This is a genomic window from Bradyrhizobium sp., assembly GCF_035570375.1.
Taxonomy (GTDB): Bacteria; Pseudomonadota; Alphaproteobacteria; order Rhizobiales; family Xanthobacteraceae; genus Bradyrhizobium.
Genome location: NZ_DATMLW010000153.1, coordinates 1 through 56,741, shown reverse-complemented (window position 1 = coordinate 56,741; position 56,741 = coordinate 1). Strand labels below are relative to the sequence as shown.

The 56,741-nt window shown below is 60.3% G+C and carries 56 protein-coding genes and 1 pseudogene (1 of these 57 running past the window's edge); 34 read left to right on the top strand and 23 right to left on the bottom strand.

Annotated elements, in window-relative coordinates:
* The 4 genes from VNX23_RS16190 to VNX23_RS16175 form a co-directional block, all read right to left on the bottom strand.
* Positions 1-155, bottom strand: the start of a protein-coding gene (locus VNX23_RS16190; RefSeq protein ID WP_325631614.1) for an NUDIX domain-containing protein. It extends 331 nt beyond the left edge of the window; the window shows 155 of its 486 coding nt (coding positions 1-155); it begins with the start codon at positions 153-155; the stop codon falls past the left edge of the window.
* Positions 156-190: 35 nt separating this feature from the next.
* Positions 191-2,590: an endopeptidase La gene (lon, locus tag VNX23_RS16185; protein ID WP_325631612.1), complete on the bottom strand. Its 2,400-nt coding sequence runs from the start codon at positions 2,588-2,590 to the stop codon at positions 191-193.
* Positions 2,591-2,601: 11 nt separating this feature from the next.
* A complete protein-coding gene (locus VNX23_RS16180) occupies positions 2,602-3,000 on the bottom strand; it encodes an Hsp20/alpha crystallin family protein (RefSeq protein ID WP_325631610.1) in 399 nt (132 codons plus the stop codon).
* Positions 3,001-3,223: 223 nt separating this feature from the next.
* Complete coding sequence (locus VNX23_RS16175) at positions 3,224-3,457, bottom strand: DUF6894 family protein (protein ID WP_325631608.1); 234 nt, start codon at positions 3,455-3,457, stop codon at positions 3,224-3,226.
* Between the two features lie 218 nt (positions 3,458-3,675).
* Here VNX23_RS16175 and VNX23_RS16170 point away from each other — a divergent pair, with 218 nt between their 5' ends.
* From VNX23_RS16170 to VNX23_RS16160, 3 genes are all read left to right on the top strand, one after another.
* Positions 3,676-4,464, top strand: a complete 789-nt coding sequence (locus VNX23_RS16170) for an SDR family oxidoreductase (protein ID WP_325631606.1) — start codon at positions 3,676-3,678, stop codon at positions 4,462-4,464.
* Positions 4,465-4,721: 257 nt separating this feature from the next.
* Entirely contained in the window at positions 4,722-5,189 is a 468-nt protein-coding gene (locus VNX23_RS16165) for a septal ring lytic transglycosylase RlpA family protein (RefSeq protein ID WP_325631604.1), read from the top strand.
* 100 nt (positions 5,190-5,289) lie between these two features.
* On the top strand, positions 5,290-5,670 hold the full coding sequence (locus tag VNX23_RS16160) for a hypothetical protein (protein WP_325631715.1): 381 nt from the start codon (positions 5,290-5,292) through the stop codon (positions 5,668-5,670).
* A 185-nt stretch (positions 5,671-5,855) separates the two neighbouring features.
* On the opposite strand, the gene VNX23_RS16155 is transcribed toward VNX23_RS16160, so the two are convergent.
* Positions 5,856-6,128 (bottom strand): alpha/beta hydrolase, encoded by a 273-nt coding sequence (locus tag VNX23_RS16155; RefSeq protein WP_325631603.1) that lies wholly within the window; start codon positions 6,126-6,128, stop codon positions 5,856-5,858.
* Positions 6,125-6,775, bottom strand: a complete 651-nt coding sequence (locus tag VNX23_RS16150) for an alpha/beta fold hydrolase (protein WP_325631601.1) — start codon at positions 6,773-6,775, stop codon at positions 6,125-6,127. The genes VNX23_RS16155 and VNX23_RS16150 overlap by 4 nt, the downstream gene beginning before the upstream one ends.
* Before the next feature lie 286 nt (positions 6,776-7,061).
* On the opposite strand from VNX23_RS16150, the gene VNX23_RS16145 reads away from it, so the two are divergent.
* Positions 7,062-7,247: a hypothetical protein gene (locus tag VNX23_RS16145; protein WP_325631599.1), complete on the top strand. Its 186-nt coding sequence runs from the start codon at positions 7,062-7,064 to the stop codon at positions 7,245-7,247.
* Between the two features lie 603 nt (positions 7,248-7,850).
* Positions 7,851-8,369, top strand: a complete 519-nt coding sequence (locus VNX23_RS16140; RefSeq protein ID WP_325631597.1) for a hypothetical protein — start codon at positions 7,851-7,853, stop codon at positions 8,367-8,369.
* Between the two features lie 196 nt (positions 8,370-8,565).
* Here VNX23_RS16140 and VNX23_RS16135 read toward each other — a convergent pair whose 3' ends face one another.
* A complete protein-coding gene (locus VNX23_RS16135; protein WP_325631596.1) occupies positions 8,566-9,897 on the bottom strand; it encodes an alkaline phosphatase family protein in 1,332 nt (443 codons plus the stop codon).
* Between the two features lie 564 nt (positions 9,898-10,461).
* Between VNX23_RS16135 and VNX23_RS16130 the strand changes: the two genes are divergently transcribed.
* Together VNX23_RS16130 and VNX23_RS16125 are read left to right on the top strand one after the other, a co-directional pair.
* On the top strand, positions 10,462-10,683 hold the full coding sequence (locus tag VNX23_RS16130) for a hypothetical protein (RefSeq protein ID WP_325631594.1): 222 nt from the start codon (positions 10,462-10,464) through the stop codon (positions 10,681-10,683).
* A gap of 78 nt (positions 10,684-10,761) precedes the next feature.
* A complete protein-coding gene (locus tag VNX23_RS16125) occupies positions 10,762-11,052 on the top strand; it encodes a hypothetical protein (protein ID WP_325631592.1) in 291 nt (96 codons plus the stop codon).
* A gap of 137 nt (positions 11,053-11,189) precedes the next feature.
* On the opposite strand, the gene VNX23_RS16120 is transcribed toward VNX23_RS16125, so the two are convergent.
* Complete coding sequence (locus tag VNX23_RS16120; protein ID WP_414643018.1) at positions 11,190-11,981, bottom strand: Crp/Fnr family transcriptional regulator; 792 nt, start codon at positions 11,979-11,981, stop codon at positions 11,190-11,192.
* Between the two features lie 564 nt (positions 11,982-12,545).
* On the opposite strand from VNX23_RS16120, the gene VNX23_RS16115 reads away from it, so the two are divergent.
* Positions 12,546-13,445, top strand: coding sequence for a YihY/virulence factor BrkB family protein (locus VNX23_RS16115; RefSeq protein WP_325631588.1), 900 nt, complete (start codon positions 12,546-12,548; stop codon positions 13,443-13,445).
* Positions 13,446-13,520: 75 nt separating this feature from the next.
* On the opposite strand, the gene VNX23_RS16110 is transcribed toward VNX23_RS16115, so the two are convergent.
* Complete coding sequence (locus VNX23_RS16110; protein WP_325631728.1) at positions 13,521-13,643, bottom strand: hypothetical protein; 123 nt, start codon at positions 13,641-13,643, stop codon at positions 13,521-13,523.
* A 130-nt stretch (positions 13,644-13,773) separates the two neighbouring features.
* Entirely contained in the window at positions 13,774-14,163 is a 390-nt protein-coding gene (locus VNX23_RS16105; protein ID WP_325631587.1) for a response regulator, read from the bottom strand.
* A 76-nt stretch (positions 14,164-14,239) separates the two neighbouring features.
* Here VNX23_RS16105 and VNX23_RS16100 point away from each other — a divergent pair, with 76 nt between their 5' ends.
* Genes VNX23_RS16100 through VNX23_RS16090 form a run of 3 tightly spaced genes read left to right on the top strand, consistent with a single transcriptional unit; the run spans position 14,240 to position 18,531 of the window.
* Positions 14,240-14,584, top strand: a complete 345-nt coding sequence (locus VNX23_RS16100) for a hypothetical protein (protein WP_325631585.1) — start codon at positions 14,240-14,242, stop codon at positions 14,582-14,584.
* A 45-nt stretch (positions 14,585-14,629) separates the two neighbouring features.
* Positions 14,630-17,788: a CheR family methyltransferase gene (locus tag VNX23_RS16095; protein ID WP_325631584.1), complete on the top strand. Its 3,159-nt coding sequence runs from the start codon at positions 14,630-14,632 to the stop codon at positions 17,786-17,788.
* The gene (locus tag VNX23_RS16090) at positions 17,788-18,531 is read left to right on the top strand and encodes a Crp/Fnr family transcriptional regulator (protein ID WP_325631582.1); all 744 of its coding nucleotides are present in this window, start codon (positions 17,788-17,790) and stop codon (positions 18,529-18,531) included. Before VNX23_RS16095 ends, VNX23_RS16090 begins: the two co-directional genes overlap by 1 nt.
* Before the next feature lie 141 nt (positions 18,532-18,672).
* Here VNX23_RS16090 and VNX23_RS16085 read toward each other — a convergent pair whose 3' ends face one another.
* Entirely contained in the window at positions 18,673-18,942 is a 270-nt protein-coding gene (locus VNX23_RS16085; RefSeq protein WP_325631581.1) for a hypothetical protein, read from the bottom strand.
* Positions 18,943-20,038: 1,096 nt separating this feature from the next.
* On the opposite strand from VNX23_RS16085, the gene VNX23_RS16080 reads away from it, so the two are divergent.
* Positions 20,039-21,946, top strand: a complete 1,908-nt coding sequence (locus VNX23_RS16080; protein ID WP_325631579.1) for a KUP/HAK/KT family potassium transporter — start codon at positions 20,039-20,041, stop codon at positions 21,944-21,946.
* Positions 21,947-21,989: 43 nt separating this feature from the next.
* On the opposite strand, the gene VNX23_RS16075 is transcribed toward VNX23_RS16080, so the two are convergent.
* A complete protein-coding gene (locus tag VNX23_RS16075) occupies positions 21,990-22,535 on the bottom strand; it encodes a hypothetical protein (RefSeq protein ID WP_325631577.1) in 546 nt (181 codons plus the stop codon).
* A 271-nt stretch (positions 22,536-22,806) separates the two neighbouring features.
* Between VNX23_RS16075 and VNX23_RS16070 the strand changes: the two genes are divergently transcribed.
* A complete protein-coding gene (locus tag VNX23_RS16070) occupies positions 22,807-23,346 on the top strand; it encodes a CAP domain-containing protein (RefSeq protein ID WP_325631575.1) in 540 nt (179 codons plus the stop codon).
* Positions 23,347-23,354: 8 nt separating this feature from the next.
* Here VNX23_RS16070 and VNX23_RS16065 read toward each other — a convergent pair whose 3' ends face one another.
* Positions 23,355-24,269 carry a hypothetical protein gene (locus VNX23_RS16065; RefSeq protein WP_325631574.1) on the bottom strand — a complete coding sequence of 305 codons (915 nt, stop codon included), beginning with the start codon at positions 24,267-24,269 and terminating at the stop codon, positions 23,355-23,357.
* A 214-nt stretch (positions 24,270-24,483) separates the two neighbouring features.
* On the bottom strand, positions 24,484-25,932 hold the full coding sequence (locus tag VNX23_RS16060; protein WP_325631572.1) for a vanadium-dependent haloperoxidase: 1,449 nt from the start codon (positions 25,930-25,932) through the stop codon (positions 24,484-24,486).
* Positions 25,933-26,186: 254 nt separating this feature from the next.
* Between VNX23_RS16060 and VNX23_RS16055 the strand changes: the two genes are divergently transcribed.
* The 9 genes from VNX23_RS16055 to VNX23_RS16015 all read left to right on the top strand — a co-directional run bounded on the left by VNX23_RS16055 (position 26,187) and on the right by VNX23_RS16015 (position 34,956).
* Entirely contained in the window at positions 26,187-26,480 is a 294-nt protein-coding gene (locus VNX23_RS16055) for a GYD domain-containing protein (protein ID WP_325631571.1), read from the top strand.
* A 933-nt stretch (positions 26,481-27,413) separates the two neighbouring features.
* Positions 27,414-28,121 (top strand): ABC transporter substrate-binding protein, encoded by a 708-nt coding sequence (locus VNX23_RS16050; protein ID WP_325631570.1) that lies wholly within the window; start codon positions 27,414-27,416, stop codon positions 28,119-28,121.
* The gene (locus VNX23_RS16045) at positions 28,031-28,351 is read left to right on the top strand and encodes an ABC transporter substrate binding protein (protein WP_325631569.1); all 321 of its coding nucleotides are present in this window, start codon (positions 28,031-28,033) and stop codon (positions 28,349-28,351) included. Before VNX23_RS16050 ends, VNX23_RS16045 begins: the two co-directional genes overlap by 91 nt.
* Before the next feature lie 375 nt (positions 28,352-28,726).
* On the top strand, positions 28,727-30,433 hold the full coding sequence (locus tag VNX23_RS16040; RefSeq protein WP_325631567.1) for a PQQ-dependent dehydrogenase, methanol/ethanol family: 1,707 nt from the start codon (positions 28,727-28,729) through the stop codon (positions 30,431-30,433).
* Between the two features lie 32 nt (positions 30,434-30,465).
* The gene (locus VNX23_RS16035) at positions 30,466-30,801 is read left to right on the top strand and encodes a cytochrome c (RefSeq protein ID WP_325631565.1); all 336 of its coding nucleotides are present in this window, start codon (positions 30,466-30,468) and stop codon (positions 30,799-30,801) included.
* A 113-nt stretch (positions 30,802-30,914) separates the two neighbouring features.
* A complete protein-coding gene (locus VNX23_RS16030) occupies positions 30,915-32,822 on the top strand; it encodes an adenylate/guanylate cyclase domain-containing protein (protein ID WP_325631564.1) in 1,908 nt (635 codons plus the stop codon).
* Positions 32,823-33,036: 214 nt separating this feature from the next.
* Complete coding sequence (locus VNX23_RS16025; protein WP_325631562.1) at positions 33,037-33,549, top strand: thiamine pyrophosphate-binding protein; 513 nt, start codon at positions 33,037-33,039, stop codon at positions 33,547-33,549.
* Positions 33,550-33,551: 2 nt separating this feature from the next.
* Positions 33,552-34,127: a thiamine pyrophosphate-dependent enzyme gene (locus VNX23_RS16020; RefSeq protein ID WP_325631560.1), complete on the top strand. Its 576-nt coding sequence runs from the start codon at positions 33,552-33,554 to the stop codon at positions 34,125-34,127.
* A gap of 106 nt (positions 34,128-34,233) precedes the next feature.
* On the top strand, positions 34,234-34,956 hold the full coding sequence (locus tag VNX23_RS16015; protein ID WP_325631559.1) for a cyclase family protein: 723 nt from the start codon (positions 34,234-34,236) through the stop codon (positions 34,954-34,956).
* Between the two features lie 361 nt (positions 34,957-35,317).
* On the opposite strand, the gene VNX23_RS16010 is transcribed toward VNX23_RS16015, so the two are convergent.
* Positions 35,318-35,749: a hypothetical protein gene (locus VNX23_RS16010; protein ID WP_325631557.1), complete on the bottom strand. Its 432-nt coding sequence runs from the start codon at positions 35,747-35,749 to the stop codon at positions 35,318-35,320.
* 355 nt (positions 35,750-36,104) lie between these two features.
* Here VNX23_RS16010 and VNX23_RS16005 point away from each other — a divergent pair, with 355 nt between their 5' ends.
* From VNX23_RS16005 to VNX23_RS15970, 8 genes are all read left to right on the top strand, one after another.
* The gene (locus VNX23_RS16005; protein WP_325631555.1) at positions 36,105-37,466 is read left to right on the top strand and encodes a serine hydrolase domain-containing protein; all 1,362 of its coding nucleotides are present in this window, start codon (positions 36,105-36,107) and stop codon (positions 37,464-37,466) included.
* Positions 37,467-37,749: 283 nt separating this feature from the next.
* The gene (locus VNX23_RS16000) at positions 37,750-37,998 is read left to right on the top strand and encodes a hypothetical protein (protein WP_325631553.1); all 249 of its coding nucleotides are present in this window, start codon (positions 37,750-37,752) and stop codon (positions 37,996-37,998) included.
* 528 nt (positions 37,999-38,526) lie between these two features.
* Entirely contained in the window at positions 38,527-39,552 is a 1,026-nt protein-coding gene (gene lpxD / locus VNX23_RS15995; protein WP_325631551.1) for a UDP-3-O-(3-hydroxymyristoyl)glucosamine N-acyltransferase, read from the top strand.
* Positions 39,553-39,632: 80 nt separating this feature from the next.
* Positions 39,633-40,865, top strand: a complete 1,233-nt coding sequence (locus VNX23_RS15990; protein ID WP_325631549.1) for a cyclopropane-fatty-acyl-phospholipid synthase family protein — start codon at positions 39,633-39,635, stop codon at positions 40,863-40,865.
* A gap of 164 nt (positions 40,866-41,029) precedes the next feature.
* Positions 41,030-42,007 carry an ABC transporter substrate-binding protein gene (locus VNX23_RS15985; protein WP_325631548.1) on the top strand — a complete coding sequence of 326 codons (978 nt, stop codon included), beginning with the start codon at positions 41,030-41,032 and terminating at the stop codon, positions 42,005-42,007.
* A gap of 66 nt (positions 42,008-42,073) precedes the next feature.
* The gene (locus VNX23_RS15980; protein WP_325631713.1) at positions 42,074-43,267 is read left to right on the top strand and encodes an aspartate kinase; all 1,194 of its coding nucleotides are present in this window, start codon (positions 42,074-42,076) and stop codon (positions 43,265-43,267) included.
* 210 nt (positions 43,268-43,477) lie between these two features.
* A complete protein-coding gene (locus VNX23_RS15975) occupies positions 43,478-44,209 on the top strand; it encodes a protein-L-isoaspartate(D-aspartate) O-methyltransferase (RefSeq protein WP_325631547.1) in 732 nt (243 codons plus the stop codon).
* Between the two features lie 191 nt (positions 44,210-44,400).
* Complete coding sequence (locus VNX23_RS15970; RefSeq protein ID WP_325631545.1) at positions 44,401-44,799, top strand: hypothetical protein; 399 nt, start codon at positions 44,401-44,403, stop codon at positions 44,797-44,799.
* A gap of 183 nt (positions 44,800-44,982) precedes the next feature.
* Here the strand turns inward: VNX23_RS15970 and VNX23_RS15965 are convergent, their stop codons facing one another.
* The 5 genes from VNX23_RS15965 to VNX23_RS15945 form a co-directional block, all read right to left on the bottom strand.
* The gene (locus VNX23_RS15965; protein WP_325631543.1) at positions 44,983-46,509 is read right to left on the bottom strand and encodes a L,D-transpeptidase; all 1,527 of its coding nucleotides are present in this window, start codon (positions 46,507-46,509) and stop codon (positions 44,983-44,985) included.
* A 720-nt stretch (positions 46,510-47,229) separates the two neighbouring features.
* Positions 47,230-49,005 (bottom strand): carboxylesterase/lipase family protein, encoded by a 1,776-nt coding sequence (locus VNX23_RS15960; RefSeq protein ID WP_325631542.1) that lies wholly within the window; start codon positions 49,003-49,005, stop codon positions 47,230-47,232.
* A 196-nt stretch (positions 49,006-49,201) separates the two neighbouring features.
* Positions 49,202-49,879: an invasion associated locus B family protein gene (locus VNX23_RS15955; RefSeq protein ID WP_325631541.1), complete on the bottom strand. Its 678-nt coding sequence runs from the start codon at positions 49,877-49,879 to the stop codon at positions 49,202-49,204.
* Positions 49,876-50,862 carry a dienelactone hydrolase gene (locus tag VNX23_RS15950; protein ID WP_325631539.1) on the bottom strand — a complete coding sequence of 329 codons (987 nt, stop codon included), beginning with the start codon at positions 50,860-50,862 and terminating at the stop codon, positions 49,876-49,878. The genes VNX23_RS15955 and VNX23_RS15950 overlap by 4 nt, the downstream gene beginning before the upstream one ends.
* Positions 50,863-51,165: 303 nt before the next feature.
* On the bottom strand, positions 51,166-51,402 hold the full coding sequence (locus VNX23_RS15945) for a hypothetical protein (RefSeq protein ID WP_325631538.1): 237 nt from the start codon (positions 51,400-51,402) through the stop codon (positions 51,166-51,168).
* A 150-nt stretch (positions 51,403-51,552) separates the two neighbouring features.
* Here VNX23_RS15945 and VNX23_RS15940 point away from each other — a divergent pair, with 150 nt between their 5' ends.
* From VNX23_RS15940 to VNX23_RS15925, 4 genes and pseudogenes are all read left to right on the top strand, one after another.
* On the top strand, positions 51,553-52,911 hold the full coding sequence (locus VNX23_RS15940; protein WP_414643013.1) for a metal-dependent hydrolase family protein: 1,359 nt from the start codon (positions 51,553-51,555) through the stop codon (positions 52,909-52,911).
* A 139-nt stretch (positions 52,912-53,050) separates the two neighbouring features.
* Positions 53,051-53,641, top strand: a complete 591-nt coding sequence (locus VNX23_RS15935) for an HdeD family acid-resistance protein (protein WP_325631537.1) — start codon at positions 53,051-53,053, stop codon at positions 53,639-53,641.
* A 110-nt stretch (positions 53,642-53,751) separates the two neighbouring features.
* Complete coding sequence (locus VNX23_RS15930; RefSeq protein ID WP_325631535.1) at positions 53,752-54,795, top strand: patatin-like phospholipase family protein; 1,044 nt, start codon at positions 53,752-53,754, stop codon at positions 54,793-54,795.
* A gap of 4 nt (positions 54,796-54,799) precedes the next feature.
* A pseudogene (locus VNX23_RS15925) lies at positions 54,800-54,982 on the top strand (GntP family permease); the annotation flags it as partial.
* 132 nt (positions 54,983-55,114) lie between these two features.
* On the opposite strand, the gene VNX23_RS15920 reads toward VNX23_RS15925, so the two are convergent.
* The 3 genes from VNX23_RS15920 to VNX23_RS31075 all read right to left on the bottom strand — a co-directional run bounded on the left by VNX23_RS15920 (position 55,115) and on the right by VNX23_RS31075 (position 56,737).
* Positions 55,115-55,984 (bottom strand): NmrA/HSCARG family protein, encoded by an 870-nt coding sequence (locus tag VNX23_RS15920; RefSeq protein WP_325631709.1) that lies wholly within the window; start codon positions 55,982-55,984, stop codon positions 55,115-55,117.
* Between the two features lie 194 nt (positions 55,985-56,178).
* Positions 56,179-56,571, bottom strand: coding sequence for a peptidoglycan-binding domain-containing protein (locus tag VNX23_RS31080; RefSeq protein WP_414643017.1), 393 nt, complete (start codon positions 56,569-56,571; stop codon positions 56,179-56,181).
* Between the two features lie 4 nt (positions 56,572-56,575).
* Positions 56,576-56,737: a peptidoglycan-binding domain-containing protein gene (locus VNX23_RS31075; protein WP_414643016.1), complete on the bottom strand. Its 162-nt coding sequence runs from the start codon at positions 56,735-56,737 to the stop codon at positions 56,576-56,578.
* Positions 56,738-56,741 lie beyond the last annotated feature (4 nt).

Here is a 56,741-nt window from a genome sequence, read left to right as displayed (position 1 = left end):
TGCGCATCCTCGCTCGCGTCGAATTCTCCCTTGGGGATGGACCAGGCACCGAGATCTCGATTGCGCCAGAAAAATCCGCCGGGATGAACGAGAAGGACATCCAAGCGATCGCCGCTGTTGTGGTACATCACGATGCCAGCGCTCATGACCGCCATGGCCGTCAATCCAGGATGCCGCGGAGCTGCAGCTTCTATTGCGCAGCAATATCGCGCGGCGAGCGACTGCCCACCAGGGCTTGCGCGATCGCCTCGTCGACGCGCTCCAGCCAGATGAACTCGAGTCTCTCGCGAGCGCCCGACGGAATATCGTCGAAGTCGCGCTTGTTCCGCGCCGGCAACATGACACGGGTGATGCCGGCGGCAGCGGCGGCGACCACTTTTTCCTTGATGCCGCCCACCGGAAGCACCAGGCCCCGCAGCGAGATTTCGCCGGTCATGGCGGTATCACTTCTGACTGTGCGTTCGGTCAGCAGCGAGGTTAGCGCGATAAACATCGCGACCCCCGCACTTGGTCCGTCCTTGGGCGTCGCGCCTGCAGGCACGTGGACGTGGATGTCACTCTTTTCGAAGAGTGAGGGGTCGACGCCGAGCTGAGAGGCGCGGCTCTTCACCAGCGTCAGCGCGGCCTGAGCGCTTTCGCGCATCACCTCGCCGAGCTGGCCGGTCAGGATCAGCGTTCCTCTTCCTGGCGTGCGTGTCGCTTCGATGAAGAGAATGTCGCCACCGACCGGCGTCCAGGCGAGCCCGGTCGCAACGCCCGGAACGCAGGTGCGCATGGCGATCTCGCTTTCGAAGCGAGGCGGACCGAGGATCGCGGTCAGGTCTTTTGCGGTTAGAACAATCCGGCTCTTGCTGCCTTCGGCGACCTGGACAGCCACGTGGCGAAAGGCCTTGCCGATTTCCCGTTCCAGATTGCGGACGCCTGCCTCGCGGGTATAGCCCCTGATGATCAGCCGCAGTGCGTCAGAATCGATTTCGGCCTGGTCTGCTTTCAGCCCGTTTGCCTCGAGTTGACGGCGGACCAGATAGCGCCGTGCGATCTCGAGCTTTTCGTCCTCGGTATATCCGGCGAGGCTGATGATCTCCATTCGGTCCAGTAGCGGACCCGGGACTGTGTCGAGCATGTTGGCGGTGGCCAAAAATACGACCCGCGACAGATCGAAGGGCACGCCGAGATAATTGTCGCGGAACGTCGAGTTCTGCTCGGGATCCAGAACCTCAAGCATTGCGGCCGAAGGGTCGCCTTGAATACCGCGCCCCGTCTTGTCGATCTCGTCGAGCATCATGATGCAGTTGCGTGCCCCGGCCTTTTTGATCGCCTGAATGATGTTGCCCGGTAGTGCGCCGATATAGGTACGGCGGTGGCCGCGTATTTCCGCCTCGTCGTGAACGCCGCCAAGACTGACACGCACGAAGGGCCGTCCCATCGCGCGCGCGATCGATTGCCCGAGCGACGTCTTGCCGACGCCGGGCGGCCCGACGAAACAGAGGATGGGAGCCTTGCCTTCCGGTGCCAGCTTGCGGACGGCGAGATATTCGATGATCCGGCTCTTGATCTTCTCCAGACCGTAATGGTCCTCGTCAAGGATGCGCCGCGCTTCGGCGATATCGATCGGCTTTTCTTCCGGCAGGCTCCAGGGAAGCTCGATCAGCCAGTCGAGATAGCTGCGGACCATGCCGGCTTCGGCGGCGCCTTCCGGCATGCGCTCGTAGCGGCGAACCTCCTTGCGCGCCTGAGTTTCTGCCTCCGGCGGCATCTTGGCCTTTGCGATGGCCTCATTCAGCTCGGTAACCTCCTGCGCCTTTCCGTCACCCTCGCCAAGCTGACGCTGAATGGTTGCCATCTGCTCGCGGAGAATCGCCTCGCGTTGACGCTCGTCGAAGCTCGCCTTGGTCTGCTGGCCGATTTCACGGCTGAGGCGAAGGACCTCGATACGCTCGGCAAGATGGCGCGAAACCTTTTCCATGCGCAGCGCAAGGTCGACGGTCTCCAGGATCTCCTGCTTCTCCTGCGGTTTGATGTCCATGTAGGACGTTGCGAGGTCCGCCAGTGTCGTGGGCGAAGTCGTGGCCTGAAGCACGGAGATCAATTCCTGCGGAGCTTGCGGGAGCAATTCGGCCGCTTCAATCGCCTGGCGTTGCAAATTCAGGAAGCGCGCCTCGATTTCCGGCGAGTTCGTCGTCGGCTCGGGTATGTGAAGCACGCGTGCCACCGGAAACGGCGTGCCCGGCAGATAATCGAGGATGCGAATGCGCTGCACGCCCTGGCAGACCAGGTGGTGGCTGTCATCAGGCGCGGTGATGTAGCGCACGATGTTTGCCATGGTTCCGACGCGATAGAGATCGTCGGGTCCCGGCTCATTCAGCTCGGGATCGCGCTGCAGCAGGATTCCGATCGGCCGCTGCTCGCGCACGGCCTGTTGCGCGGCCGCAATCGATTTCGGCCGTCCTATGGTGATGGGAATGACGACGCCCGGAAGCAGCACCGTATTGCGCACCGGAACGATGATGAGGGCGTCTTGCGGGATGGCGGCCGCGTGACCGGGGGAGGCGGTGGTGCCCTGGGCAAATTCGCTCGCTTGGTCGACCATGCTGCGCCTCCTCAACCGGATTTGGTGAGGCGCAAACCGACGCAGCCGTTGGCGGCAAAGCGGCTAATGATGTAACGGCCCAACGGCAGGGGTATGCGCCGCTCGAACCGACCCTGAGGCAGCTCGAGACGCAGAATTCGCGCGTTGCGCAATTCGGACGGCAATACCCGGTGTCCGCTGACGACAAGCATTCCCTTGTCGATCACGGCGATGACCTCATCGGGATCGACGCCCGGCAACGCGATGAGAATTAGCACTTCGCGGTCGGTCTCGAGCACGTCGATCGGCGGTTCCCAGCTTGGCTCGCTGGTTGGCCGCAAATTGAGAAATTGCTGGTGCAATCGTTCGGCGCGGGCGAGCGTCTCGATGGCGTTGGACAGCATCCAGTTGATGGGATCCTTGGTCGACATGCGTCTCAGCCTGGAACCGGTATAAGAAAGCGATAGCGTGCCCAATCAAATGACAGGAATCAAGCAACGCAGTTTCCTTGGGAGATATGGGCGAAATGCCTCTCCTGCCATTGCCCAATGGCGTTTCCGGGACAACCTGAGCTCGATCGATCGTCGTTCGCGCCTGCTAGTCCTGCATTGAGACGCCAGCAGAACGGCATGGTTTGCTTGATCGACGCGGCTCTCAGTGCGATTTACCGAGCAATGAGTCGAAGGGAAGGTTGAAGATCTCTTCGCCGTTCTCGTCGCTGACATGCAAGACCCAGCCTCGCCAGTCTTCCATGATGGGTGCCGCGATCAGGGCCTGTACAGCTAAGGTTGCTTGCTCGCAGACTTCGGCCGGATCACCTACAGCGGTGCTGCGGCGCCTGACCGGCGCGTTTTCGGGATTGGAGCAGTGCAAATAAAGCCGGGCCACGTTCCGCCTCCGGCAAAAAAAGCAAAGCGTACGGATAGCAACGCCAATTCGGGCGCGACATTCGGTTGAATCGCTTAAGGAGAAATACGGAGGTTACCAAGATTCGGTCCGTCCCGCTCCAGTTGTGCCGGCCAAGGATGGTTATCGCTGTTGAAGGTCAACGATAATCTCATGTTATGCTGCCAACTCCCTGAGTTGTGCAAAGGATTTGCTCCCTTATGAGCCTGTTCGATCAGAGATTCGATCCCGCGCGCGAGGCAGCGCTGGTAACGGGTGCGGGGAACGGCATTGGACGGGCCATCGCGCAAGCCCTGGTCGGCGAAGGCGTGCGTACCATCTTCGCCGATATCAATCCGCAGACGGTCAAGGCCGCAGTCGAGTCCTCGCCACGGCCGGAATTAGCGGTGCCGTGGGTCGGTGATCTGGCCGATCCCAAGGCATGCGAGGCGCTCCTTGCGGATGCAATCTCCGCCGTCGGGCAGGTCACGCATTTCGTCCACAGCGCCTCGCCGCCGCGCCGCGAGGCGGACCATGCATTGGCCGTCGGTCAAGAGACCTGGGAACGGATGCGGGCGGTCAATGTCGAGGCCGGGTTTCACCTCGCGCGCGAACTTGCGCGAAAACTAATCGCGACAAAACAGCCCGGCTCGTTCCTGTTCCTGACGTCGCTGCACGCCGAAACGCCGCGCAACCTGCCGCACTATTCGGCCGCGAAAGCGGCCATGGCGATGCTGGTCAAGGAATTGGCAAAAACGCTCGGCCGTTTCGGAATCCGGGTCAATGCGCTGGTGCCCGGCGCCATCGCCGCCGGTGGTTTCGTCGCCGATCCGGCGCTGGCGCGTCATATCCCGCTTGGGCATCTCGGCCAGGCCGAGGACCTCGCGCCGATAGCGCTCGCGATATTGTCGAATAGGATTTCGGCTTACGTCACTGGCGCCGCGATCGTGGTCGACGGCGGCCTTTCACTGACCAACTGGTTCGAGCCACCTGATCTCGGCCAGCTCTAGACTTCCCCCCGTGTGGCGCAACTGGCACACCCGCCGGAAATCGCGCCGCCGGCGCGTTGTCATCCGGCCATGCGTCACGGTTCCGCCTCGATTGGGCTTCGCTCTGGTCGCGCTGGGGGCCCAGACCGGGGATTATTATGTCTTCTGTCCAAGATGCCCAAATTTTACGGATCGATTTTCGAACGAGGTATATTGGTTTTTCCGTTTCGCAAGTCTCGACGAGGGCTGTCGGGAAGGGCGTTCGGCTATCGACTGTGATGCTCGGAGCGGGGTTGCTCGCGGCCTGCGCCCAATCCTCGGTCGCGACCCGGAATTTCGAAGCGCCTCCTGGCGCTAGCCGTCATGCGTCGTTGCCGCACTATCGGACTTCTTCGTCCGGGACGCGTGTCGCTACGGCAAGGCATACCCCCTTTCGGCGCCACAAGAACACAGACGGGACGCCAACGGCGTCGGGGGGCATCGCGAGCTTCTACACGGAGGGCACGCAGACGGCGAGCGGCGAAAAATTCGATCCGAATGAATTGACCGCTGCGCATCGCACTTTGCCGTTCGGCACGCGGTTGCGTGTCACGAATGTCGCGACGGGCAAGTCGGTCACCGTCCGGGTCAATGACCGCGGCCCTTATGTCCGTGGCCGGGTTGTCGACGTCTCCTATTCCGCAGCGGAATCGCTCGGCATCGTCGATAAGGGGGTTACGAACGTCAAGCTTGACGTCGTGCATTAAGCCCGTCAGCGGCCAGGCAACTATCATTTCGTCCGCGCCCTGCTCGAGGTTGCGCCGTGCTTTCGTCAGAGCTAGCTTTTGGCGAAACATGGAGGCGTTGATGCGTTATGGTTTGTTGATCGCAGGGCTGTTGGCTCTTTCGGCGCCGGCAGATGCGGCCTCGCGCGCGGAATACGTGACTATGGTGTTGCAGGCTTTCGCTGCAAAAGTGCAATGCCCCGGCATGGACGTCGTGTACCAGGATCTGGTTCAGAAGGCGCAGGAGATGCAACTGCCGGACGGAACCACCGAACAGGTGCGAAAGGCCATCGCTTACATGCATACGGGTGGAAGAATGGGCGAGCGTCAGGCGGACGACCTGATGTCGGAAGTCGCGATCGCGACACAGTCGACGGACCTCGACCAGAAGCGCCTTGGCATGACCACCTGGTGCGAAACCCAAAAAGACAAGCTTGCCGGATTTGTTCGCACCAAAAATTAGCCCATGATCCGGACCCGAAGGGCCGCGTTAGCGCAAAGCGTGCAGCGGTTTTCCTTCGCGGCAAACGCGGAACGCGTTTGCGCGGAGATCATGCGCGAACAATAAAACCAAAGCGCGATGGCGATTCGATATAAAGCCACCGCGCTTTGGTACGGGCGCGGGCTCCGATCTTTGACGGAGCGCGATCAGTTGGTTTTGGCGGCGGCGCGGACGAAAGCCGCCAGTTCGGAGTTGAAGCGCGGAGCATCCTCGTAGAACGGGGAATGACCGATCCCGTCATAGACGGAGAGCTTCGCTCCGGGGATCACCGAGGCGGTGTATTGGCCGGCGCCGAGCCTGGCGTTGCGATCTTCCGCGCCATGAGTCACCAGCACCGGCAGCTTCAGTTTGGACATCATTTCCGTCGCGTCGAGCGGGCGGCCGGAAAGGCCGGCGCGCACCTTTGGCAATACCATCATGTTGAACGCGAGCATGGTCTCGTAGTCGTCGGCGGTGGCTGTTTGGAGAAGCAGCCGTGGAGGAAGGTTCGGGTCGCGGTGATGTTGGTGAGGAGATCTTCCGACGCCATCAGCGGCAGGTTCTTCAGATTGTCGCCGATGAGGGCGGGATCGACCTTGATCGGCGCATCGACGAAATTGATGCCGGCGATCTGGCCGGTGCCGTGAGTCGAAAGATAGTCCGATATCACCCGACCGGCATAGGACCAGCCGACCAGGACAGGTCGTTTCAGACCGGCGGCATCGATCACGGCCTGAACCTCGTCACCCCAGGCCTTTGAATCCCGGTATCGCGCGGCATCCAGAGGTTTGTCTGAATTGCCGTGGCCCCGCAGATCGTAAGTCACGATGCGGAACTCTTTGGCGAGGTCGCTGTCGACCTGGCGTATCCAGGAAAGATGGCTCTGTGAGAAACCATGAATGAAGAGGATTTCGGGGCCGGCCGGATTGCCCCACTCCTGCGCGGAGATGGTCAGACCATCGGGCGTTTTTACGTTGATGGGCTTGAATTTCTGGTCCGCTGCAAGGCCCGTTTGCGCCATGGCTAGGAACAAACTGGCAGCGATCGTCGTTTTGACACAGCCGCTATCGCGCACGGTCATCGGCATCCAAATCCTCCCCTTTCTTGTCGTGGATTGCTTTTCTGGATGGAAATCGTTGCCAGCTTAGCACAGGCGGGGAACGTTGCGTAAGCTCGATTGCATCCTCAGGTTGGGCTGGCATCCTCGGTCCTGCGGCACGATCGCGGTGCGCGAGAAGTGGCGCCGGAATACATACGCTGGAATACACAGGCGGTCAGTGGAACGAGAGCGCCCACATCGCGGTTTGAACGCAATTGCGGAGCAACCTTACCGTTCTCTGCGGCTCCGAATGGCAGAACATGAGGAGAGCAACATGATATCCGAAATCAAGATTCACACCATCGCGCGTCAGATGTTTGAGAAGCATGGTACTGCGGCGATCGCGCAAGCAGCCCAGAATGCTCTGGCAAGCGAACGCAAGGGTGACGCTGAGGAAGCAAAGGAATGGCGTCACATCGAGGACGCCATGAAAATGATGCGGGGGCCGCATCAAAGCTGACGGATCGGATAGCGGCGGATGGCCTTCCGTCCGCCGCGTCGGCCAGGTCGCGCTACGCTTCCAATTCGGATTGTTCAAAACCGTTGGTGGCGAGAGCCGCTATTCTTTTGTCCGTTAGCTGCATGGTTGATTGCTCCGGCAAGCGCGAAAAATGCCAATACGGATTCGAAGTGAATCGTTCCGTATTGGCCGTCGCTCACGAAGGGGGCCCCGGAGGCCCCGCGAAGAGCTAGTATCCCGAGGACTTGTTCGAAGTTGGTGCGCCAGCTGCACTTGGCTTCGCCGTGCTGGATCGGTGACTCATCCCGGTGGTCGTGCCAGGCTTCACGTGGCTAGACTTCATCTGGTGGTGTTTGACGTGGGACTTGGCAGCTGAAGGTGCGGATTGCGGCTCGTTTTGGGCCGACGCAATGGCTGTGGTGGCAAGAAACGACGCGACGGCGAGAGCCGAGACAGTGAGTTTGGATCGCATGGAAGTCTCCTCTGCGAGATGGATGGTGCGTATCAAACCTGCGACCAGGATTTGGGTTCCTTGAATTATGCGCACTCTGGCTATGACTGGACCGCCGCAGAAAGACAGTCCCGAATGATTTTCGGAACAACTTGATCCAGCTCCGGTGCTTTTCGGGAACGCCGCATGAGGAACTGCTGACAAAGCAGAGGGATGATCACGTTGCTCCGGGCTCCCGTGCGTGCTGGCCAGCGCTCCGGCCATCATCATTCCCGCTGGCGCGGACCCTTGCGGGAACCGTTAACGGAAAGCTGTTCTGGCCTTTGAGCCGGGGAACTCGCGGTAACTGCAGTCGGTTAAAAAAAGCTTTCATTTTTCGAAAACACCACAACCACCGGAAAGACATTCCCAATTCGGATTTGCGATTGATGGTCAATGTTCCCGATTGGGAGACGATGATGGGAGTTGCAGAAGGGGCAATCTTCGTGCCCGAAGATATTCAATTGCTACAGACGACGCTGGATGAGGTTTTGACCATCTTGCCGGTCGCAAACCGCACGGCGGCGATGAGGAACAGGCTCGCTTCTCGAATTCTGGCGGCAGCGGCAAAGGGCGAGCGCGATCCGGTGCAACTGCGGATTTCCGCGCTGCTGGCGCCGGCCGACGAATGAGGCGCGCCCAGCGGAGCCGGAGCAGAGTTAGCCCGTTCTATGGAAGGATGCTCGAACAACGGGTTGGTGTGAGTTCTTGCGACAATCAAGGCAGGGCCGACCGGCGGCGTTGGCTCGCTCACCAACCGCAGAAACGAAGCGGCCCCGACGAACAAGCCGTCGGGGACCGTGATTTCTGTAGTCCGCTAGGAAGTGATCAATCGTCTCGCTGACACCTTCCGAACTGATCTTCGGGGCGGGCGGAGATATCCGAACCGGTGCAGCCGAAGAAGCCTTGCAGCCCGGCTTGGCCGGCGTAACCGAGGTGACCGAGCCCGAAGATATCTTCGATCGTCTTCAACATCGAATAGTGGTTGAAGGGAACGTTGGACACGGTTCCTGGCTTGAGGAACGGCGACAGCAGCACGCCGCCGACGCGATCGCCACCGAAGCCCGGAGTGCTGATGAAGAAGTTGGGAGGGCTGCCATCAGCGTTCTCAAACCCGAGGGTCAGCGGTTGACCGTTGGCGACCAGCGGCCCGATGTTGGGTCCAGGTTGCTGACCGCAGCAGCTGGTGCCCTGATTGGTAATGGCATTAAAAGACCCACCGTTGATCGAAGTAATGTTAAGGCCGCCCTCGTCGAACGTAATGATCAACAGACCGTCTTCCTTGAATGCGGGCGAGTTGGTGATTAACGGAACCGTCGCTTTCAGGAAGGCATTGGCGCCGACGAGGCCACCGCCGAAATGGGTGCCGTCGGTCTTTTCTCCGTTTTTGCACGCCGTCACCGCGCCGTTCCCGTCATGGCCGTCATGGCAGAGATTGGGCGTGATGAAGACAAAATTCGGCGTCGTCGATTCGTGCTGCAAGTCCTGAGCCAGCTGATTGAAATTGACGACGTGCTTGGCGCACTCGCCGCTGTCGATCAGCGAATGAAAGTATACGAAGGGATTGTGGCGCGCAGCGTATTGATCACCACCCGGAAATGCCTCGGCCCCTTGCGTATCATCGAGTTCGTTCAGGGCGACTTTGCCTTGCGGGTCGAGCGGCTGGCCGCAGGTCGTCTGCTCACGTTTTGGGTTTAGGCCCATGTCTTCCATGTAGCCTTTCCACGTAAAGCGAGCTGCAGTCAGTTGATCGGCAAGCGTCTTGAACTGAGCGGGGTAGACACAACCGGTGCCGATCGCCTGGCCATCAGGCGTGACGCCGGTGAGTTTGAAGTCATCATAGAACGTACAATCGACGTGGGTCTGCACCGTCGATGACTGGCCGCTGATCATGGCGATGTAATTGTCGAGACTGACGTGCCCCGTGCCATAGTACTGGCTCAGCAGCACACCCTGGCTCGGCAGGGTCTGCGCCAAGAACTGGGTGGCCGGATTCTGCTGAGCGGCAGTGCCGAAAGTGGTATTGAAGCCTTCGTTCTCTAAAACGATGACAAAGACGTGGCCAATCTTGCCGTCTCGATCCGCCATCGCCGACGGCGATGCCGCGAGCGATCCGGCGAGCATGGCCGCGGCAAGCGGCCATTTCAAAAGGTTGAACATGGATGATACCCCAGGAGCTGGTGAAAATTCTAAGAGACGCGGTCGGTTTCGTGACCACGCGGGGCGTGTTGGTAGCCACCGATTGTTACAAGTGCGCGACGGGAACATGATACGGGACCACGCAGGCAGCTTTTCAAGACGATCATCTGCAACAAGGAGGCGCGTTCGTATGTTGCTCAACATGATCGCACGGAGCCGCGCGCAGCCGGCACCAATCATGAACTATCCGGGCCATTGCCGGCGGACAGTGGCCTGAGGCAAGCGTCCGAGACAGACGCGGACATGGCCGGAAGCAGGCGTCTGAGCCATCCAAGGTGTCGATCGGCTCTCCTGCATCGACGCTTCCTGGACTCTGGCGATGATCGCCGCGATCCTGGTGTCGCTGGAGTTGATTTCTCAGGCCGATCGATCTCGGTGCTGCCCCAAAAGGGCATCGAAAGGCAAAAAAACGACCGGGTCTGGCGCTCCGGTAATGTTCAAGGCGCGCCGTCACGCTAGGAACCTTTTGCGGGCATCAGCATTGCACTCGTTACTATCGATGTCGTCGGTGAGGAGTGTCTGGTGATGGCAACGCAAATCGTAATGGATCGCTACGGGGATACGCGGCACAATTTCGATGCAAATGACGTGAAATCACTACAGCGCGCAGAAGCGCGGTTCAAAAAATTGACCGGCCTGGGTTTCACGGCAGCCGTACGGGGCGCATCCGGAGATGTCGAAATAGCACGCAGGTTTGATCCTGGTGCGGAAGAAACCCTGTTTTTCCCGCGGCTCGTAGGCGGTTAGGAGCCGGCTTTGCTGGCTCGCTGGTTTCGAGGTTTACGGGAGAGATTCCAGCAGGCGCACCCCAGAGATGCGCGTGGCATGAAACTATTGAGAGAATGGCTCTCCCCTGAACAACTCGCCCAATATGACGCTCATGGCTATTTTGATGTTACTGGCAGTGACAGTGGGAGAAGGTATCGAATTCACCATGGCACGGCGATGAACGTCATCGAAATCGACCACATCCGCGGCTACCCTCGGGTCGGGTTGTGTTTCACCACCGAAGCCGGGTTTGTCGCCGGCGACGTCATGCTGGCACAAAAAATTGCACTGGAGACCAGAGAGCACGGCGTCCTGGCTATCGCTCACAGGTTCGCCGTCAATCCCTGACAAGGGCGAGGCTGGGCCCCGCCACGAAACCGCACAACGTCGTTCACCGATTAATCCATGACCGAGGGTCGATCGATGGCCGCGCCTCCCTCATTGCCGGGAGAGGCTTCGCATGGCGACGGCAAACGCCTGGTCATTTAAGAGGATACGGAAAACGTCGGCGCATCTTCCGGCGAGATAGGGGGGGCCGGCTCGGACCGCGCAAATTCGGTCACGTGGCGCAGGCCAAGATAGTCGGGCTCGAAGCGGGCGAGATGAACAAGCATTCGCCAGTCGCTGATCGTAATCATCCTGGATTGCCACTGCAAAGCCCGTCTTCGCCGCAGTTCCTGTATGATGCGATTGGCGTGCACGGGTGAGATCGCGCAGGCAGCGGCGAGGTCGGACTGGGTGAACGGCGAAGGAAGCCGATGGTCGTGGGAGAGCCCGACGGCCCTGAGGCGGACAGTGATTTCGCAAATCAAATGGGCGACGCGTGCCAGTGAATCCCTGCTGCCGAGGTTGATGATCCAGTTTCGCAGGCAAGCTGTTTCTGCCATGTCCAGGTGCCGGATTGCCCGAGCAAGGCCCTCCGATTGCAACGAAATGTCGTGGAAAAAGCCACGAGGCACGAATGCCACAACGACCGGGCCAAGAGCGGTCAGGTGAGCACCCAGCTGTGACGCCGCGACGGTGTGCAGATCAGGTACGTCTCCGGGAACGTAAATTGACGTGATCTGACCGCTACCGGGATCCTTCCAGCAAAGATATCCCTGCAGCAGCAGACAGCAGTTGGACGGCTGATCGCCCTTGCGCAGGACGTGATCATGAGAGCCGAAATGGCCGATCGTATAACTCATTCTCGTGAGGAGCTCGAGATCGTCGTCTGACAGCTCAGCGATGCTCGTCAGGCGATCGGCAAGCTTTGTAAACGCAAAACCTCTCTGCATCCTTGTACTCGTCGAACTGGAACCACTCAGAATACTGCTTTGGTGCGAGCTGCGCCGAAGTAAGCATCGATAGGCAAGCTCGTTGCTCTGCCGGACGCAAGAAATATTGTTGCCGCTCAATGCGCCGGCTTCCTGAAAAGTTCCAATCTACCATGCCTCAGGCTCCATGAATGGTATTATGGGAAGGCTTCAACCCAAAGATAGTAACCCGGAGTTGTGGTTGGTCTGCCCATCACCGGTTCTGGCCTCTCCGATGCCATGCGCTTCGGGCCCGTTTGGCCGAAGGAATTTCGGGGGCGCGCATGGTGCCTGGCGGCTGGCGCGAACACCTGTGTCTGCGGCCACGGTCCCAGGCGCAGCCGATTTGGTGGCTTTTCCGTTGCGATCCCTGGGAAGGAAATGGTGCGTCGGCTCAAGGGAACGCGTCGCAAGGTGGCGGCTTGATAAGCGATGTCGAATGCTGCTGGGAACGCCGAACAAATCCGTTGGCACGAAACCGACAAACCTGTCGGACCGAAACCGGCATCAATTGAGCCCTGCGCCCGAAGTCTGCTTCCGACCTTATTGGCGAAGTGGAAAGACGTCTTCCTTGGCACCTACCGCCGCATCAACCGTGATCGCATTCTTGCGACCGCCGCGGGGGTCGTGTTTTACGGATTGCTGGCAATATTTCCGGCGATCACGGCGCTTGTTTCCAGCTACGGATTGTTTGCCGATACCGCGACCATATCGAAAAATCTCAATTTGCTGGCGATGATGCTGCCCGAGGGTTCCTTTGCCATCGTTCAGGATGAGGTCGGGCGCGTCGTTGAAAAGCAGAGCTCCTCGCTTGGCCTGACTTTCGCCTTCGGATTGCTGCTCGCGATCTGGAGCGCAAATAGCGGCACCAAGGCGATCATCGACGCGCTCAACGTCGCTGATGAGGAAGAGGAAGAACGCGGTTTCTTCCGCCTCAACCTAGTTTCGCTTGCCTTCACGGTTGCCGGGCTGATCGCCGTCCTCTTCATGGTTGGTGCCGTGGTCGTGGTGCCGCTGGTATTGGGATATTTAGGTCCTGACGCGCTCGTCGAACTGCTGGTCCAGGCAGGCCGGTGGCCGGTATTGGCCTTGGTGTTGCTGGCAGCCCTGATGGTCCTGTACCGATATGGGCCGAGCCGAAGTCCGCCCGGATGGCGCTGGCTCAGCGTCGGTGCGCTCGTGGCCCTCGTGCTTTGGCTGATCGGCTCCTCGCTCCTGTCGTGGTACCTGTCGAATTTCGGCAGCTACACCGCAACCTACGGATCGCTCGGCGCCGCGATTGGTCTCATGATGTGGATGTGGATGTCCGCCATTATCATCCTGGTCGGCGCGGAACTTAATTCGGAGATATGGCGGCAAGCTGTCGTAAAGGACAAGGCGGGTTCGGATCAAGGCTCGCCAGCGATCGCAAAAACCGCTCGCGCTACGGCAAATGTTCCGGACTGACGCTTAGCTGGCGAAAGAGAAAACGGCCGCGCGCCGCGAGTACGGCAAGAAGGACCACTGCCAGCGCCCACGAGGTCAGGCCGTGTAGACCATCGGCGCACCGCCATGCGATAAACCGCTACGCCCGGCGAGGTAACCGCCGCAGCCGAAATTGACGAGTGCCTGCAAAACGAGATAGATGCCGGAAAGCAGCCACAACGCACGACGGATGTGGCGCTAGCAGAGAACGGCGGCGGCGATCGGGTAATTTTCGACGCGTGGGCGCGCCTCATGAGCCATTGGCGGTTCTATCTCGCCGACCAAAACTTCGGCATGCCAGCGGGAAGGGTCAGCGAGCGCCGATGAGATCAACCAGATCGCGGGCCATTGCGGCTAGGTCCAGCGGCTTTTCCCACAGCTGGATGTCCTGAAATTCTTGTTCGATCGAACTGCAGTCGTAACCGGTCGTGAAGACGAACGGTACTTTTCGCGCGCGCAGGATACGAGCCAAAGGAAAGGCGAGCTCGGATCGCAAATTGACGTCGACGACGGCCGCATCGATGGCGATATCGCCGTTCACGAGCTTGGTGGCCTCTTCAAGTTCGCCAACAGGGCCCACGATGCGGGCCCCCATTTCCTTCAAGATTTGGACGATGTCGTCGGCGAGGAAGTATTCATCCTCGACGACCAGAACGCGGCGTCCTGAAAGCGGCTTTTGAACAATGGATTGCAGGGACATCTATTTTTCCCCCAAGGTCAAACAGGAATATTATGCCGGCGGAAATGCTTATCGCAAGCGGCTCTGCGAGGCCGGCTTGACGAGCAATCGCGATATTGTCGTCATCGGCGGTTCGGCAGGGGCCACCGCGCCCTTGAAGGAAATCCCGAGCCGAATACGATCCGCGGGCAGCGGTCGTGGTTTACATAATCCGCTGCAGGGTGTTGAAATTTTGACAAAGGCGGCGAGCAACGCGGCCCCGCTGACTGTTGTGGTCGAGCGGACCTTTGCGCGCCGGCAAACTCGAACGGCTCCAGAACTCAAAATGTACCGGCGCCGCGACGCCAATATTGGCCTTGCTTGCTTCAGGATTGGCATCACAATACCTGCCTCGACTCCGCGTGCCTCGACCACCCCGTCGAACATGCCCGCGATCCGGTAATGACCATCCTCTCGAAGTGCCGAGGCTAGAGCAGGAAACCGAAGCATGGTTGAAGGCGGTCAGTCACTGCAAGAAGAGAAGCGTCAGCCGAAGTCTCCGCTGATCGTCGGAGTGGGCGCGTCCGCCGGCGCATTGAGCAGCATCGAGCGGTTTTTCTCCAAATTTTCACCCGATGCTGAACAGGCGATCGTCCTTGTGCTGCAGCACAGGGAGGCCTTCAAAGAAGGCTCGCTAACAGGAACGTTCGAACGTCTGGACGGTGCTCGGATTTTCGAAATCACGGACGGAATGGAGATCAACGGCGGCATCATATACCTGTGTCCCGTCGATGCGATCACCACGATTGAGGGCCACAAATTCGCCGTCAGACCGGCCCGGCAGGCGCCAGGCGAACGAGCCGCCATTGACAGCTTTTTGGTTTCCCTCGCCGAAGAACGGGCGGGGCAGTCGATTGGCGTAATATTGTCGGGCACCGACGGCGATGGAACGCTCGGTGTTGCTGCGCTGAAGGACCATGGCGGGCTTGCGATCGCCGAGCGCCTCCCCCAGGAAGCCTCCGAGCACCTGACCGAAGGCAATACGCCGGCCGCCATTGCGGATTTCGTCCTGCCGCCGGAGGATATCCCCGGGCATATCCAGCTCTACGCTCACCATTTGCGTCGGCTCGAAGAGAAGCATGGCTTCGATGGGGTTCTCGCCTCCGAATCCTTGTCCCGCATCGCCGATATTCTTCGCAACAAGACCGGAAGCGATTTCCACGGTTACAAGCAGAACACCTTCATGCGGCGTGTGCAGCGGCGGATGCAGGTCGTGCAGATCGATGACATCGCCGCTTACGTCGATTTCCTCCGTTCCGACAGGGATGAGGCCCAGCATCTCTTCACCGACCTTCTGATCGGCGTCACAGAATTTTTCCGCGACAAGCGCGAGTTCGAAGTTCTCGAAACCGAGGTGATTCCCCGGATTTTCAACGGCAAGGCGGCGGGACAACAAGTTCGGATCTGGGTTCTTGGCTGCGCTACGGGCGAAGAAGCCTATTCGATTGCGATCCTGCTGGCCGAGCACATGGCAAAGTTCGAACCCTCTCCGCAAGTGCAGATTTTTGCAACCGACATCGACGGCCGCGCGCTGGCCGCCGCGCGAGTCGGGCGTTATCAAACCGGCATCAAAACCAATATGTCGCCGGAGCGGCTAGCCCGCTGGTTTGTGCGGGAGGGCGATACCTATTGCGTGGTGAAGGAGCTGCGCGAAATGTGTATCTTCTCGCAGCACAACGTCATCAGGGATGCACCGTTCTCCAGACTCGATTTGGTCTCATGCCGCAACCTCCTGATTTATCTGAACGCGGATTTGCAGAATCGGGTCATTCCGCTTTTCCATTTCGCCCTGTTGCCGGACCGTTTCCTCTTCCTGGGTAGTTCGGAAAATGTGACGCGGTATCCGAAATTGTTCGTGCCGGTCGATCGTCGCGCGCCCATCTTCAAAAAGCTCGACACCGGCAGCCGGCTGCCGCCGGAATTTCCGATCACCGCTGCGGCAGGGAGAACTCTTGAGGGTCCTCCGCCCCGACTCGGTCCCGACGTCGGTCTCGAGCGCCGCGCCCAGCGCGTCGCCGAGCGACATGGGCCGGCCTACGTCATCACCGACGAAGATTTCCACGTTCTCCACTTCTCGGGCCGCATGGGGCGATATATCGAACCTACCACCGGCACGGCGACACTTGATTTGCTCGGCCTGGTCCACCGCGATCTGCGCCCGGAGCTGCGTACCGCACTAAGTCGGGTACGCGAGGCGAACGAGCCGGTGCTGGCGGAGCAGATCAGGCTCGGCTTGAACGGCCACAGCCTGCTCGTGGACATCACGGTTGAGCCGATTTTGGAAGCGCCGACCGGGCGGCGCAATTTCGTCGTCCTGTTCAAGGATGGAACGAGCCGTTCTGTCGATGATGGGCACACAAACCCAGACGGGTTGGTGCGAACGGAGCATGTCGAACGCCTTGAGAGCGATTGGCGTATCACGCGCGAGCGTCTGCAAACGACGATCGAGGAGTTCGAGAACACGAATGAAGAGCTCAAGTCTTCCAACGAAGAGTACCAGTCGCTTAATCAAGAGCTGCGATTGGGAAATGAGGAGCTGGAAGTTTCGCGGCAAGAGCTTCAATCAGTCAACGAGGAATTGACAACAGTCAACCGCGAACTGGCGCGCCGCGTGCAAGATCTGACGCGGGCGAACAGTGACCTCAAGAACTTCATTGAGAGTACCCAGATCGCCAGCGTTTTCCTTGATAACGATCTGCGCGTGATGAATTTCACGCCGGCGGCCATTACCGACGTGCTGCACCTTGTCGAAACCGACGTCGGTCGTCCGATCGCGCACATCAAGGCCCGCATCCCGATCGAGGAGCTCTTTGACGACGTCCGTCAGGTGCTGCGGACATCGTCGAGTAGCGAGCGGGAGCTGACGGCACCCGATAGCGGAACGCGATTTATCGTGCGTATCCTTCCGTATCGCGGCATCGATAATTTCATCGTCGGCGTGGTCATCACCTTCATCGACGTGACTGCGATCACCCGCGCCGAGGAACGTCAGCGTCTTCTCCTGGCCGAGTTGCAGCACCGGGTGCGCAATACCCTGAGCGTCGTTCGCTCGATCGCCCGGCGTTCGGCTGAAACCAGTACCAGCGTGGAGGAATATGCATCTCACCTCGATGGCCGCCTGAATGCCTTTGCACGGACGCAGGCGGTCGTCACCCGCGATCCTGAAAGTGGCGTCGACCTCGAATACCTCATCGTGGAGGAACTGCTGGTCTACAACGTGCGGGAGGGCGAGCAGCTGCGCATCTCGGGTCCGACCATGCGTTTGCAGCCCAAGGCCGCGGAAACCTTTGCGCTGGCGATCCACGAACTCGCCACCAATGCGATCAAATACGGCGCGCTGAGCCAGCCCGCAGGTCGGATAGACATATGCTGGCGCGCCGATAATGCCGCCGAGCCGGCGCAGCTGATCTTCGCTTGGCGGGAGAAGGGAGGTCCGTCGGTGACGCCTCCGAGGCGCAAGGGCTTCGGAAGCGAGTTGCTCGAGCGGACCATAGCCTTCGAGCTCAAGGGCAAGACCACGTTGGCGTTCGATCCGGCCGGTTTTTCCTGCACTATCTCCGTTCCGATCACCCGCCGGCTTGTTCGCACATCGATAGCGGGTGTCTGATGCTGATCGTGGGGCAGGAAAGCGGTCACGAGCAGGCGGTCCTTCGCCGGCTCAACGCACTACGACGGCTTTCCGAGGAAGGTGCGGTCGCGGTAAAGGCGGCGTTGCTCGAAAGAACTGTCAAGGTCGCGGCCGGCGAGGACGTCGCTTGCGAGGGCGACAGGCCCGACAAGGTGCGGATATTCCTTTCGGGATGGGCCTGCCGCTACAAGGTCCTGGAGGACGGCAGGCGGCAGATCGTGAATTTCGTCATGCCCGGAGAGACATGCGACGCGCACGTCTATCTTCTTTCCGTCATGGATCATTCGATCGGGACGCTGACGCCGGTTGTCTATTCCGAGCTTGATCGCGCAGCATTCGAGCATTTGATCTCGATCGATCGATCCGTGGCTGAGGCTTTCCATTGCGAGGCGCTCGCGGACAGCTCGGTCCAGCGGGAGTGGGCGATCAACCTCGGTCGTCGGGACGCACTGGAGCGTGTCGCACATCTGCTTTGCGAGCTGTTCGAGCGCTTGAGAGTCGTAGGTCTCGTAGACCGACAATCCTTTGCCTTTCCTGTCACTCAGATGGATCTGGCCGACGCGACCGGCCTGTCCACGGTGCATCTCAACCGAACGCTGCAGGAACTGCGGGCGTCGCGCCTGATTACCTTGAAAGACCGATCTTTGACGATCCACGATTTCGAGGCCTTGAGCAGAATGGCTATGTTCAGCCCGAGCTATCTTCACCTGAGGTATAAATAGTAATGAAGCCCGAGCTGGCAGCGCGATGCAGCCAGTGGTTCGTCTGGACGTCTCGGATGCGTGGGAGCGCGAGCATTCGTCCCGAAATAAATAAGGAATTCGCTTAAATCCAGCCCGAGGGGCCGAGCGTCCCTTTTGCAGTCACGTCGAGGGTGAAGGCTTGCTCAAGGAGCGCTTCTTGGGACTCTTGCTCAACATGGTGATCACATTGTCTGGGGTCGGGGCGTCTGGAGATCCCAACCACGCCTCGATGCGCAATGCCGTTTCGGCCTGACGGACCTTGCGCCAGAGCAGGGTCTGCTCCACTCCGGGCGGCAGATTTCTCGCCCGCTCCCGCAGTCGCGCCGCTTCTTCCGCCAGGCGCTCGGCAAGAGAGGTGGTCTGCCTAAAACGGCGACGTTTTTTCACCATGAGTTACTCCTCATTGTTCGCCCGATAGCCGGGAATCACTAGCTCCTGAATCACGGTGATGCGCTAACCTAAGTGAATTTCTCGGGCACATTTTTTTTGAGACGAGATTCGCTGGGAGGTGAAAAACGTCGGCGCCGCGCCGGGATGGAATTGAGCATCGTCGATGGCGTTCTGCAGGGCGTGGTCACTTCGCTCGGCAGGCCGAGCACACACCAGAATCTGGTTTGCGCGACCGCGGCTTTCAGAGACGACGATCGTCGTCCTTGGAGCTACGCGGAGGTGTTCTGTGGCGCATCGGGGCCTGCGCCGATTCCGTGCATCATCCCAAAAATCCGCGCGCAAAAAGCGCGCCGGCGCAAGGCGCGACTGGCGCGGTATTGAATTTTATTTCCGCGAGAAGGCTTGTGGGCGCAAACTTGATGCAATCGGCTCGCCTCGCCCGTTGAACGAGAGACGCCGCGGAATTCATTTGGAATACAGTGTGCCTGCTCGGGCGCGCCCCCCGCCAGTACCGCCGGTTTAGAGAAACAGCCGGGACATCCGCCCCAAGATTTCACTTAGAATAATGCGGGACGCACTTTTCGGAGCAATCGTTGGAACGCGATCCACCCACCTCGCCCGTAGGCGGATCGGACCCAGACGGCCTCAGTGTCTCACTGAGGCCGTTATTTTTCTGGCGCGTCCGAAAGCGTCCGATTCCGCGAAAGCTTATCGCAGGACACGCGATCTGCATGAGAGGACGGTAAAGGTCCCGGCGTTGGGATCGGCGCTCCGCAAAAATCGCAATCGAACCCTCCTCGCGCTCCCGGACGCCGCCGAAATCTTCGAATACATCGTCGTCCGGCGAGAATTTCTACGACGTGCCAGCCATCCGGGGCGCTGCCACCGAGGGCTCGATTGCTCCATCATCAGGCAAAAACGCCGCGCGTTACCGCCGCGATCAGTGCGGCTGGTACTGTTGTTGCGTCACAAGTGTGATATAAGTCTGCAGCTTGAGATTGCTTTTCCCCGGATTTTCGGCAAGCGACGACGCTATCGCAAATCGCATGTGTAACCGCCGTCAGCCTCCTGCCGGCGCAAGTATGGGTCTAAAGCAATGACCGCCGCACCAACCGCAGGTTCCATCCAATCCAACGTGCTTCCGGTGGGTGCGACGATCGGCGCCCTTGGTGTCGTCTATGGCGATATCGGCACCAGTCCGCTCTACGCGCTGAAGGAAGCAGCCAGGGCAGCCGCAAATGGCGGCGCGATCAGTTCAGCGTCGATCCTGGGCGTGGTGTCGCTGATATTGTGGGCACTGATCCTGATCGTATCCATCAAATATGCGCTCCTGATCCTGCGTGCTGACAATCGGGGTGAGGGCGGCATTGTCGCGCTGCTGGCGCTGCTGCATGCGCGTAACGCCGCGCCGGGCACGTGGCGGGCGCAGCTGTTGGTTGTCGGCCTCGTGGGCGCTGCGCTGCTCTATGGCGACGGCGCGATAACGCCAGCGATATCGGTGCTGAGCGCCATCGAGGGGTTGAAAGTGGATGCGCCCTCGCTGAGCCCCGTTGTCGTCCCGGTCACGATCGTCATCCTGGTCGGCCTGTTTGCCCTGCAAAAGCGCGGGACAAGCTTTCTCGGCCAGATATTTGGACCGGTAATGTTTTTCTGGTTCGCCGTGCTCGCGGCATTGGGTATCCACGGCATCATCAAGGCGCCCTTCGTGCTTGCGGCCCTCAGCCCCCACCACGCGTTCGGGTTTCTGCTGCATGAGGATATCCGCATCAGTTTTGCAGTCCTCGGCGCCGCATTTCTTGCGGTGACGGGCGGTGAGGCGATGTATGCCGATATGGGCCATTTCGGCCGGGTGCCGATCCGCCTTGCGTGGTTCGGTATCGCGCTGCCGGCGCTTGTCCTGAACTATTTCGGACAGGCTGGCATGTTGATCACAGATCCGACTGCGCTCGATCACCCCTTCTATCAGCTCGCACCTGACTGGGCGCAGTATCCGCTCGTCGCACTCTCGGCGCTGGCCACGGTGATCGCCTCGCAGGCGATTATATCTGGGGTTTATTCGCTGACGCAGCAGTCGATTCAACTTGGTTTCCTGCCGCGCATGCAGATCAACCACACCACCAGTCACGCGATCGGCCAGATCTACGTGCCGCTGGTGAACTGGTTGCTCGCAGCGGCAACGTTGGGCGCCGTCATCGGATTCGGCAGTTCAGATGCGCTCGCCGGCGCTTACGGCATCGCCGTATCGCTGCTGATGGTCATTACAACATTGTTGGCTGCTTTGGTTGCGATCCAATGGGGCTATTCGCCCGTGATCGTGATCGCCGTGAACGGCTTCTTCTTCATTATCGACTGCATCTTCTTCGCGGCAAATTCGACCAAGCTGTTCGAGGGGGGCTGGTTTCCGCTGGTATTGGCATTCGCGGTTGCGTTCCTGATGCTCACCTGGCGAAGCGGCGTCAGGCTGGTCGAGCGCGCGCGCGGCAAGCTGCGACAGCCGGAGGAAGAGCTGATCGAAACCGCGATCGCCAAGTGCCACGCCCGGCTTTCAGGGACTGCGATTTTCCTGGCCTCCACGCCAAATGGGGTTCCGCTCGCCCTGACGCAGTTCGTCAAGCACAATCATTGCCTCCATCAGCGCGTGCTGCTGGTGACCGTCTTGATCGAGGAATTGCCACGCGTCGCTGACGAAAATCGTGCCGAGGTAATCGAAATCACAGAAGGCATCACACGGGTAATCCTGCACTTCGGATTCATGCAGTATCCGACGATTTATGAAGGGCTGAAGCTCGCCTGCCAGCAGGGCAAGCTGCAAGGGATAGATCTTTCCAACGTCACCTACTACGTCGGCCGCGAGACGATCATTCCACGCCAGGATGTTCCGGGCATGTGGGTGTGGCGTGAATCGATTTTCGCATTCCTGCAGCGAAATGCCGAGCGGACGGCCGCGTTCTTCGATGTGCCCACCGGCCAGGTCGTCGAGTTCGGGACCGAAATCGAGATTTGATCTCGAATGCTATTGTGCGCCTGGCGTTGCAAGATGGGTTATCTCATCTTCGCCAATCGTGGATGAGGTTGCGGAACAACAGCTCGATCACCGCAAGCGTCACGAGGAGGCCCGTCAACATCAGGATCAGTCCCACCGGGGTAATTGTGGGATCGGCTTTCCGCCCTGCGGTCGGCGAGATGTCGATCTGCTCATCCCTGCTGGAAACGACTGGCGAGGCCACCTGCACGACGTCGACCCACCGATCGAGCCAGTCCATCCCGGGCATTTCAATGGCGGCAATGGACGTCGGTACATCCGAGGCCCCGATCGGTGTATCAGCCGCCAGCATCTCCGACATCGCATTGCGCCATTTGGGCTCCTCGACGAGAGGCGATCGACTGTCCCGCCGGGCGTTTTGATCTTCGCTCGGCTTGATGCGGGCGAGCCGCTGCCGCGGTGCCGTCGCATCCCAGCAGTGGCCCGAACCGTGCCAGAAAAGATGCGAGGTCGAAAATTGCTGACGCGCCTCGGCCATAGTCATGCAGGATTTCGACGCATGTGCCGGCGTGGTCGCCACCAGGGCAATAAGGATCACGACGGTGCGCATGGGCTGCTCCGTGTCTCATCGCTACGGCCGCCGCCGAAATTCCCCGCGCCCTAGAATCACCTTGTACGAGTCTAGGTTTGAAGAAGTGCAAAATATGACCGATTTTAAAGGACAATGTGGCCATCGCTGTCTCTGGCCCGCTGGCGTTGCGCATCTCGGGGCGCAAACGTACTACGCCTGAATGATCAGAACCCCAGGGCCGCCCTAATTTTGTCTTACCTGGTTTGTTAGCAATCGCAGGATGGGGTTCCTTTCTGATGACGGCAGACGAATGATTCTTCGCAGATCTCGGCGTGCGATGTTGATCGCGCTCGGGCTTGCGTTCGGCCTCTGCGGTCCGGTCGCCGCCCAGTCCGCGAACCAGGCAGAGCTGATCTCGAGCTTTCGGCTTCAGCACGGCGAAGGCAAGGTGAAGATCGACCCCACGCTCAACCGGATTGCTCATGAGCAGGCCGCGGCCATGGCAGCCAATGACGTGCTCGATCATTCTGTACTCGGCCCGTTCGGTTCGCGCGTGGCGTCGGCAGGCTCGCATCGAGCCGCCGAAAACATCGCCTTCGGATATGACAACTTCCCGAAAACCCTCGATCAGTGGATCGCCTCCAGCGGACACCGCAGCAATCTGCTGTTGCACGACGCATCGCGCGTGGGTGTCGCGAGCGCCAGAAGTTCGAAAAGCGGCCGCACCTATTGGGCGATGGTGATCGCGGGAGAAGACGTCCGCACCAAGCCGGCGAAGGGAGAAAAGACGAGGGTCGCGACCACGCCGGAACAGACCTGCCGGCTGAAGATTCTCAGCCTTTGTTTGTGACATAAAGCCTACCTGGTCGATCGTCCGACCATGAGCAGGATGCCGCCGATCTGCGGCAGCAATGCCAGCAACACCAGTCGAAGCATCGCGAAGTCGTCGCCCGTTGGCCGCAGGGCGCCGCGGCTGATCCATCCAACGATCCGCACCGCCGCTTCCGTCTGAGGATCGGCGCTCTGCTCGACCGACTTCATCGCTGCATCCAGCGCCTGCCGGCGTTCATTGACGGTTGCCTCGCGCTCGCGGCAGAACCTGCCCACCCCGTTCCTGCATTCGCGATCGCGCGCCGCCATCGCATCATTGAGCGCGGCCTGGGCCGATGCAACGGCGGGCGTCACGCGGGAGGCGCGCATCATCGTGGCGTCCGCGATGTTCAGCGATGCGAATCCGATCCCGGCCGTTACCGCAAAGACGAACGTCATCGCCCAGAAACTCCAGGCGACCAGCGCCGTGACGCGCTGGCGGGCCTGCCAAAGTGCGGCCGCGCAGGTCGGCATGACGAGCGCGACAAGATCTGCAGCCACGCCAACGGCGAGGAAAAGCCAGCCCGCAATGTCATTTGATCCCAGCGAGCGCGCAAACCAGCCATTCATGGTAATGCCGACGCCAGCCAATGCGAGCGCAGCGGTCGATAACAGCAACGCTGAGATTCTCCGCCGCGGCCGCGCTACGGGCAAACTCGCCTGCGTCGTCGCGCGCGGCAGCGGCGTCACCGTCGCTTCGGTCAATCCCAGATCGACGGAGGAAAACTCCGGCGGAATCAGCGTCGCCGACGCCGAGGAGTCCTCCTCCATCGGCGCGGCCGGCTTTACCGCTTGCCGCTTGCGCCGGCGATTGGCCTTGGCGCGCGCAGAGCTGGTCCTCGCCTTCCTCTTTGGCGGGGCTTGATGGAGGGGAATAACCGATGCAGTAGTGTCTTCAGCCATTGGAACCGGTCCCTTTCGGTTGCGATGGTCAGGCGCGGCGTCGTGCTGCAACACGGCGTTGCGCCGCTCAATCGAATCGATGGTTGAGGACTCTCGCGCCGGATCGCGGATGGAGCAAGGCACGCGCCTGTCTATCCACGCGTATGAGGAGTTGCCCACAAAAGGATTTGCGCTTCAATCCAGAGTCTTGACTGTGAGATTCTCGCCATCGCGCTTACTTCGCATCAGCCTTTTCTTTCGTCTCGGCATCGGCGGACGCGGTTTTTTGCAAATAGTGGCTCCAGATGTAGTCGGTCACGCGTTGCGCCATGTCGCGCCCCGCCGGGCCCGAGTGGCGCCAGTGAACGCCGCCATAGGTCCGCGAGATCATCACCTCATCCTGGAGCGCGGTGAAGGAGGTGTAGGTGCGTGGCGGCGCTGTGGGGTCGGAGAACGAAATGGTGCGGAAGGTGAGGTTCTCGCCGAAAGCCTTGCGGAAGGAGGCGGTGAGCGCACCCGTGCGGGCGGCGTGACCGGAGGGATATTCGGGATTCGGCGAGGTGGTCAGAACCGGCTGCCAGGCGTCGTCGTGCAAAACGCCGAGCCCGTTGGGCTGGTCCGCCGGCACCTGTCGGTACTGTGTGATCGGGCGGCCGAAGCGGTAGTGGTATTTCCAGAACCAATGGCTCGCATGGGCATCGTGCGCGGACATCGCCGTCAGCGCGATGATCCTCAGTAAATCGGTGCCGGTCTGGCGAATATCGGCGGAAGCGAGAATGTCGATCGTGTTGCCGATCTGCGAACCGAAATTGCCGTCGTGGAAGCGTGCAGTCGCGTCGGTCTCTGCGGTGCGGGCCGAGCGCGAGCTGTTCGAAGTGCCGTAACGATAGAGTTCCTCCCACTGTGCCTTGAATTCCGGGCTGTCCGGGTCGAGCGGCGGGACGACAAACGTCACATCGCCACCGGCAAGACCGAAAGCGGCGACGCCGAAGGGGCGGACGCTGGTGTAGCCGGAGGATTGAGGTGGATCGGGGAAATAGGGCAGGCCGTACTGGTACTGGTTCCAGTCGGTGCCGTTGACGACTTTGGTGTCAGCCGGCGGGTGGCCGTCGTCGGCGCGGTTTTTGAGCATCTCCTGGCCGACGAAGTTGCCGAGCGCCACACCGTTGACGTAGGCGGGCGATGCCGGATCGAAGGCTGCGGTGTGAATCGCAAATTCGCTGGCGTGGGCGAAACGGCGAAGATGGGCGAGCGCATTTTTGGGCTGTGAGGGTGGCGGAGCGAACAGCCCATCGAGCACGACCTGGGCGGCCTTGGCTACGGCAACGCGCCTCGAGGCAATTTTCAGATCGATTCCGTCAGGGATCGAGGCGGGCGAGACGGCGTAGGGCGCATATATCCGGTCGATCGTGTTCGATGCTTCGAACATCGCGAGCGCCATCATCGCCCAGCCGCGCAGTCCCGACGAGCCGCCACCCGGCGAATTCAATGCATTCGTCGATTCATAGAGCTTGTCGTGCCACTCGGCGATGTCGAAGCGGGTCAGGTCGTCTCCGGTTGGACCGTTGCCGGCGTCGCGCTCCGCTGCAAGCGCCAGGCCCGCGCCGAAGGCAAGGCTGAAGACAAGGCTGAGCAGAACCAGCGCAGCGCGCGCCGCAGAACGCGACCTTTGCAGAGTACGCATTTTTACTATCCCCCACGGACTGACGGGCACAGTCTCGCCCGTGTTGGGGGCGTATGCAACGAGGGCCGGTGCATACTTTTGGTCAGACTCGGGTTCATCGAAGTCGGGCCCGGCCACGACAAGTGAGGGAAAGCATGCCGTGGGTTCCCGTTTCACGCGCGCGTCACAGATCGGCTCGGCGAAGCCGGCGATTTGTGGCATGCTTCTCCCCGTTGGACCGGTAGACGGCCCTGTAAGCCAAGGGAGACACTGTCATGTCCATGTATATGCTGCTTTGCAGTTACACCGACCAGGGCGTGCGCACCATCAAGGAGATGCCGAGCCGCCGCGCGGCCTCGCGCGAAAAGGCCAGCAAGCTCGGCGTTGAAATCAAGAATGCCTGGCTCGCGCTTGGCGCCTATGATTTCATCCTGCAGCTGGAAGCGCGCGACGAGGAGACGGTCGCAAAGTTCGTGCTGTCGTTGGCGACCATGGGAAACCTGCGAACCACCACGGTCAGGCTCTTCTCCGACGCCGATTACGAGAAAATCGTCAACGGAATTGTGTAGCGCGATCATAAGACGGACTTTCGAGCAGGGTCGCTATCGCAAACCGCGATGAGAGGAAAACGCGACCAGACCTTCTCGCGGCGCTGGTCATGCGTCCGAGGCCTGAAAGCGGTCACCCTCGATGGAAAAGGAGGGCGCAGGGAATGCCGGGTGCTCGGATAGCACCCGCAGCCTCGCGTGCGAAAGTGAAGAAGCACGCAAGCATAGTCACCACAGGTTCACCGCAACATGCCGGCATTCCCTGCACGACGGTTTTACGGCTTACTCCGCGCTCTCCCCGGTGATCGGGCTTGTTTGTCACCGTCATCGGCGCGATGGATGACCATCACTCGCCAATTTGATGCCAGCGTCGAGGCATCAGGACCACGCGACTTCGCTGTCCGTTAAGGCGCGCACGTTCGTCTGCAGGCGCACCACGGCCGTCGCATCCCGCGTCCTACGTTCGTGACGATCGCGATACGCCCCTCCAGATGGGCGCGGGACGGCGGGAAAGGTGAAGTGTTTCGCCCCGACGCCACAAGTGCGGACGCCTGCGGCAAGTTGGCGCGACGGGCAATTTGCGCATGGCGGCGATGCATGATTTGCCGGGCCAAGCCGGCGTCGCGACGTCTGCGGTGAGATGGGGCTTTTCGAGCGTTGCCATCGACGGCAGCAAGTTTTCAAGGCCGTGACGAAGCGCGGCTGGATCGGGTCACTGGGCCTTTGCTTGCTGAGGTTCCTTTCTGCGGCAGCAGACGACTTGGCAAGTCGAAGCCCAATCCGGCTGCCAGTTGTCGGGATCGGTCAGCGAGATTTGCTGGTCGGACGACGCAAGCCGCACGGGCACTGGAGCTGATCAAGTTTCGAGTCCGAATGGGGCCGTTTCTCACTCGCCGCTCGTTCGCAAAGTGCTAGACTTTGTTATCGGCCAAGCGTGTTCTCCCAGGGGTTCACATGCGGCGGCGCGACTTTATTTCGGCTCTTACCGGCGCTGCGTGGTCGCTCACAGCAGACGCGCAGCCGCTGAAGCAGATGCACCGCATTGGCTTTCTGCGGGTAGGACCACCACCTGCGTCATTCATTGACGGTTTTCGACAAGGATTGCGCGAACAGGGCTATGCTGAAGGCCAACATTACGTCATCGAGTACAGCCTGGCGCAAAGTGCAGCGCAAATCCCGGAGGCGGCCGCCGAGTTGGTACGTCACAAAGTGGACATTATCGTCGCCTCCGGAACGCCCTCGGTGCTGCCGGCCAGGGACGCTGCAGGTCCAATCCCGGTGGTCTTCGTGGCCGCCATTGACCCGGTGGCGGCGGGGCTCGTAGCGAGCCTTGCCCGGCCCGTCGGCAACATCACCGGAATGACCACCATCAGCGCCGATGTCACAGCGAAACGATTGCAGATGGTCAGACAGTTGCTTCCCCAGCTTAGCAAAATCGCGCTTCTGATCCGCGAGTCCAGTCCTGACACCGCGCAGTATGTGAAGGAATCAGAGAATGCAACAAGGAATTTGAGCGCGATCCGAAAGATCTCGAAGGGATATTTGCCGCGGTACGAGGGGCGAGCGCCCTGGTGGTGGCAGATGACGCCGAGTTTACAGCTCATCGCGCCCAGATTGCAGAGCTTGCGCTCAAGAACCAACTGCCGACCGTTTTCGGGCTAAGGGAACAGGCGGAGGCTGGAGGGCTCATGGCTTATGGGCCGAGCTTTGAGGAACTCTATCGGCGCGCGGCGAGCCATGTGTACAAAATCCTGCAGGGTGCCAACATCGCCGATCTTCCGATCGAGCAACCAGTGAAGTTCGAGTTCGTGCTGAATATGCGGACAGCGAAAGCGCTCAACCTCACCATTCCGCTATCACTGCTCGCCCTCGCCGATGAGGTGATCGAATAAGGTTGTTTGCTGCAGTGCATGAGTCCGGAACTGGCCCCTTACCGGACATGGAACGATGTCCGACTTGAGTCCGCTTTCGAGGGCAAAGCGGGAGTTGGATGTCGGGGCCGTCAGGTCAGCTTATGACCCTGGCTGTGTAAAAACGAAAAAAATCGCAACGCGACGAGAATGACATTCTTCAGTTTCATTTCTAAGTCGAATGCACTTGCGAACTGAATGCCTGAAACGGTCTTAGACGAATAACTTCTTCTACCCGGAGCGGACATCAGGACTCATCGACGTCTGAGGGCGCTGTGCGTGCCAATTCTCGCTCGCTGCCCGGCGGCAAAGTGCTAAGCTTTAGGCATTCAACAAGTGTTCTTCAGGGAGGATGACATGAAGGTGCGCTTCGCCGCCGCGCTCGTGGGCGCGACTCTCCCGCTCGCCGCATTCGCGCAGACTGGGCAAGATCTCCTCAACGACGGAAAGACACCCGGTGACGTGCTGACCTACGGGATGGGTATGAGCCAGCAGCGCTACAGTCCCGCAACACAGATCGATCGGAACACCGTCAAGCGCCTGGTCCCGGCTTGGTCCTACAGCATGGCCGACAATCGAGGGCTGGAAGCACAGCCGCTGATCAAGGACGGCGTCATCTACCTGACCGACCACGAGAAGACAGTCGCGGTCGACGCCCTGACGGGCAAGGAAATCTGGAAGGCGATGATCGAGTATGCACCAGAGACGACCAGGGTCGTTTGCTGTGGCATTGTCAACCGCGGCGGCGCGCTTTTCGACGGCAAGTTCTACCGCACAACGCTGGATGCCCAGGTGATCGCGCTCGACATCAAGACGGGCAAAGAAGTATGGCGTACCAAGTCTTCCGACCCGAAGGACGGCTATTCGATGACGGTGGCGCCGCTGGTGGCAAACGGGATCGTGATCGCCGGCGTCTCGGGTGCGGAATTCGGCGTGCGCGGTTATCTGGAAGGCTACGACGCCCAGACCGGCAAGCAATTGTGGCGAACCTATACGATCCCCGCACCCGGCGAACCTGGCTCCGAGACCTGGGCTGGCAGTTCGCTGACACATGGCGGAGGCAGCACCTGGGTGACAGGTTCCTACGATCCGGAACTCGATCTTGTGTTCTGGGGTATCGGAAATCCTGCGCCCTGGAATCCGCTTAATCGCAGAGGCGACAATCTACATACGAATTCGATCGTCGCGTTTTCGCCGAAGACCGGAAAACCGGCCTGGTTCTATCAGATGACACCAAACGATCCGTTCGACTATGACGGTGTCAATGAACTGATCCAAGCCGAACTGACGATCGATGGCATGCAGCGCAAAGTGATCATGCAGGCAAACCGCAACGGCTTCCTGTACGTGATTGAACGAGCGACCGGGAAGCCCTTGGCGGTCAATCCCTTTGTCAAGGTTACCTGGGCTGACCGAATTGATCTGGCAACCGGCCGGCCGGTCTGGAGCGACGAAACGAAGATGATCGTGGAAAAAGGCGGGAAGGCGCGCATTTATCCGGCGTTGCAGGGGGGAAAGAACTGGGCACCGATGTCCTTCAATCCTACGACCGGGCTCCTGTATATCAACACGCTCGATTTTGGCATGGACTATGAGACCCTGCCGGCCGAGCAAGTCGCTGACCTCAAGCCCGGCCAGCCACATTATGGCGTCAATCGCCCAGGTGCCTATGATCCGGATCAGCGCGGATATTTGCGCGCTGTTGATCCGCTCACCGGTAAGTCCAAATGGTCCATCCCCTTCAAGAGCCCCAATATCTGTGGCACGCTGGTGACAGGCGGCGGCCTCGTTTTCACCGGAATGATGACCGGCGAATTTCTCGCCGTCGATTCCGATACAGGCAAGATTCTCTGGCAATTCCAAACACCGTCGGGTGTTGTCGGTCAGCCCGTAACCTGGGAGAAGGACGGCAAACAGTATGTGACAGTTACCAGCGGGATTGGTGGGGTGTACGCCATGAAATCCGGCGACCCCAATCTGGTGCACGTCCCGGCCGGGGGCACGCTGTGGAACTTCAAACTATTCGAGGAATACGCGCCCCAGCGGACCAGTTCGGTCCAATAGGCTGCATAATCTGAAGCGCATCATCGAAGCCAATGCGTATTCACAAGAATGCTGGCCTGCGAATGACGGCCGTTTCGCTCGCGTGTGCTCTTATCGTACCAATCTGTCTGGCGGACGAGGGAAACCCGAGCGCCCAAACGGGCGCGATGGTGTATCTGGATTACTGCTCGTCGTGTCACGGGGATGGGCTGCAAAATACCAGCGGAGGATTGACGTTCGACCTTCGACGCCTCCGGCCGCAGGATCATGACCGGTTCGTCAATTCCGTTCTGAACGGAAAAAACCAAATGCCACCGTGGCGCGGTGTGCTCGATCAGCAGCAGATAGAGTCGATCTGGGCCTATATTCGTGCGAATGTTGACAGGTAGGCTCCGTCCATTCACGTCAAGTCGGCTGTTGGCCGCACCGGACACCTAGCGACCATGGAAAGTGAGGTCTAGTCTGATACGATCCGTTCTGTGATGGCCAAGAGGGCGGCTCCATGGTCCAAAAGCGCCTCGAGCGCAGGCTGGCGGCAGTTCTGGTCGCGGACGTGGCGGGTTACTCGCGGCTGATGGAGCGCGACGAGGAGGGGACCCACCAGCGATTAAGTACGCTGCAGCACGAGTTAATCGAACCGACGATCAGGGAATTTCAGGGGAGGTTTATCAAGAACACCGGCGACGGGGCGCTCGTCGAGTTCGCGAGTGTGGTTGATGCCGTGCGCTGCGCGGTTGAAATCCAGCGCCGGGTGTTTGAGCGCAACGCCGACGTTCCAAGCGACCGGCGCATCGAATTTCGCATCGGCGTGAATCTGGGTGATGTCATCGTGGAGCCCCGCGACATCTATGGCGACGGCGTCAACATTGCTGCACGTCTGGAGGCCCTGGCCGATCCCGGCGGACTATGTATCTCCCACACTGCCTATGACCAGGTCCGCGACAAAGTTCCATTCGGCTTTGAGGACAAGGGCGAGCAATCGGTCAAGAATATTGCCCGGCCGGTGCGCGTATACGCCTTGAGCGCAAATACGGTCGCCGCTTTGCCAGCGGCTCCTTTGACAGCGGAAGCGCATCGACGGTCGCGGTTTCGATTGAATCGGAGCTGGCTCGCGGCCGGCATCGCAGGGTTCATTCTGGTCGCGGCCGCGCTCTGGCTTGGCATCAGATCAGGCAAAACGCCTCAAGTCGCTGCTGGTACGTCGCGTTTCTCAATGGTCGTGCTGCCGTTTGCCAATTTGAGCGGCGATCCCGCGCAGGACTATTTTGCAGACGTCATTACGGAGGGACTTACAACTGCCTTATCGCGCGGCGTCAAGGGTGGATTCGTCATCGCGCGGAGCACGGCGTTCACCTACAAAGGCAAAGCGGTCGATGTAAAACAGGTCGGCAAGGAGCTCGGCGTGCACTATGTGCTGGAAGGAAGCGCCCAGCACAGCAGTGGCAAGGTTCGGGTAAACGCTCAGCTCATTGACGCCGAAACTGGCGTACATATTTGGGCAGACCAGTTCGATGCGGATCGGTCCGACTTGCTTGAGATGCAGGATGAGATAGTCATTCGCCTGTCCCGCGCGCTTTCGATTCAGCTCATTGACATTGATCTTGCTCGCGCGATGCAGACCCGGCCAGGAAACCCGGATGCGCAGGACCTGGCGATGCAATGTCTTTCCGGCGTGTACAGGTCAGGCGATTTCCTCTCCGTTGACCTGTGTCGGCGCGCGCTGCAGCTTGACCGTAATAATGTGCTCGCTCTCGGTGTAACGGCGTTTGCCACAATCTTCCCGGTCATCACCGCGCAAAGCAGCAATCCGAACGACGCCATCAAGGTAGCCGATGAACTTGCCACTCGGGCGCTCGGCGTCGATCCCAAATACCACGCTGCCCATGGTGCCAAGGCCTGGGTCCTCATGGCGGAAGGCCGTCACGAGGAAGCAATCGTTGAGGGGGAACGTTGTCTTGCGCTCAATCCGAGCGCCATCGAGTGCTATCTGGTTCTTGGTAGCGTCAACAATTTTCTGATTCGACCAGACCGTACGCTGGAGCTGATCGACAAGGCAATTCGTCTCAGCCCGCGTGACCCGACGCTGTGGGGGCTTTATGAGGTGAAAGGCGAGGCTTTCTTTACCATGCAGCAAGACGTCCATGCGATCGAATGGATACGTCGGTCCGATGCAAGTGCCCCGAGCCGGGATCCCTACGGAATGTTGATATTAATCTCGGCTTTGGCGTTAAACGGGCAGCAAGCTGAAGCGGGCGAGGCACTCAAATTGTATCTCGCAGACCCCAGGGAAAGGAGTAGGACCGTCACCGAATTTAAAACGCAGCAGCTATCCATGGCGAACAGTCCAGATTGGATAGCTTACAATGAAAGGTTTGCTGAAGGTCTTCGCAAGGCAGGACTGCCATACTAACAAATCATCTTGGGACGAATCCTCGAGCAGATGACGCTCAAGCAGGCTTTCCCCGATCGCATTTCGACTTCTGCGTTGGTCCCTCGCGTCGTTTTGCGGCCCAAGAACGTCGATGGCAATCGCTCCGGTGTGTCCCGGAGGACGAGCAGCTCGCCAGAAAGCGATTGCGTGTGCTAAACTACTCACAGGGCTCGCGACGGCAGGAAAGAGAGCAATGCCAGTTTCACTCGTCAACTCCCAAGTGATCTACGATGCCCTCAAAGCCTGCGACGTGAAGATCATTTCCGCCCTGCCGGAGACCTGGCTGGTGCACCTTATCCGCCTGGCCGACGACGACCCCGAAGTCACGCTCATACGCGTCGCAAAGGAAGAAGAGGCGATCGGCATCTCCGCCGGGGCACACCTGGCGGGTGTCAACTCCGCGCTGCTGATGCAGAACCACGGCTTCCTCGCGGCAATCAACCCGATCGTCTCGCTGGCGCTGCTCTATAAGATTCCACTGCTGATGCTCATCAGCTACCGCGGTCACATGGGGGAGCGCGATCCCTGGCAGACGCAGGGCGGCATGGTGACCGAGCCGCTGTTGCGGACACTAGGCATTCCTGTCTGGCATCTCTCAAACCCCGAAGACGCTCAACGCCGCATCAAGGACGCCCAGACGCTGGCAAACGCGTCGCTCTCGCCGATCGCCGTGCTGCTGACGCGCGAGCTAATGTGGGAGGAGTAGGCATGTTGCGCGCGGATGCCCTGCAGGCAATCTATCCGGAGGTGAAAGACCAGATCGTCGTCACAATCATGGGCGCCGTCGCGGCGGAGCTCTACACCCTCGGCCACCGCGCCAACTTCTTCTACCTTGAGCACGCGATGGGGCTGGCTTCCTCGACGGGACTGGGCATCGCGCTCGCCATGCCGCGCCACAAGGTGGTTGTGATCGACGGCGACGGCTCGCTGCTGATGAACCTCGGCACGCTGAGCACGATGGCGCGTTATCGGCCCGGCAACCTCTTGCATATCGTCTTCGACAATGGAAGCTTGCTCTCCGTCGGCGGCTTCCCTACAGCCACTGCGACCGGGACCGATCTGGCTGGCGTGGCGCGGGCTTGCGCTGTTCCGCGGGTAGCAGAGGCGGACACGCCCGAGCGGCTCAAGCAGGCTGTCGCAGACGCATTGGCAGGCAGCACGTTAACGACTATCGTCTCCAAGGTTGAGGCGATTGGGCCCAAGTCGTTCCACATGGATTTGCCACTATTGGAGAATCGCTTCCAGTTCAAGCGTGCGCTGGAGGCGCTGCGGCAGCACGAGTGAGACGTGACCTGCGCTTGGCGCAAAGGAGACGAGCATGGCGGATGGACGACCAGGTGGTGTATTAGCCCAACTAGTGGAAGAGCTGAAAGCAAGGCGGATTCGCGTCGTGGACCTCACCACGACACTGGGCCCCAAGACGCCGGTGATCGATCTCCCGCCGATCTTCGCGCCGTCGCCGGGGCTGACGCTCACCGAAATCTCGCGCTACGATGCCCGCGGGCCGGCATGGTACTGGAACGTCCTGACCTTGGGCGAACACACGGGCACGCATTTCGACGCGCCGATCCACTGGGTCACGGGCAAAGATCTACCCGAGAATACGACCGATACGATCGCGCCTCACAAATTCATCGGCCCCGCTTGCGTCATCGACGTGACGACCGAGGTGCGGGACAATCAAGACTTCCTGCTAACACCTGAGCGCGTCCGATCCTGGGAGACGGCGCATGGACGTATCCCCGCCGGGGCCTGGGTGCTGCTGCGCAGCGGCTGGAGCGCCCGCACCAATCGCGAAGAATTCCTAAACGTGCGCGAAGACGGCCCCCACTCGCCGGCGTTCTCGAAGCAATGCTCCGAGTTTCTGGCGCACGAACGCGATGTCCTGGGCGTCGGCGTAGAGACCATCGGCACGGACGCCGGGCAGGCCGGCACCTTCGATCCGCCGTTCCCCAACCATAGTACGATGCATGGCGCAGGCAAATTCGGCATCACCAGCCTTATCAATTTGGACCAATTGCCGCCAACCGGCGCAGTGGTCATCGCAGCACCGCTCAAGATCGCCGATGGCTCAGGCAGTCCGCTGCGCGTCATTGCACTCGCACCCGTCTGATCCAGGCGCCAAACACTTTCAAAGCTTCTGTCCCGCCGGTCCAGATGCCGACGAAATTCGTGCTCGCCATGCGGCCGCAGCTTTGCCAATGTCGAGGTCGTGAACCAGCACGGCGACGCAGTGGCCGTCGCCGAGCACATCATGCGCTGGGCCAGGAAGCCGCGTTTCGTGCCGGGGTGGGCGCGAGCGGCGCGCTTGCAGGCGTCTGCGGGAACGAGCCGATATCTCGTGGAATCTACCAGCTACGGTTTGCGTTGACCAAAGCCGAGCTCTGGGTTCGCTACGGCTGGGGTAGCTCTGTAATGGTCAATGTCGGCTGATGGAGCTGAAGAGATTTAGCTTCCGGCCCACTAATGGCGCATCAGTAACATGGTCGATACATCGCCTCCAGTTGCTTGCCGCGCAGGAAGATCATCTGAGGCGCCAATCCACCGCGCGCGGCAATCCACTGCTTCACCGGCGCAGGATACATCGAATAAAGCATCATGGTCGCTTCGGGGTTGGCGATGGTGCGGCCGTTGCTGCCGAAATCATAGGCGGCGTGAAAGCCGAGCGTCGCGCGCGAGGTCACGCAGATTTTGTCGTGAGGGACCGTACCCAGGACGAGGGTGCAGGCCGAGGCACAGAGACCGTCAATGATCACGGATTGGCCGGATGAGCGCAGGCGCTGAAATTTGGTGACGTAGTTTCCGATGCGCCCGCCCCGATCATCCGCTATACGGACCACCGCATGACTTGCCCCCACGCCCGCAAGCAAAAGACCTGCGGCAAGCAAAATCGTTACGAACTTCATGTCCCACCCTGGTTCGAGCAAACCGACTTGATCGCTTTGCGTGATGCGCGAAACAGCAAAAAAGTCTCGTTCGAGTTCGTGGCTTTATCTGGGCATCCATCCAAGAAGCTCGTTGGTTCCGGGCTCGGCAAAGGCCCGGTCTGAGCGGACTTCAGTCATCCTAAAAAGTCCGAGTCGTCTCACCACAATCGTATTAGTCTGAGCAGCGATGACCCCTGGCCCAAACCGGGAGTGCGGCAGAGGCGGCGGCGCGTGCCACAGATCGATCCAATGGCCGACTATTCACTGAAGGGGGCTTGCCGGCACTTTTTTTCAATTCGATGGGAATCGGTTCGGAAGACAGGAGCGTCGGCATATGCCGCTACTTCGATTTGAGATCAGCGATGCAAGTGATTCCGGTCGGGGTAGCGCTCCTGCCGCCTCCCATTCGCGTTTCGCCTATGCGAGGCGCTCGGCCCTGATCGTTGGCCTGGTGTTGCTTTTCGTGAACGGTAGCACGACGGCCAGCGGGGCTGAGGCCAATGCGCCCGCCGCCGAAAAGCTCGAGCTCCTCACCGATTTCTTCGAAAACGAGGTTGCGACTGGACGGCTCCCCGGCGCCGTCGTCCTGATCCAGCAGCATGGTCACCCCGTTTACCTGAAGACCTTTGGCGTGCGCGACGTCGGGACCAACCTTCCCATGACGCTGGATACAATGTTCGCGCTTCATTCGATGACCAAACCGATCACGAGCCTCGCAGCGATGATGCTGGTCGATGCCGGCAAACTTTCGCTCGATGATCCGGTTGCGAAATACATCCCATCCTTTGCCGATGTGAAGGTAGGGGTGGAGAGGGTCGATGCGCAGGGCCAGGCATCGCTCGAACTTGTCCAGGCCGAGCGGCCGCCGACCATCCGGGATCTGCTCCTGCAAACCTCGGGGATTGCCGCCGACTATGTCGGGGCCTGGGTGAAAAAGCTCTATTCCGAAGCTCATCTGCTCGACGGACATGTCGACAACGCCGAGTTTGCGGAGCGAATTGCCAGGCTTCCATTGACGCGACAGCCCGGCACGTTCTGGCGCTATGGCCATTCGACGAACGTGCTCGGTCGCGTGATCGAGATCGTCTCGGGCGAGACGTTGTACCAATTCATGAAGCAGCACATCTTTGGTCCGCTCGGCATGACGCACTCCAAATTTGTGCTCGATACGCGCGAAGAGCGCGCTCTGAAGGCAGAGCCGTTGCCAAACGACACGATTTTGGTGGACGAGGAGCGCAAGCGCCGGGCGCATCCCGAATGGGAATCCGGCGGCTCAGGATTGGTTTGCACAATCGTCGACTATGCGCGCTTCGCGCAAATGTTGCTCAACGGCGGCGAACTCGATGGCAAGCAATATCTCAGCTCGGCCGCATTCGAGGACATGACGACAGACCATATCGGACCGGGTTCCGGTGTCGGCCATGACTATTTCTACTTTCCGGGCGACGGATTCGGGTTCGGATACGGCCTTGCCGTGCGTACCGGCCCGGGGGAGACGAACCAGCCGGGTTCGATCGGGGAGCTGAAATGGGACAGCGGCAGCGGCACCTATGTCGGCATCGATCGCAAGCTCGACATGCTCTACATCCTGATGGAGCAGATTGATAACGAGCGCGGCCCCATCAGGGTCGCCCTCAGGAAGCTGGTCTATGACGCCTTCACCTCAAACGACATCGAGCGCGTCGATCACCACTGAGCCGAAGCTCTAGGGGCCCCTTTCCGGTTCGTCTGAAGTGCCGGTTCATCCCCAGACCCGGGCGATGAGGACTGCTAGAGCCGCAGCGACGGGAATGTTCAACCGCCTGTCACGATTGAAATTACAATAACAATAAATTGGATTTATCGAGCGGGACGAAGCAAGTTCGGTTTGCCATTCGCAAGGGCGTTCAGTTGAGCGACGGCGAATGTCCGCCGCATCGATGACTTCGGTCCGGGCGTCGGCAAGGCAATCGTAAACCCGCAGCTGCGCGGAGACAGAGATGAAGCCAGAACGGATCAGGTGGAACAGGACGAAGAGCAGGAAGCAATTGCTGCTCGATAGAGTCTATGATGCCGTTACCGAAGAATTTACCCGTGACGCAATGGCGTCGCTTGCCACAGTGCTCGCACATCTCTGCATCGTCACCGGTGTCGCAAAGCCTGAGGCCGTTGAGGCCTTTGGCAATGCCTATGACGAAGCTCGCGACACGCTTTCAGGGAGTGGCACCAATGCCGCTCTGCTCAACTAGACCGGCTCGCCGCTCTTCGACCGCATTCGCCACGGCCTGCAGTCGCATGACAGGTTTGGCGTGTGCAGCGCGCTAAGCGAAGTTGTCGCGAGGGGTCGTTGCTGGCCACGTTCATGCGCCCGATATCGTTACGATCGGGCTTCAAAGGTGTTCGCCATTGCAAGCGATGAGCTGAGGGATATTCTTGATCTGGCGCAATGCCTTGTCTGTACGCCAGGGCGTATCGTTGAAGGTGGGACGGGAAGCAGTAGAGTCAGATCCATGATGCAGATGAATTTGAGAAACGTTGCAATAGCTACCTCTACCTCCGCATGAGCGGTAATTTCCTTCCGTAGCGTCCAAGCAGCGCGGTCATCACATGCAGGATGCACGAGTGAGCCTGTGGCCCAACGCAGGTCAGCTTGGTCCTTCGCGTCATTTTGCGTGAGCGCAACAAGCAGAAAATGACCCAGGCAGGGACCTGGCCCTTGACATCAAAACCAGCAAAGTAAACGGTAGTCGGATTCGATCTGCGGGTCGGGAACGGTGATGATCGAAGCAACTTTGGGTAACCTGAGGTTCTTTCGCCGAAGTGGGCCGTATCCACTTGCAGTTGTTGCGAGCGCAGCACGCGGTGTCGCGGACAAGGTCGAATTGCTACTTGAAGGTGTAGCTCCTCTGCAAACGGCCGGTCCGAGTGAGGTAAGTTTTCTGGACAACCGACGTTATGCTTCGGCACTGGATCAGACATTGGCCGGTGCAGTGATCGTGCATCCCGATATGGTATCGCGAGTGCCAAGGACTGCGGTATCGATCGTAACGAGTGAACCATACGTTGCTTGGGCACGCGTTGCTGCACTGTTCCATCCAGTGCCACCGCCGTCTCCAGGCGTTCACCCATCGGCAATTATTGCGGACGGAGCACACGTCGATCCATCAACGGAGGTCGGGCCGCTGTCCGTGGTCGAGGCCGGAGCAGAGATAGGACCTGCCTGCCGGATAGGGCCTGGCGCAGTTATTGGAAGCGGCGTAATCGTCGGCCGAGATTGCCGGATTGGCGCTCATGTAACCTTGAGCCATGCTGTTCTGGGGGCACGCGTCTACGTCTACCCAGGTGCCCGGATCGGACAGGAGGGGTTTGGATTCGCCTCCACCAGGGACGGCTTTCTTTCTGTTCCGCAGCTTGGACGTGTCATCGTTCAAGACGATGTCGAAGTTGGCGCAAATACGACAATTGATCGTGGCTCGTCGCAAGACACGGTGATCGGGGCTGGGTCCCGTCTCGATAACCTCGTGCAGATCGGCCACAACGTTGTTCTAGGCCGGTGCTGTGTAATTGTCGCACAGGTTGGTATTTCGGGCTCAACCGTGCTCGAGGATTTTGTCCGCGTTGGGGGGCAGGCGGGCATAACCGGGCATCTTCGGATCGGTCGAGGCGCGGAGATAGGGGCGCAGGCGGGCGTGATGTCGGATCTGGTTCCAGGTGCCAAAGTGGTTGGAAGCCCGGCCTGGCCAATAAAGGACTTCTTCCGACAAATTGCCGTGCTCAGTAAGCTGGCCAAGAGACAAGGATAAGTTGTTCTGCAAGGGCCGGCGCCGCGTGACTTTTCCAGGTAAATTGCTACAGACTTGCGGCGACCACGAAGGGCTTCCGCGTGCTTCTATTGTCTAATTTGCTGCGACGTTTCATCCGTCAGGGTACCCTGCGGGTCCGCGACGCCGACGGCAAGGTGCACGTTTTCGGCGAACACCTGCCTGGACCCGATGTCGCGATCCGCCTCCACGATCGCAAGCTCTACGTCAAGCTGTTCATCAATCCGGAACTCTACGCTGCCGAAGCCTACATGGATGGAACGCTGACGTTGGAGGATGGTGCAGCCATCCATGATTTTCTGTTGCTGTTCTCGGTTAACCGTGCCGGGCTTTATTCATACGGCTCCCAGAAGCTGATGCGGCGGGTGTGGCGCGGCCTGCGGCGCTGGCATCAGGCCAATCCAATCGGGCTTGCCGCCGCTCACGCCCGCCATCACTACGACATCTCGACCGAACTTTACCGTCTGTTTCTTGACGATCAGATGCAATATTCCTGCGCGTACTTTCGCGACGTCGAGCGTGAAACCCTCGAACAAGCGCAACGTAACAAGCTGATCCACGCGACCAGCAAGCTTCAATTGAAGCCTGGCATGACCGTCGCAGAGATCGGCTCCGGCTGGGGCGGCTTTGCCATTCATCTGGCGCGCGAGACCGGCGCCCATGTCACCGCGGTCAACGTTTCACCCGAGCAGATCAAGGCAGCACGCATTCATGCCGAAGCCGCCGGCGTTTCCGATCGCGTGGTTTTCCGCGAGCTGGACTACCGACAGCTCACCGGACAGTTTGATCGGGTGGTCTCGGTTGGCATGATGGAGCATGTCGGCATCGGACATTTCGATGAGTATTTCCTCAAAATCCGCGAGCTTCTGACGCCGGACGGCTATGCATTCATCCATTGCATCGGCCGGATGTCGCAGCCCGGCACTACCGGTCCCTTCATCCGCAAGTACATCTTTCCCGGCGCCTATGTGCCGGCGCTATCCGAGACGTTCGCCGCAACAGAGCGCTGCGGTCTGTGGTGCGACGACATGGAAGTATTGCGTCTGCACTATCGCTACACGGTGAAACACTGGCGTGAGCGTTTTGCCAACAACCGGGCCCGGGCGGCTGCAATCTATGACGAACGGTTCTGCCGGATGTGGGAATTTTATCTCGCTGCGGTCGAACTCGAATTCTTGCACGGCTCTCACATGGTGTTTCAATTGCTGCTGTCGACCAAGCGTGATGCGGTGCCGATCTCACGCGATTTCATGGTCGACTGTGAGCGGGAGGCCTGGGCGAAATCTGCCAGCTGAACGATGCCGGCCCGGCATCTGCCGCGGCGCGCGAATCTGCGATCGGCCGTTCGCGTCAATTTGGCTGCCGTACGGCCATCAGGTTGCTTTCGGAGAAGCGGCATAATTGCCGCACCCACTCGGCGATATGCTAGGATTGCGAGGGCTTCTGCCGGAGAACCTTCATGAGGCGACGCGACTTCATCGCGCTTGTTGGCAGTACGGCCGGCTGGCCGCTCGCCGCTCGTGCACAGCAGCCGGGAATGCCGGTAGTGGGATTTCTCCATAGCGCCTCGCCGGAGCCTTATGCACCCCAAGTGAACGCATTCCGTCTGAGCTTGAAGGAAGCCGGCTACGTCGAAGGCCGGAATGTCGCAATTGAATATCGCTGGGCAGAAAATCAGACCGCTCGATTGCCGACGTTGGCCGCGGAACTGGCTCGTCGCCCCGTTGCCGTCATCGCCGCCGGTGGCAGCCCCGCTTCGGCATTGGCGGCAAAATCGGCAGCGACAACAATTCCAATTGTTTTCATGAATGCCGCCGATCCCGTAGCGGTCGGCTTGGTTGCAAGCTTCAATCGACCAGGCGGAAATGTAACAGGCGTTACCTTGCTCAGCGCCGAGTTGGTCGCAAAGCGGCTTGGAATCCTTCGTGATCTGCTACCTTCGGTGAGAAAAATCGCCATGCTGGTAAATCCAACCCGGCCTGGAGTCGATGCACAGAAGTTACCAGTGCAGGAAGCCGCTCAGGCGGTCGGGCTGGCAGTCCAAATCCTGGACGCCAGCAGCGAACGAGACTTCGATGCGGTGTTCGAGGCAGCAGCACAGCAGGACGGCGCGCTGATCGTCGCCCCCGACGCGTTGTTTCTCAATCAGCGCAAGCAAATCGCCGATTTGGCAACACGCTACAAGATCCCGACGATGTATGAGCTTCGCGACTTCGTCGAAGCCGGCGGTTTAATCAGCTATGGTGCCAGTTCCGTGGATATGTATCGGCAAGGCGGGACTCTCATCGGCCAGATTCTGATGGGCAAAAAGCCGGCTGACCTGCCGGTGCTGCTACCGTCGAGATTTGAGCTAACCATTAACATGAAGAGCGCCAGGGCGCTTGGCCTGACCATCTCGTCCGGCTTACTCAGCATCGCAGACGAACTGATGGAATAGGTCGTGCGTCGCAGTTCGTTCGCGCTGGCGCGCAGGCTGCTCTCGGAGTATTTTCTGGAAGTGAGAATGCGCAACAATCCAATCATAGTGCAAAAATATGGCGGCGCCTGTCTCGAGACACCGGCAAAAATTCGTGCGGTGGCGAGCAATCTCGCCGATTTGCACCGGCGTGGTCATCGCGTCGTGGTGATCGTTTCGGCGATGGGCAAGACCACCGACGAACTTGTCAGGATGGCCTATCAAATAAGCCCGCATCCCAATCGCCGTGAACTCGATATGTTGCTGACCACAGGCGAGCGCATCAGCATGTCCCTGATGAGCATGGCGCTTTCCGATTTCGGCGTGCCCGCGATCAGTTTTACCGGCAGCCAGGCCGGCGTGATGACCGACGAATCCCATTCCTCCGCGCGCATTATGGATGTGCGACCCGTTCGCGTGCGGGAGGAACTCGATCGCGGTAGGGTAGTGGTTCTGGCGGGCTTTCAGGGCGTCAATCCGGTGACCAAGGAAATCACCACGCTGGGCAGGGGCGGCAGTGACACTACCGCGGTAGCCATGGCCGCGGCGCTAAAAGCCGAGTGCTGCGAAATTATCAAGGAGGTCGACGGAGTTTGCTCGGCCGATCCGCGCATCGTGGCGAATTCAAAACCCTTGCGCCAGCTGGATTTCGGATCGTTGTCCGAGATGTGTTTTTGGGGCGCCAAGGTTTTGCATTTTCGCAGCGTGGAGCTGGCACAAAGCCAAAACGTGGCATTGGTTCTGAAACAATGGGGCGGCGCCGAACGCAGCACGCAAGTGGTGAGGGAAGTCATGGGAATGGAAAGCGGACGAGTGTTGGCCGTCAACTCGATGGCCCGCATCGAGCATGTGGAGGTCGATTCAGCGGACCTCAATCAGGGTTTTGAGAAATTCGCGAAGCATCTCAAGCAAAACGGCCTGTCCTGGCCGCAACTGCTCGCCTCGGCGTTCACCGCCGGAAAAACCCGCATCATGATAACTTGCGATTCGGAGTCGCTCGACACCCTACTGCGTACGCTGGAAGGGAGCAAGGACTTGCGCAAGCAGCGTGAGACTTTAAGTTCGGTGAGCCTCACCTGCTTCGGCGGCGTCTCGTCAGACTTGCCATTCAAGGCGATTCAGATTCTGCAACAGCAGGGGATCATCGCCGACAAATATGTCTTGTCTCCGCATTCGGTAAGCTTTTTCGTTGCTGTGGAGAGCCGCGAGGCCGCGGTCAAGGCTTTGCATTCGCTGATCTAGGGCGTTATTGGCACCCGAAGGCCGCGTCAGCGCAAAGTGGAAACCGGTTTTTCCTTGGCTGACAAACGCGGCAACACATTTTGCGCTGAGATCATGCTCAAACGCCGCAAACCTTGCGACTGCGAACGCGAAGTGGTTGCGGGATAGCAGGGGGCCCGCTTTTCCTGATGGCCCCAAGCCGGCATCTGACCGATCAGAGACCGCACGATCATGAAGACCTTGCTGCTGCTTGTGCTGTCCATGGTTGCCGTCACGTGCGAAGCGAACGCACAGGACGCACAATGCTTCAGCGAGCGCGCCGCCATGGTCGAGACCATTCGGGCCCATGCCCGGTCCTATGCCGGTGTTTTGGGACCGCAGGGCTTTTCGGCGAGGGTCCTTCAGGCCATCGGGCAAACCAAACGACATCTGTTCATTCCCGAGCGATCCTGTTCCATCGCGTACGCCGACAGGCCGCTTCCGATCGGCCTCGGCCAGACCATATCGCAGCCGTTGATCGTGGCCTTGATGACGGAGTTGGCCGCGGTCGCCCCCGACCATGTCGTGCTGGAAGTCGGTACGGGGTCGGGCTATCAGGCTGCGATCCTTGCGCAGCTTGCGCGAAAGGTCTGCACCATCGAGATTGTCCCGCAACTGGCGGAGGCCGCCGCAAAAGCACTCAGGGAGTTGGCCTATGACAACGTGAGCGTCAGGCTTGGTGACGGCTATGAGGGCTGGTCCGAATGCGGTCCTTTTGACGCCATTGTCGTCACCGCCGCGCCCGAGCAGCCACCGCCGGCTTTGATCGAACAGCTCAAAGTGGGTGGCCGGCTCGTCATGCCGGTGGGGCCCGCTTACACCACTCAGCACCTCACGGTCGTGGAAAAAATCAGCCTGGACAAGACGACAACGCGCGGTGTCGCCCTCGTGCGCTTTGTGCCCCTGACGCGTTCACGGAATTAGGCGGCGGCAATCTCCGGATTCTTGAAGGGCGGGTTTCGGCTGGGCGCGCGCAGATGGCCAGCGGCTTGCGGAATGCGGGTCTGCGCGGCAGCGATCCCAACTTTCACTAAGGCCCTGATCGCGTCCCGGCGGCGTCGTTCTGGCGACGGGGCCGGCTTTCGGATATATCCCATACGCCTTTTTTGAATCTCATGGAGGAATCCAAAATGGCAGGAATGCGATCCGGGCTTGTTATACTGACGGCGCTGCTGTCAGGTTCTGTCGCACTGGCGCAGCAGGAGAGCAGGCCCTGCGCCGGCGATATCAAGAAACTATGCGCCGGCATTCAACCCGGCGAAGGCCGGATCAAGACCTGCATAAAATCGCATTTGACCGAGCTGTCGCCAACCTGCCAGGACCGCGTGCTCACGGTGGCTGTGACCGGAAAGGTGTGCAAGTCCGATCTTGAGAAACTGTGTGCCGGTATTGTGCCGGGCACCGGTGGTCTCAGAACTTGCATCAAATCGCACATGGCAGAGGTGAGCGATGCTTGCAGGGACGCGATGTCTCGGGCCGGGGCGGGCAGGAAAATACTGGGCGGGGATCTCTGAAATAATTGCAAGTACAGAGGGCGCCGGGCCGTCTTTCCTATGCCGACTGGTGGCGGCATTTCGCTGCCGGACAGCAACCACATCGCTTTCGGGTCGAAGCGGGACACCAGGTCGCAAACGTCGCCCTGGGCAGTCGAAAATGACCCGGAGCGGCCATTCAGCCCACGCGCGGCGTGCCGCGTCTTACCACCAGCGCTGTTGCATCGGTTGCTGATAGTATTGGCCGCCGCGCGGCTGCGTATAACCAGGTTGGGAGTTCCAGGGCTGAAAAAAGAAGCCGTTGTTGCCCCAGTAGTTGGCGCTCGCAACGGGCACTTCGACGACTGTAGGCCGGCGCGTCACCAGGCCGCCCTGGGGCTGGTTGTTCAGCACCGCGACGAACTCGGTGCGATAGTTGGTTTCGCGGTGCAGCGGCTCATCGGAGACGATGATCGAGGATCGCGGCAATGCGGTCGGCGCGATGCGATCGAGCACATCCTGCGGGATGGTGATGCGGTCGAGCGCGTCCCTGGCGTCGTCGGCGTTGTCGATCGTGACTGCGGTCCAGCGCAGACCCGCGCCGTTGCGCGCCATCGCCGTGAACACATGCGTGCCGAGCGGCCTGTCGGGACTGCGGATGGTGACCGGAACCTCAATGGTCGCATCGAACACCTCGCCCCCGTCCGGCCACGGCTTGTGCGTGTTGCGCCGCACGTAAATTTTCTGCGTTGCGCGGCTGATGTAGACCGAGACCGGCTCGAGCGCGAGCTTGGCCTCGCTCGCCGCCTTGGCGGTGTCGGCCTTCCTGGTCGCGGCGGCTTTGGCGGCGTCCTTTGCCGCGGCGGCGGCGTCGGGCTTCGACTTCGCGTCGGTCTTGGCGGTGTCGAGCTGCGCTCCCAGTTCCGTGGCCTTGAGGGCGGCCTTCTGCTTCACCCCCTCGGCCCGCGCCCTGGCCTGATCCGTCTTGGCGGCGGCGAGCGCCTTGTCGGCGAGCGCGAGCTCGGCATCGGCGCGGGTCTTGAGCCCTTCCAGCTTGCGCAGTGATGCCGTGAGCGACGCTGCCTCGCGCGCTGTCGTCGCGGCGGCTTTCTTCGCCTCGTCGGCCGTCCTGGCGGCCTCCTCGGCCTCACGGGCCAGCGTTTCGGCACGCGCCGGGGCAGCCGCGAGGGCCTCCGCCTTCGGCACGAACAGCGCCGGGTGGGAAAACTCGACCGGGGCCGCGTCGTTGGGCGAGATAATCACCCGCATCCCGATCCGCGTCTTGTCGAACAAGGTCTCCGCAAACTCGTAGGGCATCCGCACGCAGCCGTGCGAGGCCGCATAGCCGGGCAGTGGCCCGCCGTGCAGCGCGATACCGTTCCAGGTGATGCGCTGCATGTTCGGCATCCAGGCATCGTCATAAAGGGTCGAGTGGTGGTCCTTGTCCTTCTCGATGACGGCGAAGATGCCGGCAGGCGTCTCGCGTCCCGTGGTGCCGGTCGATACCGGCGCGCGCAGGATCCAGCCCTCGGCGTCGTAGAGAGTGACCTGCTGGGTCTTGATCGACACGATCGCCATGATCGGCTCGCCTGCATCGCGCGGCGCCGTCTCCTCGGTGGGCGGCGCGGGGCGCGTCTGTCTCGCCGTGGCGTTGACGGTCAGCGCCGCCAGTGCCGCAAGCGTTACGATGGCGGGAACTCCCCAACGCCGCATCGCCACGATGGATTTCGCCGTCATGAATCGATTTGCCATATACAATGCCCCGATTGAAATACCCGTCCGCGCTTGCTTCGATCAAGATCGGCGGCCAGCTTATTTGACTCGACTCCGCACGGCTAGGCCGCCCCGATGTCGGCTGTTGGCCCTTCGCGTCATTTCGCGTGGCGCACAATAAGGTCGCTTTTGAGGTCAAGCGGATATCGAACAGGAAGCAAGACCGGCCGGCTCCGTCGAGGATGACCCTATGCGGATCTGCGGTTTTCTCGTTCGCGCCGCTTTCAAGGCATCGACTATAAAATAATCGCCCACCGGTGATGTTGACCTTGATGAAAATCAAAGATCGCGGGGGTAGCGGCGCACCCTTGACCGATCCGCGCTCGCTCGGTCGCGGTCGCGCGTGGCCGTGCGCCTCAATAGCGGCCCGAAAGCGACTGTCCGGAAATCGCGCGTCGAATGCATTGGGAACATGGCGGACAGTGAGCCGAGTTTTCGAACTCCGCGCCAAATGCGCTGCAAGGACTGCTCGCAAGTGAGGGGCTGTCGGCGGGCGGATATATCTCGGGAGAGTGCCGCTGGCCCCGGGGCGTCGCCCGGGCAATGAGGCATCCAGGCAGTCGCGTGAATCCCATCAACGGGCGAAAAGGCTGGTTGATGGGTGCGGCCGCCTAGATGGCTGTGAAGCAGGCCGCACCCAGTCGTTCAGCGCTCGTCGATGTCAGCCGCAACGGCGGCTTCTTGTCCGGCGGCCGCCGGCTACTTGATCAGCCCGAGGAGGGTGAGCGCATCGCAATTGTGCTCGCTCGAGAAGGTTGTGATCGGGAACGGCTGCGCCGGCCCCGGCACCAACTTCTGGACAAATCCCGTTTGGCCGAAGGCGGGCCAAAAGGCGAGATCGTGATCGCCTGCCTCACCTTCTGGTTTGCCGTTGGGGTCGTGGAAGCGGATGAAATTCGCCCAGTAGGCCTTCATCTCGGTCGCAAGCTGCTGTCCGCCCGTAGTCAGCGGCGGTGGCTGCACTTTCGCTCCCGGAGCCGGTGAGGACGCATTGGCGGCGGCATCCGCCGGCCCCTGCAGGGTCTTCGCATCGAACAGATACTGCAACTCGGAAGCGTGCGATGCGCCGTAGGAGAAACCGATCAGCGGCTGGAACAAGTTCGGCGCGTTGGGATCGGCAAACTCATAGGCGTGTACCGGGACGAACCTCGCCAGCAGCTGGTTGGAGTCGAAGCCTCGGCAGGTGAAGGTGATGTCGGTGAAAATCTGGCCCAGCGCCTCGTCCGCGCTCGGTTTGTTGTTGTTGTCAGGATTGGGGAAATTCGTCACGAGCGTTCCGACCTTCGCGGGGTCAGCGGTGCCGGAGATGATCCCAACCTCTTGCGGATAAGTCAGCTTAGCGGCGTCGACAAGAGCTTGCGCCGGGCCGCCGGGCACGAACTGGAAGGCTGGATCGAAAAAGAACGGCTCGAACAGCGTGCCCTCATTGAGGTTGGTGCCCTGCAACACCGGCACCTGGTTGAAATTGCCGCTGCCAAACGCGTCCGACAACCCCACCGGCAAGATCGTCGTGCCTGAAGTCGGCGACGTGTTGATGATGCCTTGCGCCGCAACGAGTGTCGCAACCGAGGTGTTGCGCAGGCAACTGGCGATCTGCTGATTGGTCCCCGTGCAGCCGACCGCGGTTGCGAACTTGACACCCAGGGCCTCCTGGGCTGCGGCCGGCTGTATCGAGAACAGCATATAGGCGCCGCTCTCGATGATCGCGGCGTGGAAAAGCCGGTTCGCGGTCGGCGAGGCCAGATTGGACGAGGTGCTGAGCCCGCCGGCGGACTCGCCGCCAATTGTTACGTGGTTCGGATTTCCGCCGAAACGCGCGATATTCTCACGGACCCATTGGAATGCGAGCTGCTGGTCCATCAGCCCGTAATTGCCTGCGATTCCATTGCCGTCCAGGGCTGGATGGGCGAGCCAGCCGAGCGCGCCGAGGCGATAATTGATGGTCACGACGATGATCTTCTGGGTGCTGACCAGGACGCTGGGGTCGAACGCCGCGCCTTCGCCGTTAACGAGCGCGCCGCCATGGATGAAGATCCAGACCGGAAGCCCGCCGTCGCCGTCCGATTGAACGGGTGTCGTGACGTTGAGGAAGAGGCAATCTTCGCTGAAGGGCGGCTGCGGCGAAAACTGATTGACCTGCTGCGGGCACGGACTGCCCGGCGCAGTCGCGTCGAATGTCGTGGAGGAGCGCGCCGGCGCAGCGGGAGGGGTCCAACGGCTCGCACCGGCCGTCGAGTTGGCATAGCGGATGCCCTGGAACTTGTTGACGGCACCGTCGCTGGACCCGCGGACCGGCCCGCCGGTCGTGTGGATGACGCGGGTCGGGGTGTCAGCCATCGCGTCCGTCGCCGCGACTCCAAGAACAACCAGGATCGACGTCAAAAGGCCCATGCCCGCGCGTCGCCAAGGGATCGTCCTGTCTTGTTCAGCCGAAAAGCCTGCCGTCTGTCGACCTCCCATCATCATTCCTCCCATTGTCATTCCTCCCATTGTCTGAGAATCTTATTGACGTCCGAGAATCTCGTCGATTCGCAAAAAGGGATGTCGTTTGAATGACAACTTCAAGGCGCAAGGCAATGTCACTGGAAATTTAAGTGGTGCGCCAAATCCGCCTGCGGAGTGGCTGCCGAAGGAGACAGTCGTTGGACCAGAACCCAGCCAAACTCATTCGTCACCTGGCGGGTTGCTCCCAGTCTCCTTCCAGCTTCTGCTCGAAGACCTGTGCGGGCGCGTCCTGATAGGCCTTGGCAAAATTGTCGAGCGGCAACGAAGAAATGACCGTCACGAGGTTGGAATTGACCCCCTCGATGGAGAGACTTCGGCCTGTTTCCATTGCCTGCACGAAGCCCGCCTCCGCCACCGTCGCAGCCACGCATCCATTGGCAAGGCAAATGGTATAGGGAAGGTTCATCGAGCTACCCTTGTCGACAGTCAGTCTGATGCCGGGCTGCAGGAAAAATCCTGACGGAAGGAAGATCTGCAGCCGTTTCGCCGCGGCATCCGTTCGCTCGATCAGGTCTATTCTGAGAACGATCTGACCCGTGTCCCATCTGCCGTTGATCGTCGTGCGGCAGACCATTTTTGCCTCGGCGCCGTGAACGCCCTTGAAGCACAATTTTGTCCAATCAGAGTAGGTCAGATCGCGCGCCGGCTGCCGCCCGCGCGCGGCGATTTCCGCCTCGCTGAAATCGCCCGATGCGGGCACATCGCCAAACGGGGTGACTTGCTGGCTGTACGCCGATGTCGCCTCGCTCACGCTACACAGAGCAATGAAGCATGCAGCGAACGCTCGCCCGCCGCGAAACTTCGCCCGAAACGTCTTTCCCCCACGCAGGCCAAAACCTTTCATGGATGCCTCCTGAGGAACTCGCTGACCAGCGGCGCCCATATAGGAACTGCATCGGGCGAGTCGATGAAGAAGTGGCCGTCCTCTCCGAAATCCGGCAACAGATGATATTCGACGTTGCCCCCGGCCGTGCGAAAGGCTGAAGCCAGTCGCATCGAAAGCTCGGGTCCGAAATAGCTGTCGTTACGGGTGTAGAGCCAAAGCATCGGGATCCGCGCCGTTCGCCCGAACTGAGCCGCTGCGTCGACCAGCTGATCCGGGGCGCAGTTGTTGTTGGGTATGCCGTTGAGATGACCGCCGCGCCCGGCCTCGAATCCGATCATCGCCCGTACCGACTTCGGATTTTGACTGGCCAGCGCAATCGCGCCCCAGCCGCCACCCGACTGACCGACTACGACGACGTCATCGCGCCTGATAAAGCTCTGAGTCGTCATGTAATCGATGACCCACATGCTGAGCGACGCAATGGCGAGCCCGGCATCCCGAAAATTGGCATCCGAGCAATCACCAACGCCCGAGAAGAAAAGGCCGAACAAGCCGCGCTCGGGAATTTCGATCGCGGTAGCGCCATATCCGGGACGGATGGGCGCGACGACCACATAACCCTGCTTGGCAAACCAAAGCGCTGCATCTCGAAACTCGATGATCGGAAAATAGCTTCTTTCCTTCGGGTCAAGCGCGACGCCATGGTTCATCACCACGAGCGGAAATGGTCCGTCGCCAACGGGACGGACCACATAGGCCAGCATGGGAATGGTGGACGGTATGCCCCAAAGCTCCTCTCTGACCTCGCTGGTGGAGGCAATTTCGGATTTCTGGTCTGATGCCGGAGCGGCGAGGAGAGGCGCCTGCACGAGCAGCGCTGCGACAGGCAATATTCGCTTGAGAAACAGGAACACCACGGCGCGCACGGCCACAAACCTTGCGCGCCGAGCAATGAGGCAACCATCCATTTTGGTTCGCAATTTTGGGCGGCGCGCTGCCATCGCCCTCTCCTCAACAAGCAGGTCCGCGCTGCTGATAGATCCGATCACCGCAAGGCCTCGCAACATTGACATAGATCAATCCGTGCACGCTGCGGGCCTCCTGGAGGCAGGCCTTTCTTGCCTCCCGGTTGCCAAGCTGACATGGTCAACGCAATGCGCAAGGCAAGCCGCAGTATTTCGGGTAAAATGCGCGACATTATTTGCCGCGGGCAGAGGCCACTATTGTTCGAAGGAAACGACAAGGTCGTCCGACGGAGGACGAGCGAGCAAGGCGGAATCGACACCTTGCTGGACCAACGGCGGCTAACAAACCTTCAGGTCGTCCGGCACGTTTCCAAATGTCCTAAGCACGGTCGTTTTGGTTTCCGGGTAGCCGGAACGAACGTATGCCACTGCTCCGCTGTGGCCAAATACCTTCCACATGCTTTTGGCACGATCGATCGCCGAAGCGGGGCTCGCGCATTTGAAGGGTTCACCTGTGACCAGCCCGTCATTCGTCAGGTCGACGGTTATGGCGATGAAGTGGGTGATCTCGCTCATGGCGTTTCCCTCTGAACTGTTTTTACCCCGATTTTGGGGTGGCAGGTTGACCTGAATCAACTGGCCGCTTGCTGCGGTGCCGCAACCTGCGCGGTCAGCAAGCTCAGCGAGTAGCTGTAGATGCTCCACAACGTTTGTCAGGGGAGCGAAATGAACTCGATGTCTCGAAGGATTCTCGTCGCTGCGCTTTCGCTGATGGCTGTCGGGCTTGCGTCGGCCGCTCGCGGCCAAGGCAATCCGCCGGCGAATGCCAGCGCGACGTTGTTCCAGAATGTGCGCATCTTCGATGGCAAAGCCGCTTCACTCTCCGCGCCGTCCAATGTCCTGATCAAGGGCAATATCATCGAGCGCATCTCGACGGTGCCGATCGCCGCAGAGCCAGGTACGACCACAATCGCCGGGAATGGGCGAACGCTGATGCCCGGCCTGATCGACGCGCACTGGCATGCGATGCTGATACGGCCCAGCCCCGCTCAGGCGATCGCCGGTGACGTCGGATTCAATAATATCGCGGCAGGGGCCGAGGCGACAGACACGCTGATGCGCGGTTTCACCACGGTCCGGGACGTGGGTGGCCCGGCATTCGGGCTGAAGAGCGCCATTGACACTGGCATCATCGCGGGGCCGCGCATTTTTCCCTCCGGGGCCTTCATCACGGTGACCAGCGGCCATGGGGACTTTCGCCAGTTGTCCGAACTGCCGCGGACGATCGGCGGCATGCTCAGCCGCATGGAACAGATCGGCGGCAGTATGCTCGCCGACAGCCCCGACGAGGTGCGCTTGCGCGTCCGCGAGCAACTCATGCAGGGTGCCTCCCAGATCAAACTGACAGCCGGCGGCGGTGTTTCCTCGCCGTTCAGCCCGATCGACGTGTCGACCTTCACGGAGGCGGAGCTGCGGGCAGCTGTTGAGGCGGCCGAGAACTGGGGCACTTACGTTACCGTGCACGCCTTTACGCCCGCGGCGATTCAGCGGGCAATTGCCGCGGGTGTGAAGTGTATCGAACACGGCTTCCTGATGGACGAGGCCACCGCCAAGCTCATTGCCGAGAAGGGCGTGTGGTTGAGTCTGCAGCCGCTCCCCGAAGCGCTGAGACAGGGTTTTCCTGTAGGCACAGTCCAGCGAGCCAAGGCTGATGAAGTCTGGCCTGGCATAGCTCGAACCTACGAGATGGCGAAGAAATACAAGATCAAGACGGCGTGGGGCACTGATGTCCTGTTCTCCCAGGCGCTGGCGCAGCAACAGGGGGCCATTCTGGCCTCGCTCGTCCGCTGGTACAGTCCCGCCGAGGCGCTCGCAATGGCAACCGCAACCAACGCCGAACTGCTGGCAATGTCCGGCAAACGCAATCCCTATCCCGGCAAGCTCGGTGTCGTGGAAGAGGGGGCGCTTGCCGATCTGCTGCTGGTCGATGGCGACCCGCTCGCGAATATCGACCTGATTGCCGACCCCGCCAGGAATTTCAAAGTAATCATGAAGGATGGGCGGGTATACAAGAATACTCCGTGACCATGGCCACTCCGGTCGGTCCATGTCTCTTCTTCGCCCTTCGCGTCATCTTGCTCACCCTGTCAAATTTGCGTTTGGCGAAGGAGTGCGCCTGTGGCAAGTTATGATGCGGGGCTAGCGTTCGCATCGGAGGACCGTCATGACAAGTTCTTCGGATACCCTGCAAGATCTTCGAACCGGAACTGATGTGGCACCGCTTCGCGCGAAGTGGGGCTGGATTGTCGCACTCGGTGTAGTCTATGTCTTCGCCGGCTTCGTTGCGCTCGGCAGCGTCGTGATGGCGACGGTAGCAAGCGTGCTCATCGTCGGCGTCATGATGATCGTCGCCGGCGCAGCCGAGATCATCAACGCGTTCCAGATCAAGAGCTGGGGCAAGTTCCTGATTTGGGCCTTGCTGGGTGTGCTCTACATCGTCGCAGGCTTTGTGACGTTCGAAAACCCGCTGTTCGCCGCGGTGCTGCTCACGCTGTTGCTGGGCGCATCGCTGGTTGCTTCCGGCGTTGTGCGTCTTTTTCTGGCGTTCAACATGAGGCGGGAAATGCCATGGATCTGGGTGGCGTTCTCTGCCGTGATCACGCTCTTGCTTGGTGTGCTGATCCTAGCGCGCTGGCCGATCAACAGCGTTTACATCCTCGGCCTGTTCCTCGGCATCGACCTCGTCATGGCGGGCGCCGGATGGATCGGGCTCGGCCTTGGCTTGCATCGGGTTTCGGCGTCGAGGCCAGCTTGATCGCCGGCCTGATCGCATCGCGACTGCGCCGTTGCGATCTATGCTGCCTGCAAGACTCCAGGATCGAGAGCGCAGTGTTTTAGGTTCGGCCTGAGAATTTGGAGAGCCGGGTGGAGCCAGAGCCGCCAAACGGGACGGCGCGCAAGCCGGTCCTGATAGACCTCGCGTTGCAGGGCGGCGGCTCTCACGGCGCTTTCACCTGGGGCGTCCTCGATCGCCTCCTTGAGGAGCCGTGGCTGAAAATCGAGGGGATCTCCGGCACCTCGGCCGGTGCGATGAACGCTGCCGTGCTGGCGTGTGGATGGACAAGAGGCGGTGCGACGAGTGCAAAAGCGGCGCTTGATGTCTATTGGGAGCGCGTGTCGCGCGCGGCCACGTTCAGTCCGTTGCAACGCTCGCTGTTCGATCGCCTGATGGGCCGCTGGACCCTCGACGCTTCCCCCACCTATGTCGCGTTCGATCTGATGTCGCGGATGCTCTCTCCCTATGATCTAAATCCGTTCGGCTTCAACCCGCTACGCGCCATTCTCGAAGAATGCATCGAGTTCGATCGCCTCAGGCAAGCCCCCATGAAGCTGTTCGTTACGGCAACGAATGTACGCACCGGTCGCGGCCGCATCTTCCGCAATGCCGAAATCACACCTGACGTGTTGCTCGCCTCGGCCTGTTTGCCAACGATGTTCCAGGCGGTCGAGATCGACGGCGAGCTCTATTGGGATGGCGGCTATGCCGGCAATCCTACCATCACGCCGCTGGTTCGAGAGACGGATGCACACGACACTGTCCTCGTGCAAATCAATCCGCGCGAACGCACCGATTCGCTGCGCTCTGCAGCCGACATCCTGAACCGCCTCAACGAGATTTCCTTCAATTCGCCCCTTATGAAGGAGCTGCGCATGATCGCGTTGCTGCGGCAGGTGGCCGATCCGGGCAGCGGCGAAGGCGCGCGTTGGGCCGGAATGCGAACGCATAGCATCAAGAGCGATCGGCTAGCGGAGTTTGGCGCGTCGTCGAAGCTGAACGCCGAATCGAAGTTCGTCGCGCTGCTCAAGGAGGAGGGACGCCGTGCCGCCGATGAGTTTCTATCCGAACATGGCGGCGATCTTGGCCGGCGTTCTACCGCTGACCTGGATGTGCTGTTGGCGGAGTGCTGAGCCAATGACCCTGATCGGAGTTGCCGGGATGCTTGGCGGGCTCGGTCTTTTGATCGCGTTCGCGTTCCGGGGCTGGAGCGTACTCTTGCTCGCCCCAGTCGCCGCACTTGTTGCGGCCCTGTTCTCCCGCGAACCCCTTCTGGCGCACTGGACCCAAACCTTCATGGGGAGTGCTGCGGCGTGGGTGCCGTCATTGCGCTTGTTGCGGTGATCGCGATCGGCTCAATGGTCGGATCCTTCTGAGGCTGTGGGTGGGGGACTAGACTCATCGGCGTCACCTCATTCGCGGCTTGCTGATGCGTCGGATACATGGACTGTCCTACGCGCTTTGGAGAAGCGTGTTCCAATCCTGTGCCTTCGCCCACGACTCGAAGTCGTGAAAGGCGACGTCGGGGAACTCACGGCGGAGCGCTGCGCGATCGACCGTGTAGCCGACACGCTCGAACCACTCGTACATCTTGACGCCGTCCTCACCCATGCGTTGGCGGATGACATCCAGCGGGACCTGGAAATAGGTGAATGGGCGACCGCTGACACGCGAGAGGATGGCGACGACGTCGTTGCCCGTGAGCTCGTCGCCCCCGAGGTCGAAGCGCTTGCCTGCGAAGCGGCCGGGGTCCTCGAGGAGGCGAACGGCGACAGCCCCGATGTCCGCGACGGCGACTTGCGCAAGCGGCCTCGTCGGCGGAAGCGGCGCGGCGTAGATGCCCTTCGCGAGCTGCTCTTTGCCGAAATGGAGGTTCTCCATGAAATAGACGGGGGCCAGGACCGTCGCGCGTCCGCCGATCTTGGCGATGTGCTGTTCGACCTCGTACTTGCTGTCGAAATGCGGGACGCCCGTCTGTCGATTGGCGGAGCCGACCGAGGCGAAGACGAGGTGTACACCTGCGGCCTTGGCCGCGTCCGCGGCGGAGATGCCTTGTCGCGTCTCGGCTTGCGTGCCTCCTTCGAATGGCGTCGTCATCGCGAAGAGGGAGGTCGCTCCTTCGAGCGCCTTTGTAAGCGCGGCCGTGTCTTCGAGTGATGCGCGGACGAGTGTGACGCCCGCGTTTGTGAGTTCCTTCGCCTTCGCGGAGTCGGTACTGCGCGTGACGGCGCGAACTTCGTGACCGCGCTGGAGCAGGCTCTTCACGACAGCGCCACCTTGTTTGCCCGTGCCTCCCGTGACGACGACGGGCGCCGATCCCACAAAATGGAGCGTCAGCGAATCAAGGCGCAGCACAGCCGAGGATATCAGACCCGCAGGAGGTCAGGCCGCGCTTAGCGGAGAAGCACCAATATGCGTAGACCGCGGAGCAATCGATCTGTGGCGTCACGTTCGATAAGCTTGAGATGATGCGAAGCCGCCGGGCTCGCCTTTACGATCACGCCGCGAAGTTTGGGCTAAACCAGGCCTGCTAACGACGCTAGCGTTGCACCGGCAGCTCCTGCCGGAACCCACCACGTCTGATGCCCAACAACCCCATCGACTGTAATGTTTTGCTGGGATTGATAGGTGCGCACGGCCGATTCGGTCCGGCCCCAAAGTCGCCATCGATGGGCCCAGGATCGGTTGTGGTGCCAAATGTTTTCAGAGCTTGCTGCAGCGCAGATACAACATTGCCTGTTGACCCGCGTGCCAACGTCGGTGGGAAAGAGATCCCTGATAAAACCGGCGTGGGGCTCTTTAGCTTTACTTCTATGCCTATCAGTCCCGGTGACTCGTTCCCGACGGGAACGTCCTCGGCAATTCGGAAAGCCGTATACCCCGACATGGGCACATTGGTTTAACGCCACCTGATTACGCAGTGACAAGGCCGGCCAACTTTGCCAGCGTGGCCCCAGCTGCACCTGCAGGAGCCCACCAGGTCTGGTCGCCAACAACTCCGTCGACTGCGATGCTTTGCCGAGTTTGATAGGCACGCACGGCTGATTCTGTTCTCTGACCAAAGTTCCCGTCGATTTGC

Bases quoted from the DNA above. Each gene is read 5' to 3' on its own strand.
- VNX23_RS16180 (WP_325631610.1), bottom strand. From the start codon at position 3,000: ATGTCGACCAAGGATCCCATCAACTGGATGCTGTCCAACGCCATCGAG.
- VNX23_RS16020 (WP_325631560.1), top strand. From the start codon at position 33,552: ATGTTGCGCGCGGATGCCCTGCAGGCAATCTATCCGGAGGTGAAAGAC.
- VNX23_RS16170 (WP_325631606.1), top strand. From the start codon at position 3,676: ATGAGCCTGTTCGATCAGAGATTCGATCCCGCGCGCGAGGCAGCGCTG.
- VNX23_RS15985 (WP_325631548.1), top strand. From the start codon at position 41,030: ATGAGGCGACGCGACTTCATCGCGCTTGTTGGCAGTACGGCCGGCTGG.
- VNX23_RS16075 (WP_325631577.1), bottom strand. From the start codon at position 22,535: ATGCGCACCGTCGTGATCCTTATTGCCCTGGTGGCGACCACGCCGGCA.
- VNX23_RS15945 (WP_325631538.1), bottom strand. From the start codon at position 51,402: ATGAGCGAGATCACCCACTTCATCGCCATAACCGTCGACCTGACGAAT.
- VNX23_RS16130 (WP_325631594.1), top strand. From the start codon at position 10,462: ATGGCAACGCAAATCGTAATGGATCGCTACGGGGATACGCGGCACAAT.
- VNX23_RS16050 (WP_325631570.1), top strand. From the start codon at position 27,414: ATGCGGCGGCGCGACTTTATTTCGGCTCTTACCGGCGCTGCGTGGTCG.
- VNX23_RS15950 (WP_325631539.1), bottom strand. From the start codon at position 50,862: ATGGCAGCGCGCCGCCCAAAATTGCGAACCAAAATGGATGGTTGCCTC.
- VNX23_RS15940 (WP_414643013.1), top strand. From the start codon at position 51,553: ATGAACTCGATGTCTCGAAGGATTCTCGTCGCTGCGCTTTCGCTGATG.
- VNX23_RS16090 (WP_325631582.1), top strand. From the start codon at position 17,788: ATGCTGATCGTGGGGCAGGAAAGCGGTCACGAGCAGGCGGTCCTTCGC.
- VNX23_RS16055 (WP_325631571.1), top strand. From the start codon at position 26,187: ATGTCCATGTATATGCTGCTTTGCAGTTACACCGACCAGGGCGTGCGC.
- VNX23_RS16025 (WP_325631562.1), top strand. From the start codon at position 33,037: ATGCCAGTTTCACTCGTCAACTCCCAAGTGATCTACGATGCCCTCAAA.
- VNX23_RS16095 (WP_325631584.1), top strand. From the start codon at position 14,630: ATGGTTGAAGGCGGTCAGTCACTGCAAGAAGAGAAGCGTCAGCCGAAG.
- VNX23_RS16035 (WP_325631565.1), top strand. From the start codon at position 30,466: ATGCGTATTCACAAGAATGCTGGCCTGCGAATGACGGCCGTTTCGCTC.
- VNX23_RS16065 (WP_325631574.1), bottom strand. From the start codon at position 24,269: ATGGCTGAAGACACTACTGCATCGGTTATTCCCCTCCATCAAGCCCCG.
- VNX23_RS16010 (WP_325631557.1), bottom strand. From the start codon at position 35,749: ATGAAGTTCGTAACGATTTTGCTTGCCGCAGGTCTTTTGCTTGCGGGC.
- VNX23_RS16000 (WP_325631553.1), top strand. From the start codon at position 37,750: ATGAAGCCAGAACGGATCAGGTGGAACAGGACGAAGAGCAGGAAGCAA.
- VNX23_RS16005 (WP_325631555.1), top strand. From the start codon at position 36,105: ATGCCGCTACTTCGATTTGAGATCAGCGATGCAAGTGATTCCGGTCGG.
- VNX23_RS16030 (WP_325631564.1), top strand. From the start codon at position 30,915: ATGGTCCAAAAGCGCCTCGAGCGCAGGCTGGCGGCAGTTCTGGTCGCG.
- VNX23_RS16145 (WP_325631599.1), top strand. From the start codon at position 7,062: ATGATATCCGAAATCAAGATTCACACCATCGCGCGTCAGATGTTTGAG.
- VNX23_RS15970 (WP_325631545.1), top strand. From the start codon at position 44,401: ATGGAGGAATCCAAAATGGCAGGAATGCGATCCGGGCTTGTTATACTG.
- VNX23_RS16080 (WP_325631579.1), top strand. From the start codon at position 20,039: ATGACCGCCGCACCAACCGCAGGTTCCATCCAATCCAACGTGCTTCCG.
- VNX23_RS16150 (WP_325631601.1), bottom strand. From the start codon at position 6,775: ATGCCGATGACCGTGCGCGATAGCGGCTGTGTCAAAACGACGATCGCT.
- VNX23_RS16155 (WP_325631603.1), bottom strand. From the start codon at position 6,128: ATGATGGTATTGCCAAAGGTGCGCGCCGGCCTTTCCGGCCGCCCGCTC.
- VNX23_RS16040 (WP_325631567.1), top strand. From the start codon at position 28,727: ATGAAGGTGCGCTTCGCCGCCGCGCTCGTGGGCGCGACTCTCCCGCTC.
- VNX23_RS15955 (WP_325631541.1), bottom strand. From the start codon at position 49,879: ATGAAAGGTTTTGGCCTGCGTGGGGGAAAGACGTTTCGGGCGAAGTTT.
- VNX23_RS16105 (WP_325631587.1), bottom strand. From the start codon at position 14,163: ATGTCCCTGCAATCCATTGTTCAAAAGCCGCTTTCAGGACGCCGCGTT.
- VNX23_RS16135 (WP_325631596.1), bottom strand. From the start codon at position 9,897: ATGTTCAACCTTTTGAAATGGCCGCTTGCCGCGGCCATGCTCGCCGGA.
- lon (WP_325631612.1), bottom strand. From the start codon at position 2,590: ATGGTCGACCAAGCGAGCGAATTTGCCCAGGGCACCACCGCCTCCCCC.
- VNX23_RS16120 (WP_414643018.1), bottom strand. From the start codon at position 11,981: ATGCAGAGAGGTTTTGCGTTTACAAAGCTTGCCGATCGCCTGACGAGC.
- VNX23_RS16070 (WP_325631575.1), top strand. From the start codon at position 22,807: ATGATTCTTCGCAGATCTCGGCGTGCGATGTTGATCGCGCTCGGGCTT.
- VNX23_RS16125 (WP_325631592.1), top strand. From the start codon at position 10,762: ATGAAACTATTGAGAGAATGGCTCTCCCCTGAACAACTCGCCCAATAT.
- VNX23_RS15975 (WP_325631547.1), top strand. From the start codon at position 43,478: ATGAAGACCTTGCTGCTGCTTGTGCTGTCCATGGTTGCCGTCACGTGC.
- VNX23_RS16060 (WP_325631572.1), bottom strand. From the start codon at position 25,932: ATGCGTACTCTGCAAAGGTCGCGTTCTGCGGCGCGCGCTGCGCTGGTT.
- VNX23_RS15935 (WP_325631537.1), top strand. From the start codon at position 53,051: ATGACAAGTTCTTCGGATACCCTGCAAGATCTTCGAACCGGAACTGAT.
- VNX23_RS16160 (WP_325631715.1), top strand. From the start codon at position 5,290: ATGCGTTATGGTTTGTTGATCGCAGGGCTGTTGGCTCTTTCGGCGCCG.
- lpxD (WP_325631551.1), top strand. From the start codon at position 38,527: ATGATCGAAGCAACTTTGGGTAACCTGAGGTTCTTTCGCCGAAGTGGG.
- VNX23_RS16085 (WP_325631581.1), bottom strand. From the start codon at position 18,942: ATGGTGAAAAAACGTCGCCGTTTTAGGCAGACCACCTCTCTTGCCGAG.
- VNX23_RS15960 (WP_325631542.1), bottom strand. From the start codon at position 49,005: ATGGGAGGAATGATGATGGGAGGTCGACAGACGGCAGGCTTTTCGGCT.
- VNX23_RS15965 (WP_325631543.1), bottom strand. From the start codon at position 46,509: ATGGCAAATCGATTCATGACGGCGAAATCCATCGTGGCGATGCGGCGT.
- VNX23_RS15980 (WP_325631713.1), top strand. From the start codon at position 42,074: ATGCGCAACAATCCAATCATAGTGCAAAAATATGGCGGCGCCTGTCTC.
- VNX23_RS16165 (WP_325631604.1), top strand. From the start codon at position 4,722: ATGCTCGGAGCGGGGTTGCTCGCGGCCTGCGCCCAATCCTCGGTCGCG.